This window comes from Aureisphaera sp. (genome assembly GCF_059726885.1).
In genome coordinates this window covers 1767646-1825316 of record NZ_AP041051.1, presented here as the reverse complement: position 1 = coordinate 1825316, position 57671 = coordinate 1767646, and the positions used below count along the sequence as shown (strand labels likewise).

The following is a 57671-nucleotide window of genomic DNA, read 5'->3' as shown; positions in this document are numbered from 1 at the left end:
GCCATAATCCCTTCCGTTTCCTATGGTATTGCCAATGCTATGGCTAATATTCCATTTGAACAAGGGGATGGCATTGTTGTACTCGAAGAACAATTTCCGAGTAATTTCTATGCTTGGAAACACCTTGAAAATACCAAAAATGTCCAAATACATTCTATCTCCGCGCCACCCATTATGAAAGGCCGAGGGGAAAAATGGAATCAGCTCATTTTGGAAGCTATCCAACCCAATACCAAGGTAATCGCCCTTCCCCATGTGCATTGGACGGATGGAACTAGATTTGATCTGGAAGGGATTCGAAAGAAAGCCGATGAAGTAGGTGCTTATCTCATTATTGACGGCACCCAAAGTGTGGGTGCCCTGCCTTTTTCGGTTGATAAAATACGTCCCGACGCACTTATTTGCGGAGGGTACAAATGGTTATTGGGGCCTTATTCCCTTGGAGTCGCTTATTATGGAGAACGTTTTCACGAAGGTATTCCAATTGAAGACAATTGGATGAACCATGTAGGAAGTGAGGATTTCAGAAATTTGGTAAACTATAGTTATGACTTCAAACCGAAAGCCCTAAGATATGATGTGGGTGAATCCAGCAATTTCATCCTAACCCCAATGCTCAATGAAAGTATCCAACAATTATTAAGGTGGAAACCCGAACATATTCAGGCCTACTGTAAATCCATTAGCGAGGCACCTTTAAAAACCTTGGAAGATGCAGGGTTTTTCGTTGAAGATGCAACGTATCGGACCCATCACCTTTTCGGTATCTATTTAGAGGATATATCAAAAATGGAAAGCATTCAAAAGAGATTGAAGGAGCATAAAATTTTTGTGTCCTACCGGGGAAATGCAATAAGGGTCGCCTGCCATGTGTACAATACACATTTGGAACTAGAAAAATTGGTTTCCTGTTTCATATAATTGAAGACTCCATTATCTTTGCCGGGCTATGAGCAAAGCCCTTGTTCGATCGCTTTTTGAACAGTCTTCGGAAATCCGAAAACTGGGGGAAGCTATTGTCCAAAAAGAAAGCACTACGGTCGCAGGTTTGGTTGGTTCCTCCCTTTCGTTGTGTATTGCAGAAACCTACAAGCGAACTGAACTTCCTTTGTTATTCATCCTTAATGACAAGGAAGAAGCTGCTTACCATTTAAATGATTTGGAAAACCTTTTGGGGGACCAAAACGTATTGTTCTACCCAGGGAGTTACCGCAGGCCCTATCAAATTGAAGAAACAGACAATGCCAATGTCCTACTTCGATCGGAAGTGCTTAACCGAATCAATTCCAGAAAGAAACCCGCCCTCATTGTAACCTACCCAGAAGCTCTGTTCGAAAAAGTGGTCACTAGAAAAGAACTAGAGCGAAACACATTAAAGATTACCGTGGAAGACGAACTTTCCATCGATTTTGTGAATGAAGTCATGTTCGAGTACCAATTCAAACGGGTCGATTTTGTCACAGAACCAGGTGAGTTCTCAGTGCGAGGTGGAATTTTGGATGTGTTTAGTTTCAGTAATGATGAGCCCTACAGAATAGAATTCTTTGGTGACGAGGTGGAAAGCATTCGTACTTTCGATGTGGAAACGCAGTTATCCCTTGAAACATTGAAGAAAATTTCCATCATCCCAAATGTTGAAAACAAATTTTTGGATGAAAAAAGGGCTAGTTTCCTAAAGTACATTGCTGCCAAGACAGTGGTGGTACTAAAAAATGAGGAGTTACTAAGCGGAAGTATCGATACACTTTTCCGAAAAGCCTTAAATGCATACGAAGAAAACCAAGGAGAAGTAAAGGTAAGTCCACCAGAGGATCTGTTTTGTACCTCAACACTACTGAAAGAACAGCTTTTAGATTTTACATCTGTAGTTCTTACCAATAAAAAAGAATCATCGTTACATAGCAATATTACATTTAATATTGTTCCGCAGCCATCTTTCAATAAACAATTCAACCTATTAATAGAAGACCTTAATTCTAATTCGGAAAAAGGGTACACAAATTATATTTTCTGCAGCAGTGATGCACAAGCCAAACGCTTCCATGATATATTCGAAGATGCCGAACAACACGTAGAGGCATTCGAAACAGTCGTGTTCCCTTTATATCAGGGATTTATTGATCACGATCAAAAAAATGCTTGCTATACAGACCATCAAATCTTTGAACGTTATCATAAGTTTCAACTCAAAAACGGATACGCTAAGAAGCAGGCCATTACCTTAAAAGAGCTTACCAATCTTGAAGTGGGAGATTATGTTACGCATATTGATCATGGTATCGGGAAATTTGGAGGCTTGCAAAAAATTGAGGTGGAAGGAAAGACTCAGGAGGCCATTAAATTGATTTACGGCGAACGTGATATTTTATACCTGAGTATTCACTCACTTCATAAAATATCCAAATACAACGGCAAGGATGGTACCACTCCCAAAATATATAAGTTAGGGAGTGCCGCCTGGAAAAAACTTAAGCAGAAAACCAAGAAAAGGGTCAAGGAAATTGCCTTTAACCTGATCGAATTATATGCGAAAAGGCGACTACAGAAAGGGTTTCAATATGCTCCGGACAGCTATTTGCAACATGAGTTGGAGTCTTCTTTCATCTATGAAGACACACCAGATCAGGTTTCCTCTACAGCCGATGTAAAAAGGGATATGGAAAGTGAGCGCCCTATGGACCGCTTAGTCTGTGGGGATGTTGGTTTTGGAAAAACAGAAGTGGCTATTCGTGCTGCCTTTAAAGCGGTAGACAATGGCAAACAGGTGGCGGTTTTGGTACCCACCACAATTTTGGCCTTTCAGCATTTTAAAACCTTTACGGAACGACTCGAGGAAATGCCTGTAAATGTGGACTACCTGAATCGCTTTAGATCGACCAAACAGCGTCGCGATGTGCTGGAAAAACTGAAAAATGGAAGGCTCGATATTGTCATTGGAACACATCAATTAGTGAATAAGTCGGTAGAATTTAAAGACCTTGGGCTTCTCATTATTGATGAGGAACAGAAGTTTGGGGTAGCAGTGAAGGATAAGTTAAAAACCATTAAGGAAAATGTAGACACCCTTACCCTTACGGCGACACCGATTCCAAGAACACTACAGTTCAGTTTAATGGCGGCAAGGGATCTAAGTGTTATTACCACGCCCCCTCCCAATAGATATCCCGTAGAAACCCAGGTCGTTCGGTTTGGGGAAGAAATTATTCGTGACGCCATACGCTATGAAATTTCCCGTGGAGGGCAAGTCTATTTTGTCCATAACAGAATTGAAAACATTAAAGAGGTCGCTGGAATGATTCAACGGTTGCTTCCCGATGCAAAAATTGGTATCGGGCATGGGCAAATGGAAGGAAAGAAACTGGAGTCTTTAATGTTGGGCTTCATGAACAATGAGTTCGATGTTCTGGTATCTACCACTATTATAGAAAGTGGTCTCGACGTTCCCAATGCGAACACCATTTTCATTAATAATGCCAATAATTTTGGCTTGAGCGATCTGCATCAAATGCGTGGTCGTGTAGGTAGGAGCAATAAAAAAGCATTCTGTTTTTTCATTACCCCACCTTATTCTGCAATGACCGATGATGCCCGCAAGCGAATCACTGCCTTAGAGCAGTTTACGGAATTGGGCAGTGGGTTTAATATTGCCATGAAGGATTTGGAAATACGCGGTGCTGGAGACCTCCTTGGAGGCGAACAAAGCGGATTCATCAATGAAATTGGTTTCGAAACCTACCAGAAAATACTTTCAGAAGCTATAGAAGAGCTTAAAGAAAAGGAGTTCAAAGAGCTATATGCAGGAACGGAGCATGAGAAGAAAAGTTTCCTGAAAGAAACCACATTGGATACGGATTTCGAGTTATTATTCCCAGATGATTATGTGAACAATATCACGGAACGACTCAACCTTTACAATCGCTTGGGCGAACTACGAGAGGAAGCAGAACTTCAGAAATTTCAACAAGACCTTATAGATAGGTTTGGTGCATTGCCGGAACCGGTTATTGATCTCTTGAACAGTGTCCGAATTAAATGGATTGCTATACAAATGGGACTGGAAAGAGTAGTAATGAAAAAGGGTCGATTTGTGGGCTATTTTATTAGTGATCAACAAAGTGATTTCTATCAGACCGACACTTTTGGCAGGATACTACAGATGGTTCAAAACCAACCCAGAACCATTAAAATGAAGGAGAAACAAACTAGAAATGGACTTCGGTTATTGCTTACCATAGAGAATGCAACTAACGTAGAGGATATATTACAACGCCTAAGACGATTTTTGGCATAACCATTGTTTATTGTTTGCTATATTTACGAATATGATGAAGAAAATTTTACTAGCCCTCCTATTTATTCCCATGTTGAGTGTAGCACAACACACGATTTCTGGAAGCTTTACCCCAGCGGATCAATTTACTTGGTGTATACTGTATAAAGTAAACTCCGATAATTACAAATATGTAACCGATGGGAAAGTAACTGATGGGAAATTCAGCCTAACACTGGATTCCACTGTCACCAAAGGAGTGTATAAACTGGTGTACGGGATACCCCAAGAGGAGCAAAACTTCGATATTATTTATAATGGTATGGAGGATATTGAGTTGGCATTTTCAAAAACAGACGGCCTCTCTTTTATCGAATCGAAAGACAACAGCGTATATCACGATTACGTTAAAAGCAATTTCCTTATTGACCAAAATATCGCCAATGCTTATACTTCTGAAATTCCAGATAAGGAACGCATACAGCAACTTTACAAAGAGAAAGAGCAATTGCAAAAAGCGGCGGAAGACTCCCTTCAAGGAGCCTATGCCGAAAGCTTCGTAATAGCCTCTAGACAATATATCCCCTCTGCATTTGAACCTTTCGAGGCATATCATGAAAATAGACGCCTTGAGTTTTTTAAATATATGGATCCCAATAATCCCGTACTACAAAATTCAGGATTCTTATTGAATCGCTTCATGAAGTACATTGGTACTTTTTCATTGGATTCGGAAATCGCTTCCTATCGTGAATTGGATGCCATTGTTAATTTGGTCCAGAACAGTGAATTGCCTTTTCAAAAAAACCTCCTATATCAGCTTTGGGGTAAGTTGGTGATTCAGGAAATGCCCAAAAGCGCTAATTACCTGACCGAGAAGTACCTACTTCAACTTTGTAAAACTTTGGGAGATACCGAAGTTGCCATGAAGTTGGAAAACTTCAAGAATACTTCTATCGGTTCCTTAGTTCCCAATTTTAAGTGGGAAATGGATAAAGGCGGCACCATAGAAATGCAAGAACTTTACAATTACGATGTTGCAGAGAACTATATATTGGTTTTTTGGAGTAGTAGTTGTTCTCATTGTCTTCAGGAGTTGCCAAAATTACAACGGTTCGTACAGACCTTAGATGAGAAGGAATACAAGGTTGTTGCCGTAGGAATGGAAGACACCAAATACGATTGGAAAAACGAAACACTTCGCTATCCCGAGTTTCAACATATCTTGGGCTTGGGCAAGTGGGATAATGATATCGCTAAAGCCTACAGTATTACACAGACACCTACTTTCTTTGTTTTGAATAATGATAAAATCCTGACAGCAAAGCCATCAGGATTACCAGAATTAATCGAAATAATCGCACCGGAAAAGACCGAAAAATAACGCTATGTAGGGTCTGGATTCCGCGCCATGAAAATGCAACTATTTTTTGATCACCCTTTTGGTTATGGAACTATTTCCATCCGAAATCTTGACAAAATAAATTCCAGCATTGAGATTGGAAATGTTCAATGATTCAGAAATACTATTCCCAATGGCACTAATAGACAGTTGTGACAACAGTTGTCCAGTGGTGTTATAAATATCTACTGTATAGGTTCCTTGTATGAGAGTCCCTTCCAAAAATAACTGATCTAAAGCTGGGTTCGGACTAAGCTGTATGGCACTTTCCTGCAATGCAACCTCATCTGTACCCAATGTTATGCCACTAATAATCCTGAGGTTCTTTGGGCCAAAATCTGTTACATACATCGTGTCCTGGGCATCATTGAATACAATCCCGTTGGGATTAGAAAAAGTAGCGATAGATATATCTCCATCTGTACTTCCTTGAGTACTTCCTGCAAAAACGGTATACACATCTGTATTATCTGGATCGATACAATAGATCTTATGATTTCCCAATATGGTTCCCCATATCTTGCCTTGGGCATAGGTAATGAAGCCAAGGTTAGGAAAGGCACCCTCTGCTGGAAGCTGTGCTATATACTCCAAATCACCAGTACCCAATATCCTGAATATTTTTCGATCGGTGTAATTTCCAACATATAGGGTGCCATTTTCATCCTTAGCCAAACCTACCGGACCATTTAAATCTGCTGCATCGGAAATCACGGTAATCGTGCCGTCGGTTTCCAATTTATTCACCGTATTACCTACATATCTTGTAAAATACATCGATTCATCATCTGGAGATTTCAAAATCCCCGACGGATGACCGGATATGGGATAGGCATCGATTTCGGTACCGCTAGTATCGTACCTATAAATCGTATTTCCTTGTCCGTCGCACACGTAGAGCTCGTCGTTGGAGTTAAATTCCAATCCGTTGGGCGTGTTAAGGCCGGTAACAAATGATTCAACATCACCAGAAGGTGTGAATTTAAAAACAGCATCCCCAACATAGTTAGATGCATAAATATTACCATTACTATCTAGGGCAATAGCATCATCTGGAGTGCCTCCACTAAAGGTTGTAACGGTCTGTGCTGTGACCCAAAAGGAGGTCATGAGCAAAAAGCAAAGTGTAATTGTTTGTAATTTCATAATCCTGAAAGTTTAATGTTGCCACAAACCTACTTTCAGAAAGTATAAGAATCGACCGACTGGTCACAGAAGGACGTAAAGCTTAAGCCGCCCGATGTTTCTTTATGTAATTGCTAGGTGTATCGTTCATGGTAAGCTTAAAAGCTTTGTTGAACGTTGACTTGGATTTAAATCCCACATCCAGTGAAAGCGCCAATATCGTATGTTGTAAATGTTCCTGATTCTCTACTTTTTTCAGGAACTCCTTTACCCTGTGCCTGTTTATGAAGTCATAAAAGGTCGTTTTGTACACATTATTGAGAAGCCAAGAGAGATTGTTGCTCGAGGTATTGAGTTTTTTTGAAACATCTACCAAAGTGAGATCGCTTTCCAAATAAATCTTTTCCTCTGTCATAAGGCTATCCAACTTGTCCTTTAAATAGTTAGATTCCATTTCGTTGAGCCTCTTCTTTTGAACCTTGGTTTCCTTTTCGCGTACAATCCTGAATAAGTCAGGTTGTTTTAAACTATAATAGCCAATCACAAAAATAAAAACGGGAATCATGGCCCAAACCAAATCGTAGGTGATCCAACTGAAAAAACGATCGAATATTGAATTATTCAAAAAACTGAGGGCCCACATGATAATAATTACGGTAATAGCCGAGAGAAAATACGTGAGGTAGCTTACTGGGCTTTGGTCGAAAGAAAAAGAATTTTTAGAATCTTTCCGAAATTCTCGCAGCACTCCGAAGGAACGTATTAAATAATAAAGATTGGAACCAATGGCCGATACGAATATTAGATTGAACATTACTTTGAAAGTACCTTTAAGATAAGTCTCGTAATAGGTATCCGGATTGTATACCACAAATAAGGTTAGGGTCAACAATAAAAAGATGAGTCCAGGGAGAAAATGCCATAATGGAAAACGCTTCTTACCCTTGTTCTGAAACAATAAACGCTTGGTATACAGAAAAAACAAAGGACCAAAGAGATATAATGGCAGATCGAATATCCAAGAATAAAAGAAGGTCGCTTTGGTAAGTAGACGAACCATTAAAAATCGACCTATGAGCATATAGGCGGCAATACCAATAAGAACTGCCAATACGGAATTTGCCCGTTTATTAGCTTGGGGAATTCGTAAAATCGTTAGCATAAGGAAGATTCCTTGGCTAATTCCTATTAGGATAATGACATCGATCAACTCAAACATGGGAGGTAATTGCCTGTTTTATGTAAAAGTACCCGTTTCATTGAAATCGGGCGTACGAATGGGTACAAACGTACGCTATAAAGATAAATGAAGGGCTATTTTAACACTCCTACTAAAAATGATAAAAGGCGTTCGGGTAGTGTTCCACTTTTTCGGAGGTTTTATTCTTGAGCACCGAAATGATATCAAACCTGACTTCATGAACAAGGTTATTCGACACCATATACTCATTGGCTGCCTTTACCAACAACTTAATTTTTGAAGGTGTGACGAATTCTTGTGGATTCCCAAATGCTGCACTATTCCGGGTTTTAACCTCTACAATAACGATCAAATCCTCTATCTGTGCTATGACATCTATTTCTGCTTTATCGTATCTAAAATTCCTTTCAAGAATGGTATATCCTTCTTGTAGCAAAAACGCAACAGCCATGTCCTCTCCAATTTTCCCCAGTTCATTGTGATACGCCATTGGAACAAGATATTTTAAAACTGTATTGAGACCTGTAGTTCCTTCACTTCTAACACAACCGTCCTTCCAAGAATAAGTGGACGATTATCTGCAATATGTCCTGCAGGAAAGCCGAAACAAACGGGGAATTCATACTCCTGTACCGCTTCCCAAATAATTTCTTCCGCCGTTTTGCCGAAAGGAATGGTATTATCCTTCATATCGTTCATCCCTCCAACAATAAGACCTTTCAAATTTTTCAACCGGCCGTTCCTTTTTAGATTCTGCATCATCCTATCAATGTGATACAGCATTTCGTCCAAGTCTTCAATAAATAGAATCTTATCCTCAGTGTCCAAATCGGAAGGACTACCTATCAAAGAATAAAGTAAGGAAAGATTGCCTCCCACCAATTCGCCCTTGGCCATGCCATTTCGGTTCAGGCCATGCTCAGGTTTGTATTGAATTCTATAATTTTTACCAAAAAGAATCTTTCGAATTCCCGTTCTTGTCTCCTCAGTTTTAGTATCGATATCTATGGCCATATTAGCATGCAAAGTTTCTATGCCAAAGCCGTGTACATGATTATGAAGAACCGTTACGTCACTGTATCCAATGATCCATTTTGGTTGTTTTTTGAAATTGGAAAAATCTAGGGAATCAATAATTCGTACTGTACCATACCCGCCCCGGGCACACCAAATTGCCCTAATAGAAGGATCGTCCAGCATAGCTTGAAAATCTGAAATCCTCAAGGCATCGTTTCCAGCATATTGATGGTCCTCTGCATCTATGGTACGGCCCAATGTATAGGTTAGCCCCCATTGTGAAAGGAGGTTCAACAATGGTTCAAGTTCGTTCCTGGAAATCTTCCTTGCCGTAGATAAGATCCCAATCGTATTTCCATTCTGAAGAATTGCAGGTGTAATCATAAAAACCGAACGCTACATGATTAGATAAAAATAGTTGTTTTGTTTCTATCCATTGTTCCCGTTTATTCACGATATGCCCCGTTTATTACATATAGGTTTGGCTTTTAGCCTTTTAGAAGTTGATTTGCCCTCAAATTTAATAGGATCAAATCATGAAAATTCAATCTTTAGTTACACTTTCGGCTGTATTCCTTATACTTCTTAGTTCTTGTTCGAAAGAAGATATGGCACCTGTAGAGACCACTAGAAATTTAATAAACCTGCATATTGTTAATGAGACCGATTGGGAAATGGCCCATACAATTCATCTACTTATGAACCAGCATAGAGCGAGCCAAGGGCTTGAGGAAGTTGAAATGGACCGAGGGCTTGTTTCAGCATTGGCCACTGCCCATACCAAATATATGATCAACCTTAAAAGAATTTGCCATGATCGCATTGGGGAAAGGCGCAGGGAACTAATTGATAAGGGAGCACATATGGTAGGGGAAAATGTGGCATTTGGGTATGAAAATGCCGAATCGGTTGTAAGGGCATGGATTAATAGCCCAAGGCATAGGGAGAACTTAGAAGGCAATTATACACATTGTGGTTATGGTATTGTGAAGGACGCTTCGGGAACGTACTATTTCACACAGCTCTTTTACAGAAAATAAAAACCCAAATACATTACGGATACATTGTACAAGTAAAATTCTCCAGTCCAAAAAAGCAGTTAATCCCATATACGTTACCCTTATACCGAAATGGGTCCGCTTATTACATTTCATGAGGATACCAGTGATAGGCCCCTTATTTTTGTATATATAAATGGCATTGATTATGAAGTTATGTGTTCGTCTTTTTATTATGTTCGCTACCTGGGGAGTGATGCATGCACAGGTTGGGATTGGAAACACGAACCCTAAAACCACTCTAGATATAGATGGGGGCCTTTCTTTAAGGGAAGGTCCAACTTTGGCTTTAAACAATGGTTTCAACAACGATGTTCCATTGGGAACTGAGGCCTATTCTTTTTACAGAATAACAGGTCCAACAGGTCCCTTTGGGATCTCAGGAATTATCCCAGAATCTGGCTCGGATGGCCAGATTCTTACCCTTCAGAACACGACCGATCACCAAATGTTCTTATATCATGATTTTTTCATTTCCAGTGCAGATAATAGAATTTATTGCCCCGACGAGGAAACCCTGTCCCTTGTAGGGAAATACGCCACTGTTACCCTTCAATACAATGCCACCTATTCTCGTTGGATAGTGCTGAACTATCAACACCAAAGAATGGGTGATAATATCAAAGCTGTTAAAGGAACCACAGACGTCTCCATTAATACAACAACATATACAGATATGCCTGATATGACAATAACTTTTGTCCCTAAACATGAGACTGTGTTCGTTTCGTTTAGCGCATCCGGTTCCATGGATTTAACAGGCTCTTTACCTGTAGGGAGTTACGGCTTGTTTCGCTTGGTTAATGTAACGGCATCCAATTCTGTAGAGGCCGGGACAACTTCCTTGGCAACAGATTATGATTATGACGACACGGTGGGAGAAGTTGTTGGTTCCGCTTGGAATGCACAATTTGTTATGCTACCCGTACAAGTTACGCCAGGTATATTTAACACACTTAAAATTCAATGGGCTAGGGATGGTATTTCCCCTACTGCTTTAGAGAATTTTGTGGTAGCGAATGTGAACTTTTCGCATCGAAACTTCACCATAATGGACTAGTATCCAATTATTTGATACGCAGAAACTTACTGAATGCATCATGCCTTCTCTTTGCGATTGGCAGGGACACATTATTACTCATTTCACAATAACTGCCATCCACCTTATTAATATTGGCAACATGACTTAAATTAACCATATAGCTTTTGTGGATCCGAAAAAAGACATTTTTATCAACAATGCTTTCGAACTCCCCTAAATTTTTGGAGGACATTATCTTAACACCTGTACTTAGGTAAAACTCTGTATACCTTCCTTCCGATTTAAGGTATATGATATCCTTTATTTTGAGAAACTCGATCTTATCCATTGAAGGTACGGCAATAAAGTCGAGTGCAGAGGAATCGTTTATGGAAGAAGTAAGCTGTTCTATTTGATCTGAAGAAGTATACCATTCTCTCTCAATATCACTGTATGCTTTATTTACTGCAAGTATAAGATCTTCTATAGACAGGGGCTTGAGCAAATAATCTACTGCACAGTACTTAAAAGCTTTCACTGCATATTCCGCATAAGAAGTAACAAAAATAATCTTGGCTTTTTTGTGCTGTACTTCCTCCAGAACGTCAAATCCCGTGCCCTCATCCAATAATATATCCAGAAATATTAATTCGGGTTGTTCCCTATCAATAATATCCTTGGCATCACTTTTCGTTTGAGCTTGACCTACTACTGCTACTTGTGGGCAATAGGTACTTAAAAAGTGCTCAAGAATTTTGAGATTTTTACCTTCATCATCAATTAAGACCGTTTTTATTCTTTTCATATTTCGGAGGTCAGAACGAATAAATGTAATAAAATCAGTTCATTAGAAGAAATGAGGAATATGTGTTTTCTTTCAAAATATCCCTTTATCCGACAATCTGTAAAGCGGGAGAGGTATCTATTTGCATTACAGGAATTTCTAAACGCACCCTTGTTCCCGCAGGCATTTCCCCTTTATAAATATCTTCAATCTTAAAACTGAGTTGTTGCTCATGCAAACTGTTCCTAATTTTTATGCGCTCTGCCATGATTCGGGTCGCCCAGGATTTATGACTTACTTTGCGCGATGCTTTTCTTTTGGCAGCAGCCTCCCGACCTATTCCATTATCCCTAACCTCGCCTGTTAAATAACTCCCATCACCGTAAAAAGAGATATGAAGAACCCTATCCTCCTTTTTTGGTATCAAGCCATGAATAATGGCATTTTCTATTATGGGTTGAAACAACATACGGGGAATCTTAATCCCCTGTAAATCGAGGTCTTCGTCCACATTGAATATGACCTCTAGGTTTCCGTCCAATCGCATCTCTTCCAACTGCAAATACGATTTGAGATATGCTATCTCGTCTTTCAAAGTAATGTAAGAAGAACTACTCACTTCTAAGGTAAGCCTCAGTAACTTGGAAAAGGAATCCAGATACCTGTTGGCTTCCCGTTCCCCTTCCAATATCATAACACTTTGAATTCCGTTCAAGGCATTGAATATAAAATGCGGGTTCATCTGTGCGATGAGGGCTTTGGCTTCCAGATCCTTAATCCTAATTTGAAATGCCTCTTCCTTTTTAAGCGATTTTCTAAGCAGGGATATTCTGAGCTTTACCAAGGCAAGTACCACTCCCAAAACGGCCAAGAAAGCCAACAATTTTGCCCACCAGGTTAACCACCACGGCGGAAAAATAGTAAAGGGATATTGAAAGGTATCACCTGCGCGACCAATCTCATCGAATGCTTTTACCTTAAATACATAGTCTCCCGGGGGAATGTTTCTATAGTCCACTTCAGAAGCTATACTAGGTGTGCTCCAACTGGTGCTTAACCCTTCTATTATATGACTGTAACGCACATGGGAATTTGAACTCCAATCGACTGCTGAAAATTTAAAGTTAAGATGGTTTAAAGTATACGGAAGGTGTAAGAATTCTGGATAGTCATAAAATGGAACTTTTGGACCAATGGCTTCAGAGAGTTCATCCATACTGGAAAAGTACTCCAAGAAGGGGGAATCTTGCCCATTATTGTAAGGAATAGATTGTTCGTTGATTTCCAAACCCTGCAACTGGGTAAGTAGCGAATGATGGGTTTCCTCATTTAAATCGAGGTCCTTTTTAATGATATAGTCCGTAGTACCCAACCAAAGTGAATTTTGGTCCTCGTGGGTAATATTGGAAATACTGGTAACCACACCGCCGTAATAACCGGTTTCAGAATTCATAATCGTATTTTCATAATCCTTTCCGTTTGATACTATCCTATTGATCCCCGTATCACTGATTACCCAAATATCCCCAGAGGTGTCCTCGTGTATTTTGGTTAGATAGTTGCTGCTTAGACCATCGGATTTCCTAAACGGTACATAGGTAAGCTCTGTTAGGTCTTCAAGGTTACTACTCGTATCGAACCTAAATAGTCCTTGATTTGTAGCTACAAGAAGATTTCGGTCGGCATCGAAAACAGCATCATTACATATAAGATTGGAAGATGCATTAATATGGGTCATTTGGTCTGGAGCTTCCATATCGTACATAAATAAACCAGCACTTGTGGAAATCCATAACCTACCCGCATCATCAACCTCGATATCGTTTACATTTGCATTGTTAAACTCTTCGGAATTGGTTTCTAACCACTTTAATGTATCCCCACTAAATGTATACAAACCCATGTGTGTTCCCACCCACATAGTACCATTCCTGTCCTCGGCCAACTCCATGAAGCCTTTTGCCATTTCGTAAAAATGCAGCTTGTCCCCTTGGCGTACGTAAAATCCACCGTCGTATCCAATCCAGAGTGTTCCCAAGGAATCTTCAAAAAGTGACATAACCTCATAGGGGTTGTTTTTAAAATAGCTGTGGTATACCCCATCCCGAAATTTTAGCAGGCCTCCATTCCATTTGGCCATCCAAACATTCCCTTGGGTATCCTGAAAAATCTCACCTATGGGTTGTTCACCAAATTCCGAATTAACAGGAAGCAAGCTGAACGAGTCGTAATGCAATCTACTAATCCCCACACCTTGCGATCCAAACCAAAAACTCCCTTGCGAATCTTCAAAAAAGCCATTCACAGTGTTTGTACTCAATCCATTTGAGGTGTTGAGATTGGTCACAAATTCGTTCTCTATAACACTCAACCCCATTCCTATTTGTGTAATCCAAATGCGGTTCTTAGAATCCAAATAAAGACTTTTCAATTCTCCATCCTTGAAACTTTGCTCATTCATGTACAGCAAATTGGTACTTGGGTCGTATTTATATAGGTTATTCGATGTGGCGACCCATATAAACCCATCCTTGTCTTTGGCGATTCCTTCAAGCCAAGACAGGTCTATAGCATCATTGAATGCCAAAGGGTTGTAAAATGAGGATCCGTCGAAAAAGACGAGTCCAGCCCCGCAGCCCAACAATAGCGAATCGTCTTCTAAAACGTGAATGGTTCGAATGCCGTAAAGCTTGAAACTCTCTAGGTTCACTTTGTAATGTGTAAAAGCAGTTTGGTCTTCACCGTTTACTACACTCGATTCTACTTTGATCAATCCGTTAGTGATTGTGCCGACCCAAACATTGTTTTTGCTATCCACTTGTATGTCCCTAATGTCCCTTCGAAACATCTTGGAGTCATAGATGGTAAATTGGTTCCCATCAAATTTAACCAAGCCCGCATAGCTCCGTATCCATATAGTATCATCATGATCTATGGCCATATCATAGAAGGACAGAAAAGCAGACTCTAAATTGGCTGCATAATCTACAACGGAGACCCCGTCGTATTTAAAAAGTGACCCTGTACTCGATATAAACCACAAATTCCCTTTAGAATCCTCGGTACCCATATCGGTGTTTGGCGATAGCCATCCCTGATCCACTCCCAAGTGCGCAAGATCGAATGTTGTTTTACCAGTAGTTACGAAAGGCCGTACATCATGAAATTCGGACTGGGAGACGCTTAGGGTTTTGGGTGCGTGTATACTGTCTTTTCCTACTATAATATATCCTGTCTTCGGTACCGTATATGAAATGGGCAAGGGTACGCTGTCCTTTCCTAGGGTTCCCTTCCAAAACCTGTTAGTGTCTAGGGAAATGGTTTTCTCAAATCGTATGGGTACCTTGTTCTTATTTGCCGCAAATACACTGTCCGGGATAAACGGTACTATTTGTGGCGTAATATCAACAATTTGCTGTGCGCTTGTATCTACTGCTAGGGTGCTTAATTCAATTTCTTTGGGTGCTTCCCTGCTAATTAAAACATTATGTAGTGTACCACCGGAAGGGGGTACCTGTTCCATTCTGTTAGAACAGGATTGTACAAACAATCCTCCCAGTAGGAAAAAAGCAAAGTAGTGAAGTTTTTTCATCAGATCATCTTTCATTGTAAACCCGTAAGACAAGTAGGTTGAGTATTATATTCATAGGATCATAAAGTGATGAAATATACAATTATTCTGTGTGTCCCATAACCGTTACAGATTAAAATTGCCCTTGATGTCCAAGGATTTACGTTCGTTTATTCATACAGACACTTATTACTTCAAGAACACTTTTCACCACCGCATGCATCACTTGATTTTGCTTCAACAAAAAAAGAAGGCATGGCAAATTATCCCATCGCATACCTAAAAAACCTTATGGAAAAGTTGGACACAATAAATCAGTTAATCTAATTTATGGAACACTTATTCATGAAAACGTTCGGTTATTACTTTTCAATTTGATCGCAACGTATAAATCTTGATCTTTCTAAATTATTTAGAATTCGGTTGTGGTCACGAAGTCGCGAATGGACCTTCAAAATCCTTCCAAATTAGTAAAAGTAGAATAGATTGAAAACATATAATGTATTAGTCATCTATAAGCTCCTGAAGGATGAAAGGTTGATCGTTGAAAGTATACGGATGTATGAATCGATACTCCAAATTTCGGCCACCACCAATTCCATAGCTGATGGAAGAAAGTATCTAAAAAAATCGAAAACGCACATTTTAATTATTCAACAAAGAAAGAATGATGAAAAAACCCTAGCCTTTATAAAAGAGGCTATTGCCAAGAATATAGCGGTCATTATGATAAGCCCATTCGAAAAGCTCGCCCTTTGGGCCATAAAAATTAGGGTAGCGGGCTATGTCATTGAGCCCCTTAAGGCTGACAAAATATTAAATGCCATTAGTAAGGTCTTGCAGGATCTCATCTCTAAATCCAGAATTACCGATCCCGAATTCAACGCCACTTTTAAGTATCCAAAAAATGTATTGCCCATATCCACCCTGTCAAGTGTTAGAATGGTGCCTTTCGAAAAAATCGTCTACTGCGAAGCTAAAGGCAAATACACTATCTTCCACTTTAATGATATGGAACAGCAACTTACCAGCAAGAATTTGGGGATCTATGAAATTGAAATGGGAAGTAGTGTTTTTTTCCGCATTCATTATAAGTATTTGGTCAATTTAAACTTTGTAAAAAGGATTCAACACGATAATGGCATTACTTGCACCTTAATGGACAATACCGTCCTTCCCATCGCTACAAGACGATACAATTTGTTGCTGAAACACCTGAAGATAAAGTGATTACATCTTACTCCACTTCCTTCATAGGCCCGTTTTATCCTTGCAGAACCCAAGTCGCTTTTAAAGACCCCATTTTAACGACTACTCCCTATATCGCCCGTTCATAAACCTATGTACTCGGTTATTACTTTTCACTTACACCGTTGCAAAAAGCAACCTTTCTTTGTTCCCAGAATTAGGGCTAGCGCCCCCTTTTAATAAACTAATAATATTTAATTAATTGTTCATTATGAAAAAACTAATTACGCTACTGTTCCTTATGTCTATAGGAACAATCTACGCTCAGGTTGGAATCGGCACACCGCTTCCAGACAATTCGGCACAATTAGATGTAGTAGCCAGCGACAAAGGGATATTAATACCTCGCATTCCACTTACCAGTAGTACGGATGTGACAACTATCGCTAACGGGAATGTAGTAAGCCTTATGGTCTATAACACCAATACGGTGGCAAACGACATTACTCCTGGATATCACTATTGGGATGGTGCCAAATGGCAACGCATTACCAATGCAGACGATGTTATTGAGCTTATTGAGTTAAATGAAACCTTAACCTTAATCTCACAGGACACCGCGGCTGGCACCATTACCTATATCGATGAGGACGGGAACAGCACGGTACTGGACATCGCCGCCATCATCGCGCAGCACGAGACCCTGACCTCTGCCACATTCGACCCTACCACGGGGATACTTACCTACAACGATGAGGACGGTACGGCAAACGCACTTGATCTTGGGGCCATGATCCCCAACTTCGAGACGCTCACCAGTATCTCACAGGATACTGCGGCCGGGACCATTACCTATGTAGACGAGGACGGGAACAGCACGGTACTGGACATCGCCGCCATCATCGCGCAGCACGAGACCCTGACCTCTGCCACATTCGACCCTACCACGGGGATACTTACCTACAACGATGAGGACGGTACGGCAAACGCGCTTGACCTTGGGGCCATGATCCCCAACTTCGAGACGCTCACCAGTATCTCACAGGACACTGCGGCAGGTACTATTACCTATGTAGACGAGGACGGGAACAGCACGGTGCTGGACATCGCGGCCATCATCGCGCAGCACGAGACCCTGACCTCTGCCACATTCGACCCTACCACGGGGATACTTACCTACAACGATGAGGACGGTACGGCAAACGCACTTGACCTTGGGGCCATGATCCCTAACTTCGAGACGCTCACCAGTATCTCACAGGATACTGCGGCAGGTACCATTACCTATATCGACGAGGACGGGAACAGCACGGTGCTGGACATCGCGGCCATCATCGCGCAGCACGAGACCCTGACCTCTGCCACATTCGACCCTACCACGGGGATACTTACCTACAACGATGAGGACGGTACGGCAAATGCACTTGATCTTGGGGCCATGATCCCCAACTTCGAGACGCTAACGAGCATCTCACAGGACACCGCGGCAGGTACCATTACCTATATCGACGAGGACGGGAACAGCACGGTACTGGACATCGCCTCCATCATCGCGCAGCACGAGACCCTTACCTCTGCCACATTCGATCCTACCACGGGGATACTTACTTACAACGATGAGGACGGTACGGCAAACGCACTTGATCTTGGGGCCATGATCCCCAACTTCGAGACGCTAACGAGCATCTCACAGGACACCGCGGCAGGTACCATTACCTATATCGACGAGGACGGGAACAGCACCGTACTGGACATCGCGGCCATCATCGCGCAGCACGAGACCCTGACCTCTGCCACATTCGACCCTACCACGGGGATACTTACCTACAACGATGAGGACGGGACGGCAAACGCACTTGATCTTGGGGCCATGATCCCCAACTTCGAGACGCTAACGAGCATCTCACAAGACACCGCGGCAGGTACCATTACCTATATCGACGAGGACGGGAACAGCACCGTACTGGACATAGCGGCCATCATCGCGCAGCATGAGACCTTAACTTCCATGGTACAAGACAATTCAACAGGTGTCATTACATATACAGATGAGGATGCTGGCACAAGTACAGCAAATGTAGTGAGTACAGATGCTAACAATGCAGTAGGCGTAGGAAGTGATGGTGGTGCTTTTATAGATGCTACCCTTGCAGATCCTACCGAGCCATGGAGAAACCCTGATGGTACTGCAGCAGCAGACCCTACCTCCACCGACATTAATTATATGAATGGTAATGTGGGTGTCGGTACTGTATTACCTACCGAAAGACTGGAGGTAGCTGGTAATGCCATCATAGATGGCGTAACCATTAGTGGAGAGAATACGTCAATATCTGTAGGGCGTCCTGTAGATACGCATACAGGTTTTGAAACGACTTTTGGTGTTAATGCAGGTTTAAACAATACCGCTACTGGAACTACAGCTGTTGGTAATAGTGCAGCATCTAATAATACTGGAGCTCGAGTAGTTGCTATGGGTGTTAACGCTGGTTTGAGTAATGCAGGATCAAGTACTACAGCAATTGGTTGGGGTGCAGCAAACTCTAATAGTGCAAGTAATGTTACAGTAGTTGGTTCAGATTCTGGAGCAAACAATACAGGATTGGACTTAACAGTATTAGGAGCAAATGCCGCAGCTAATAACAGTGCCGTTGGAGCAACCATTATTGGTGCTAGAGCTGGTTCGAATAACTCTGGGGCAAATTTGACAACAATAGGGTTTCAATCCGGAATTGATAATACCGGAACTAACGTAAATGCCCTTGGATACAGAGCTGCGAGGTTTAATACAGGATCAAATGTGACGGCGCTAGGTGTTAATGCTGCTGAAAGTAATACTGCAGATAATGTAGTAACAATAGGACATCAAGCAGGTATGGGTAATACTACCGCCAATCAGTTTATCGTAGAGCAACGAAACATTAACGCTACCCCATTAATGCAAGGAGATTTTGCTACAGGTAATCTTGGTATAGGCACCACAACCCCTAACGAAAAGTTAGAAGTCAACGGTAAAGTACGTGTCAGCGACCTTACAGGCGCAGACTTGGCTACAGATGTTATTGTAACAGCAGATGCCACCACAGGTGAGCTTAAAGAAGGTGGTACTGTAGGAAATTTATTAAATGGAGCAGACCTTACCGACGACGAATGGATAAACAACCCTACAGATGCACGCATTGAATTAGGTGCCTTAAGTGATGGTACTACGGCACGACCTGTGGATACCGAATTTGTAGCGCTGGATAATGGAAACGTGGGTATAAAAACCGCCAATCCTACAAAAGACTTACATATTCTTCGAAGCAATGGGTATGGAAATATGGCCATAGGGGAAGACTATAACCTTACGACCGTTATTGGTTCCGGCAATTCAGGAAACGGCCCTTTTAAAATTCGATCAGGACAAACCATTGGAGGAATAAGGGCCGAATACTATGGTTCCCAAAACGGTGGTGTAACGAATAACAGATCCATCATAACAGGAAACTCCGGGATTCATTATTCTGGTTTTACGGCTGAAGTCTCGGATGGAACCTCAAGAATGGAAGATAATAGATTCCTATTTGTTCGTTACCCGAACCTTGCTCATAGTAACAATACCTTTAGAAATACCGTAAAACTCTGGAATATCGTAGACGGAAATACGTCTTCCGTATTATCGATGGAAAACAACGGGGATTTCAATTTCATTAATGGAGAGTGGAGTGATCCAGCAACCCTAACCTTAGCCAGTGGTAATGTCGGGGTAGGCGTTCCAGTACCAACCGAAAAACTGGAAGTAAACGGTACCATAAAAGCTACCGATATCAACTTTACTGGTTTACCGGTATTTGCAGATGAAGCTGCTGCAATTGTAGGCGGATTAACCACCGGAGACTGTTACCGCACGGCTACAGGAGAACTGCGTATTAAGCTATAAATAAATTGGTTAGCTGAATTTATATTGAGATTCGGCTTATAAGGATGGTCCTGTGTTTGGGTCAATGAGTATTTTTTTCAGGACCGTCCTTTCCCAATTACAAAACATAATAGTATGAAACTATATAACACAATGAACAAACAATTGCTGTTTGTACTGCTGTGCCTGCCAATTGCATCTTTCGCACAAACCGTGAATACCGGAGTAGTAAGCATTAGTGCAGACACCCAGTTCTCCACGGTGAGTGATTTGGACAACAAACCCGGAGCCAGTTTTGTGAATGATGGAGAGGCATTTATCTATGCCCATTTTAACAACGATGGCCTGGTAGATTTCAGCAATGGAGAGGAAGGGCTTACCCGTTTCGAAGGAAGCGCGGTACAGCAACTTACCGGTGGGAACATCAGTTATTTCTATAATGTCCTGTTCGACAATAGTTCGAGCGATACATCATCCTTCGAATTAAGTAGTGAAATAAGCATCGCCAACGAGGCAGATTTTAACGAAGGCATTGTAAAGAATGATGATTTTGGTGGTCTGGTCATTTTCGAAGACGATGCCTATCATCGAGGGGTCTATGACGGAAGTCATGTAGATGGTCATGTAGAGAAAGATGGGGATGACGATTTCGTATATCCCATAGGAGACAAACAACTGTTTAGGTTCGCGGCCATAAGTGCCCCGGACAATCTGGGAGATGCCTTTACCGCCAAATACTATTTCGAAAACCCAGTGGGACTAACCATCAACGGGGAAACCCCAACTGCCTCGGTAGCTGGGGTAATTACCCTCCTCGACAATGCCGAGTTTTGGACCGTAACACGGGATGCAGGTACTAGCGATATCCTACTCACCCTGTCTTGGGAAGAAGGAAGCACCACACCCAATGAGGTAGTAATGAATCCACAATCGTCCATTCATATTGCACGTTGGGATGAAGCCCAACAACTATGGGTAGATGAAGGCGGAGTCGTAGATGTGGACAACAAAACAGTAACAACGCCATTGCGCTTGGAAGATTACGGAATTTTCACCCTTGCAAGGGTGAACGAAGGAATCATCCTAGACGGTGATGTGGTCATCTATAACGGGGTAACCCCCAATGGGGATGGAAGAAACGACTTCTTCTTTATAGATGGTATAGAGAACTTGGCCAATAACCGTGTAGAAATATTCAACCGATGGGGAGTGGAGGTTTATGCCACCGATGACTACGGCACGAACGCAGGAGGAAATGTTTTCGAAGGTTATTCCGACGGCCGACTAACCATTGCAGGAGACAACCAACTGCCCACAGGAACCTACTACTACGTGTTGAGCTACGATTATAGCAACAACGGTTCAACGAATCGCGTGAAGAAGGCTGGATTCCTTTATTTAACTACCGAAGATTAAAACGGAACACATGAAACATTATATAACATATAAGAAAGGAATTCTCCTCCGTGCCTTTTGGGCTTGGGTCGTCATTATGACCTTCCAAATCGATGTACAGGCACAGCAGGATTCCCAGTACACTCAGTACATGTACAACACACAGACGATAAACCCTGCCTATGCAGGATCCCGAGGAGTGTTTGGCATTACAGGATTGTATCGAAACCAATGGGTAGGACTGGACGGTGCCCCCGAAACATTTAATGTAGGATTAAGCACCCCTCTTGGCGATGACGAACGGGTTGGACTGGGACTAAGCGCCTACAAAGATAAAGCGGGCCCTGCCGATGAAAGCTTAATTGCAGCAGACTTTTCCTATACCATACCCTTAAATGACAAAGTGAAGCTAGGATTTGGATTAAAAGGAGGTATCAACCTGCTTAATGTAGACTACTCCTTACTTAACATTTACCATCCCGACGATGCATTGCAACAATTCAATATCGACAACAGGCTCACGCCAGTCGTAGGGGCAGGACTTTTCTTGCACGATGATGAAACTTGGTACGTTGGGGCCTCTGTACCTAATATACTAGAGACCACACATTATGATGATAATACGGTTTCTAACGCATCCGAGCGGGCAAGTTTGTACACCATCGCAGGATATGTATTTCAACTTAGCGATCATACAAAATTTAAACCTGCAGTTCTAGGAAAGTTCGTTTCCGGTGCTCCGGCGGCGATCGATCTATCGGCTAATTTCATGTTCTATGACAAGCTAACACTGGGTGCGGCCTATAGGCTTGATGCAGCCATAAGTGGACTGGCAGGGTTTCAGGTAACCGAGGGAATGTTTATAGGGTATGCCTATGATTATGGTATTCAGGAACTGGCAAACTTCAATTCGGGTTCGCATGAAGTCTTTCTGCGCTTTGAATTGGGTGGACGTGGACGAACACAACGATTTCTATCACCAAGATTCTTTTAAAAATTATTTAAAATGAAAAAACGATTATTTATATGGATATGTAGTTCGTTGTTTGTGTTAAGTTCTGTAACCGCACAAAAAGCGACACTGAAAAAGGCAGATCGAAAATTCGATGACCTTGCTTATATCGATGCATTGGATATATACGAGAAAGTGGCGGATAAGGGATTTGAAGATGCCGATCTCTTCAAAAAACTTGGGGATGGCTATTATTTCAATGCAGACTACACCGAGGCTGCCAAATGGTACGGGAAATTAGCTGGTACAACAGCAAATCTGAGCCCAGAATACCAATTTAGGTACGGTCAATCCCTCAAAGCCAACGGAAACTATAAGGATGCGGATGTTTTATTGAAACAATTTTATAGCAGTCAGGGATTGTCGTATGCGAATTCCGACGATTATTTGAGTACCATAGAAAAAAACTCGAACAGATACATTAGCAATAGCGTAGGTTTCAATACCAAAAACTCAGACTATCCCGCATTCCTTAAGGGTGATGAATTATATGTAATTTCGGGATCCGATGACACAAAAAGAACCCCTTGGAATGACGAACCCACCTCCGATATTTTTAAACTCGACGGTGGTAGTCTGGACAACCTTGGGAATACATTAAATACCCGATTCAACGAGGGATCTTTGGCCATTACAAAAGATGGTAAAACCATGTTCTTTACACGTAATGACTACGATGGAAAGAAAAGGGGAAAAGACCAAAATAAAACCACTCGCCTTAAGCTATATATAGCGCAAAATATAGATGGGAATTGGGACAATGTGATCGAACTACCCTTCAATAATAGCGACTATTCTATAGGACACCCAGCCTTAAGTGCCGATGACAGCATGCTATACTTTGTGAGTGACATGCCGGGAAATGGCAGTAAGGGAGGAACGGATATTTACCAAGTAACCTTGATGGCAGATGGTAGTTTTGGCGCGCCACTTAATATGTCTGGTTTCAACACTCCAGGAGATGAAATGTTTCCATTTGTTGCAGAAGACGGCACCTTTTACTTTGCATCGAACGGGCACGTAGCAAACCTGGGCGGTTTGGATATTTACAGTTCCAAGGCCAATGATAACGGAGATTACGGGAAGGTAAGCAATATGGGAAAACCCATAAACAGCCCCATGGACGACTTCGCTCTCATGATACATACTGACACCAAAAAAGGTTATTTTGCCTCGAACAGAATAGGTTCACAAAGTGATGATATTTATTCATTCGCAGAAAACGAAAACTACGAAGTCCCCTGCTCCGTGGCCTATCGTGGGGTTGTTAGGGACAAAAAAACAGGGGATATCCTTGACAATGTTTTGGTTTCCCTGATCAATGCCAATAATGAGGTCATTACACAAAAAGTAGTAAGCGCGGGGCTCTATGAATTTGATGAAATGGATTGTCAGAATGCAAAATTCGTCCGTGCGGAGAAAAATGGATATCAAACAGCCGAAGATCTTACGAAAGAACCTTTACATGGCATATCAAGTACAGATGTACTTCTGGATAGAAGAACCATAGATCTTGTTGAAGGTAACGATATAGGGTTAATCTTAAATCCAATCTTCTTTGATCTGGACAAAGACTACATCCGCCCCGATGCCGAGGTAGAACTGCAAAAGGTAATTGCCATCATGAGGAACAATCCATCCCTCAAGATTGATGTGAGATCGCATACGGATAGTCGGGCTTCGGACAGTTACAACATGAATTTATCGAATCGCCGTGCTCAATCGACCATCAATTACATAGCGAGAGCTGGTATTGACCGTTCCAGGTTGACCGGAAGGGGCTACGGTGAAACACAGCTAAAAAATGGCTGCAGCAATGGTGTTGGTTGCTCAGATATCGAACACCAGCGAAATAGAAGAAGTGAATTCATAATTGTTAAATAAACGATTGACCACTTTTTGGTTAATTCTAACTGCAAGGGGAGTTCAAAAGAACTCCCCTTTCCTTTATACAGACCAGAAGTTGTTTTAGGAATATGAGTAGACTTGCATCCAAAAAACATGAAAAAACGAAACTTGCGAAATTGCACTTATTAACTGAAATCGAATCACCATAACGTATATGGCTCACTTATTACATTACGCTATGTAAATCCAAAATTTAAGCAGAAATTTAGGAGACAATCTAAATTGAACGCATGGAAGATAGTATACACAAGTTGAACAATAAAGAGCTCCTTTACCTCAAGTTACTGGCATTTGGATTCTCCAGGGTACGCATTTGCTTCATCATGGATACTTCTAGTTACAAACTAGAATTAATCCGATCAACGATCGAACTAAAATTAGATTGTAGCAATTGGCAGGACATTATAGCCATGGCTTTTAGAAATAAGTTGCTACATCCGAAAGATTATGTGATAGACGAGGTAAAAGCCTTAGCGAACCGAACGGTATCTAGAATGTTCATGGAAAATTCAGAATCATTATCACAAAGGAAAAGAACGATTCCATCAAAGTTCGCCATACAAAATGAGCTCACCAAGTATTTGGCAATGTGCTTTTCAGGAAAAAGAGGAGCCTCTATATAAAGGCATTTCCCAAATTCAACAATTGGAGCATGAATAAGAGCAAGTTTACCACACAGGAGCTTTCATACCTGAAACTCTTTACCTATGGTTATGGCGAAACTCAGTTTTTGGAATACTTTAACCTAGACTCTCAAATGATCGACACGATCACCAAAGATATTCAACTAAAATTCCGCGTTAAGAACTGGAGTTCCTTGATTAAAAAAGGATTTACCGCCGAGATACTCTCCCCAAAGGATTTTGTCGAAGATTCCATCATAGAAATAGCATCGAATTTCTCGATTCGCATATATGACGAACATTTCAAAAAACACCTTCCAAATAAAAAGAAGCTAAACCCTATTCTATATGAGTTTATGGAAAATTGCAGCCATGAGCTCGAATTCAATAGGGCTATTGAACAATTTAAATCCAAGAACATGAAATTATCCGTAAAAGAAAGAAAGCTAGTCGAACTTATGTATATCGGGATTTGCGAAGAACGAAAGGTTTGCAAAATCTTAGAGATCTCTAGAAACGATATGTTGAGGATGAAAAAAAATGTGTTCCGAACCCTTGGAACAAATTCTTGGTATAATACTATTCGACGCGCATTTCAATTGAATATTTTGGACAAAAAGAAGTACACTACACTTAATTTTGAAGATGAGATTGAAAAGAAATCTGAAGAAATAAGACAACTTAGCTTACGCACCAAAAAAGCAGAGAACCAGTTAGAGCTTAAACTGCACATCTATCATAAACTCATAGAATTGTACAATACTTTTGAGTACAATTGCCTGCTTCGTAAGGACTTTGAGGAACACAAAATACCCTATCTACAAAATCAGAATGAAATGACCTAGAGTGTAACCCTCTTCAGAAATCCTTCGTCTTAATTTATAATTAGTATTAAACCATTGCGTTTTGTTGCCCATTTGGAAAGTGATAAATATACATGTTAAACCTCCGAAACCTAATAGATGTCCGGAAACGATCAAGACTCTTGCCAATGTTATTAAACAAAAGCGAATGGATCATGTAAGGACCCTGAAACAACTAGTCGAAAAACGTAATGTTTCGCTTGTAGGGGCATGGGCTTGGAAAGAAAAGGAAAAATCCCCTAATTCTAGAATAATGGGGAAAATAGATGTAGTACACAAACAACTTTGTCTTTGCAAAAAATACCAACAGGTTCAAAGCATCTATTAAAGATATGCACCAAGAATTGTATATTTCAGTTATATTTGAACTCCTAAAAAACGCTCTTTAATTCAAAAGAAATACCATGTATAAGAAGCAGCTTTTCACACTACTCTTACTAATACTTTTAAGGACCATAGCCATAGGCCAAAATACCGCCGAATCATTAAACAGTTCTCTTTATGATATTGGAATATGGGATGAAAACCATGTCACTGCAGTTGGCGGAAAATCAATACTTAGCTCCGGCGACCAAGGAGATTCTTGGACGTTAACTTCAGTAAATATTTTGGAGGGTTTTAATACTGTCAAATCCATACAAATAGTCAATGACCAAATAGGGGTTGCGATAGGAGCCAAGGGATCCATTTGGAGAACTACGGACAAAGGGCTTAGCTGGACCCAAATTCCCTCAATTACAGGTAACGAGGATTTTTTAAGGCTACAGTTTATAGACGGGGTGGGCTATTTGGCAGGAAGAAATCGTGTGGGCACTTCCACAACTTTTACCACTTTTCTCTATAAATCTACCGACCTAGGGGCAAGCTGGCAAGAGGTACCCTCCAACATTGTGGATTTTGGCGGGTTCAACCCTTGGATCAGGATGCATTTTGTCAGTCCTACTGAGGGCTTTCTACAGGCTGGTAACGGTGGTGGTAACCGCTATACAATAGATGGTGGAATTACTTGGGATCCCATTACGACCCTGCCAAATCAGGCCAATGTAAATTCGATGCAGTTTGTGGATGAAAACATCGGTTATATGTATGCTGAAAATGCTTCAGGTATTTATACAGTGCACAGCACAAATGACGCTGGAAACACATGGTCTTCCCTAGATTTTACGCAGGGCTCCGAGCGCTTTAAGGTTCAAGGATCGAAAATATATTATGGCTCCTTTGCTGGTTGGGATGATAGTATTAGAATGGCAAATGTAGACGGTTCCAATCAGGAAAGCAGGGCTATCTACCAGCAGGGATACATTAACAACATCGAGTTCCTTAATGACAATATAGGGTTTATAGTTGGACGAAGGAGACAAGCTTCATCATCAATGGGGCGTTTTATATTCAAGACACTTGACGCTGGGAATACTTGGCTTCCCGTTGACGATGCCAGTCATCTGGAGGGAACCGGTAATGGTTCAATGAGATACCTGAACAAGGTAGCACCCAATACCTATGTTAGGTCAGATGTTATCGCAGAAGCTGGGAACACAAAATTCCATATCGTTCATTCATATGATAATGGCACAAGCTGGCAGGTTACAAACACCTATGATTCCGGAGGGGAAGTAACTTATGCCGATGGGAATTTTATTTGCCACGTCCGTTATTTTGATCCTATTAATTCAGGTAATGGCATAATAATTTCTGAATCCAATGATGGAGGTCAAACTTTTACAGAAAGCCCCGTAATTACGGACCATCCCTTCGCTCCGTTTATTCTATGGCAACAGGTTTCTGAAGATGTCATCTTTGTAGAATCGGGAGCATTCGTTCTTCGTAGTATTGATCAGGGAGTTACATGGGAGGAATTACCTATCCCAAGTGGGATCTCTTCTTACCGTAGCCAGTTCATTTCAGATTCCGTTGGGTATCTATATGGTGAAAACGAAGTCACTGAAACCCCAGAAATCTATAAGACAGAGGATGGTGGGGAAAACTGGACATTTTTATTCAATATACCCACCCACTTTTTTGATTATTTTGATGATGCTTTTGATTTTTCCGATGAAAACCGTCTTATAGTGATCCCAAGGTTCCCGGTTACAGGATCGGCTTTTTTGTATGATCTCAATACATCCATATTAACCGAAGTAAATGCTCCCGAACACGTAAAGACGGTAAAAAGTGTCAACAGTTCAAGCTATGTTGCAATGGTTGGAGAATTTAACACCCATTATACAAATGACAATGGGGCAAATTACACCAACCTTATGTTCAGGGTAGACGAAGCAAGCACATCTGTCCCCCCTTTCTTTGTGGAACCTGATGGGAGTTTTACCCTTTATGACTATGCCTTTATCAAAAGGATAAAACCCACAACCCCTTTTGCTCCTGCATTTTTGGAAGGACCAGAGGTGGTCGATGTCGGAACCGAAGCTGAATATTTCCTTTCACAGGATGAATTTGCGGATACCGAATGGGATCTTCTATCAGGCGGAGGGCTTGTTCTCGATCCTGATTTCCAAAATTACAAAGCTTCTGTGCTTTGGACGGACCCAGGAACCCATACACTTCGTGCCAGAAGGACATCAGATTTGGGGAACTCAGAATATGTGGAAATCCAGGTTACAGTAAACGGTGACCCAGATACAGACCCACCCACAGTTCTTACACAAGATATTACCGTCTTTTTGGACGGAAACGGTGCGGTTGTGATCGAACCGCTTGATATCGATAACGGTTCCTCAGACAACCTTACCCCTTTTGACCTTTTGGTTTTTGAACTCGATACCTATTCATTTTTCTGTAATGATATAGGGGATAACGAGGTTACCCTTACCGTTACCGATCTCTCAGGTAATTCAGCTTCAGCAACTGCAATCGTTACAGTTATTGATGATATGACACCAACCATGATTACCCAAAACATCACTGTTGGATTAAACGGTAATCCCTCTGTGTCCATAGTCCCTGAAGATGTAGATAATGGAAGTAGTGACAACTGTTCGATCCTAAGCCTAGAGTTGGATATTGACACCTTTACAACCATAGGTGATCAAGTTGTGACATTAACTGCTACGGATGGAAGCAACAATACCAATAGCGAAACGGCTATAGTAACAGTAGTAGATATCTTGGGAGTTTCAGAAAATACCAATTTTGAACTAACTGTTTTTCCCAACCCAATACAAGAGAGCCTTTCGGTAGTTTCATCTCTGCCCTATGAGAGAGTGCAGGTCTTTGACCTATCAGGAAGATTGGTGACCAACTTCAACTATCAGGACACCTACGATTTGTCGAAACTTAATCCTGGTATTTATATTATGGTTTTCAATTCAAAAACGGATGGTTCTATTCAAAAATCGATAATTAAAGAATAATCGTAGTACGTGATGTAAATATGCAATAGATGAATTGAAATTAACACTAAAAAAGAGCCCTCGAAATTAAAAATAACACTAGTTAAGATATTAGTATCAGTGAGCAGAATCCACATATAATTTAATGAATTTCAGGACCTTAGTAATTCTTTGTTCTATAGTGACTTTACAAAAATACACTCAATTCGAAAGATTCGAAACGTTCACGTTCCCACTCAGCATGTTTTTCTTTAAATTCAGGTACTTGCCGTTCATATCATAAATTTCAAATTCCGATATCGCGCTGTTAGTCTCACTAACTATGGCCAAATAATCCTTAGCTGGATTGGGGTATAACTTTAGATTCAAGCCATCGTTTTCAGTTAAAGAGAGGACAGGATCTGTTTGACTGGTTCCAACAGAATTGTATAAAACAAAGGTATTATCCCCGTTGTTGAGCCAAACATTATTAGCGTTTATAGGTCCCAATCCTGAAAAAAGGTTGAAAGTGTGCACAAAATCGATATCCCCATCGCAGTCCAAGTCACCGAATGCGGCCAATGTGGGAAACGTACTTGCTATATGGGGACCTTCTTCAGAAATCCTTCGTCTTAATTTATAATTAGTATTAAACCATTGCGTTAAAACAGAGTCCTATTTGCAATAAAAGGCTACTATTCAGTATATTTAACCACAAGTACCCCAAAAAACATTGTCAATGGAAATTGCTACAAACCCCTCATGCAATACATCTACGCTATCGCCATTTGTTCCCGATGCAGGAAATCCATGGAACTTATCTAAAGTAAAACACGTTTTTAGAAGATTGGGATATGGAGCTTCAACAACGCGGGTTGATGACGCCTTAACCCTTACTCCGGGTGAATTCATAGACAATTTGGTGGATACCGCATTCAACCTACCCCCTGCTGCTGCTCCCATATGGGGCAATTGGGCACTGGATGATTTTACCGATTTCGAAACCGAGAACGAACAGTACATTTTCGACTGGCGCGTTGCCACTGGAAATCATATCATTTCTGAAGACCTTCGCGGAAGACTCACCCTATTCTGGATGAGTCACTTCGTTACCGAATTGGAAACTGTTTTCTATGCTCCTTATATGTTTCAATACTATAACCTAATGCAGACCTTTGCATTAGGAAACTTTAAGGAATTTGTACGGCAGGTAGGTATAGATAATAATATGTTACTGTACCTGAACGGTTTCGAAAACACCAACTTTAACCCCAATGAAAACTATGCCCGGGAACTGTTCGAGCTCTTTACTATGGGGGAAGGAATTGGATACGACCAAGATGATATCCTAAATGCTTCCCGTGCCTTGACGGGCTATAACCATTGGGATGATTTTGGGGGTGACATCTATTTTGACGCAATCACCTTCGATGATGGAGTAAAGACTATTTTCGGACAAGAGGGAAATTGGGGGTATGATGATTTAATCAATATTCTTTTTGAACAGCGCCCTAATGAGATTGCCACCTTCATTTGCACAAAACTTTACAAATTTTTCGTGAGCCCTTCGGTAGATGAAGTAATTGAACTGGAAATTATCCAGCCACTGGCCCAAGAATTAATAGATAATGATTTCGAATTGGTCCCCATGCTCAAATTGCTTTTTAAAAGTGAACACTTTTTTGATGATAGAGCTGTGGGTGTAATTATTAAAAGCCCGATCGATGTCATTTTTACATATGCTAACGAAACCACCTTCTTCTACAACGATGAAGTTATGGAAGCCTTCCTATATTATGCAGGACTCATGGGGCAAGAAATTTATGATCCCCCAGATGTTTCAGGATGGCAACGGGACGAAGCTTGGATTAACGGGTCTACCCTCGGAGGCCGTTGGCAACTCATGGAATTCTACCTATTTTACCTTTACAATAGCGGTTATGAGTTCACACTGGTTGACTTGGCCAGGAACCTTTCCAATGACAGCAATGATCCTGAGTTCATTACGCAGGTAATGGTAGATCATTTTGTACCAAAGACCTTATATACGGAAAGTGATTATGTAATCGCTACCGATATTTTTAAGTGGGATATCCCACAGAACTATTATGATGATGGAACATGGAATCTAAGTTGGTCCACTGCCCCATATCAATGCTTCCTATTGCTGGTACATATTGCCCAAATGCCCGAATTTCAACTCAAATAGCCTACGATTATGTGTAACTCTCACGATATACCCAAAAAGAAGACTTCTGAAGCAGAAGAGAAGTTTGTGCATGACCAAGAACACAGTAAGTGGAATAGAAGAACTTTTATACAGGCCCTGGGACTGGCCGGAGCTGGAAGTATGACTTTAGGCGCTGCCAATATTTCTGCAGCCAAACCCTCGCCGTTATCCGTAGCCCTTGCCGAGAATGAAAATGACCGCATTTTGGTCATCGTACGATTAAAAGGAGGTAATGATGGCCTCAATACCATTGTACCAGTGTATGATTACGATGTATACGCCAATCTACGTCCTACGATTCGGCATCAACAAAATGATTTGACTATGTTGAATGCCGACTTTGGCATCCCGAATTATATGAACTCCCTGGAGTCCATGTGGGGAGATGGCAAAATGAAAGTTGTGCATGGTGTGGGGTATCCTGAGCAAAACCTATCCCATTTCCGAAGTTCGGATATTTGGGCTTCTACCGATGAAATTAATTTTGAACCCACAGGTTGGTGGGGACGTTATTTCGAGGATTTGTACCCAGATTACATTATTAATCCACCTGAAATTCCTCCTGCTATGCAAATTGGTAGTATAGGGAATCTCATTTTTGAAGGGAATGAAACCAATTATGCCTTTACCGTTGCCAATCCAGATCAGCTGGCCAATATAGCCGAAAATGGAACCGTCCATGATGTCATGGATATTCCCGATTGTGTGTATGGAGATAAACTCCTGTTCATGCGGGCTACCACCAATACCACTTTCTTTTACGCAGACATCATAAACCAAGCTTATATGGCTTCTACCAATGATGTGGATTACGGAGAGGAAGATTTGGCGAGTCAATTGGCCATTGTCGCAAGGATGATCAAGGGCAACCTAGGTACCAAAGTATATATGGTAACATTGAATGGTTTCGATACGCACGCCAACCAATTGGAAGAACACCAAACCTTGCTCGAGGACCTTTCCAACTCCATGGATCTTTTCTTTCAGGACTTGGCCGCCTCTGGGCTAGATGATAAAGTCTTGGGCATGACCATTTCAGAATTTGGAAGGCGCCCTTATGAAAATGGAAGTAACGGGACGGATCATGGCGCTGCCTCTCCGGTTCTTTTATTTGGTCCCGCTTTGGAAGGAAATGGCTTTATAAACCAACATCCCGATTTAAGTACGTGGGATCAAGACGATAACCTACTTCCGTCTACAGATTTTAGGGATGTATATAGCAGTGTACTCACCCATTGGTTTTGTTTAGACCCGTCCGTATTGGACCTAATTTTACTTGGGGAAACATATCAAAACCTTGATCTTGGATTTAATTGCGAAATACTAGGGGGCAATGATTTTGCCAATGTAACCCGAATGGCACATCGTCCCACATACCAGAACAACACCACCTATATAGAATTGCAAATGCCGGTAACAGCAAATGTGGATATTCGCCTTTTTGATATAACCGGACGCGAAGTCGCCAAGTTGAAGAACGAGATGTTATTTGCTGGGCGTCATAAAATAGACGTCAAAGCCAGTGTAAACACCCGACTTAGTTTTGGACAATATATCTATAGAATTCAAACAGGTGGTCAGAATTACAGCAAGTCGATTTTGATTCAATAAATACATTCGAAACCAACGAAAAAGCTCCTAAACACAAGGAGCTTTTCTTTTTTCGAATAGTCTCCCTGAGTTATAAAATCCTTACTTTTGCTTTTTCAAAATTGGAACGATGAGTCAAGATCCGAAACGGTACACCATCACAGCGGCATTGCCCTATACCAATGGCCCTGTTCATATAGGTCATTTGGCAGGGGTATACATTCCCGCAGATATCTATGCGCGTTACCAACGAATTCAAGGTAAGGATGTAGCATTTGTGTGTGGAAGCGATGAGCATGGCGTACCCATTACCTTGAAGGCAAAAAAGGAGGGTATTACACCCCAGGAAGTGGTAGATAAATACCATGAAATCATAAAGAAATCGTTTCAGGAATTCGGAATTTCGTTTGATAATTACTCTAGGACCTCAGCCAAAATACATCATGAAACTGCATCCGAATTCTTCAAAAAACTCTACGATGACGGTAAATTTATTGAAGAGGTTACCGAGCAATTGTACGACGAAGAGGCACACCAGTTTCTGGCAGATCGTTTTGTGATCGGAACTTGTCCTAAATGCGGCAACGAAGAAAGCTATGGAGACCAGTGCGAGAATTGTGGAACATCCCACAATGCAGTAGACCTCATTAATCCAAAAAGTGCCATTTCGGGTAGTAAGCCTGTTCTTAAGGAAACCAAACACTGGTTTTTGCCCTTGAACGATTACCAAGATTGGCTCAATGATTGGATACTGAAAGGTCATAAAAAAGATTGGAAAACAAATGTATATGGACAGTGCAAGTCTTGGATAGATGATGGCCTGCACCCCCGTGCGGTAACCCGGGATTTAGACTGGGGGATTCCCGTACCCGTGGATGGCGCAGAAGGTAAAGTGCTTTACGTTTGGTTCGATGCTCCCATTGGATATATCTCCGCCACCAAAGAATGGGCAGCAGAACAAGGAAAAAATTGGGAGCTCTATTGGAAAGATGAAGGCACCAAATTGCTTCACTTTATTGGTAAGGACAATATCGTTTTTCACTGTATCATCTTCCCTAGTATGCTGAAAGGAGAGGGAAGCTATATTCTTCCGGAGAACGTACCTGCGAATGAATTCCTAAACCTTGAAAGCAATAAAATATCCACCAGTAAGAACTGGGCGGTTTGGTTACATGAGTACTTGGAGGAATTCCCGGGACAACAAGATGTCCTTAGATATGTGCTTACGGCAAACGCACCGGAAACCAAGGACAATGATTTTACATGGTCCGATTTTCAACAGCGCAACAACAGTGAATTGGTCGCTATCTTCGGTAACTTCATAAACCGCGTTGCGGTACTTACCCACAAGTACTATGAGGGGAGCATCCCGACACCTAATGACTTTTCTGAAGTTGACCTTCAAACGTTAACCGAACTCAGGGCATACCCTGCCATCATTTCAAGTTCATTGGAAAGATATCGCTTCCGTGAAGCACAGCAGGAATTGATGAATGTAGCCCGGCTAGGTAATAAGTACTTAGCAGATGAAGAACCCTGGAAAAGCATAAAAACCGATCCTGAACGAACCAAAACGGTCATGTTCGTCGCATTGCAAATTGCCAGTGCACTTGCCGTTTTGAGCGAGCCATTCTTGCCACATACTTCAGGGAAACTAAAGCGTATTTTGCAGCATTCGGAGGTGGGGCATCCTATTGCTTGGGTTAATGTAACACAAGAAGAACCACTATTACCCTCTGGTCATACCATTGGCAAGAGCGAGTTGCTTTTCAGTAAAATTGAGGACACACAAATTCAACAACAATTGGACAAATTAGAAGCTAGCAAGGCTGCCAATGAAGCAGAAGCTAAGGAGGTGATTCCACAGAAAGATACCATTCAATTTGATGATTTTACCAAACTTGATATGCGTGTAGGAACTATTATCGAAGCCGAAAAAATGCCGAAGACCAAAAAGTTATTGGTACTAAAAGTAGATACGGGTATCGATGTACGCACCATAGTTTCGGGTATTGCCGAAAGCTTCACTCCTGAGGAAATAGTAGGCAAAAAAGTGACCGTCTTGGTCAATTTAGCACCAAGGCCACTTCGTGGGGTAGAAAGCCAAGGAATGATCTTAATGACCGAAACACCAGAAGGGAAATTGGTTTTTGTGAATCCAGATGATGCTGGTGTGGATAATGGGGCTACTATAAATTAAAACGTGCTTAAGATAGCCTACCATCCTATCTTTAAACACAATCTCCCATTGGGACATCGATTTCCCATGTCTAAATACGAGTTATTGCACCAGCAATTATTGTTGGAAGGAACGTGTACGGAAGAAAATTTCTTTGTCCCCGAACCTTTAGAAGAGGAGTACGTTTTAGCGGTCCATACGGCCGAATATGTGTCTTCCCTCAGGAATCTTTCACTTGACAAAAAGGCCATCCGTAAAATCGGGTTCCCGCTTTCCCAAAAATTGGTGGAGCGCGAGGAGTGTATCACTCAGGGAACCATCGAAGGATGCGAGTATGCCTTGCAAAATGGTATCGCCATGAATATTGCTGGAGGTACGCACCATGCCTATACGGATCGTGGGGAAGCCTTTTGCCTGTTCAATGATCAGGCAGTGGGAGCCCAATATCTTTTAAGCCACCATAAAGCCAAGAAGGTTTTAATAGTAGATTTAGATGTGCACCAAGGCAATGGTACAGCACAAATATTTCAAAATGAACCTCGTGTTTTCACTTTTTCCATGCACGGGGGTAAGAATTATCCTTTTAAAAAAGAGGCAAGTGATTTGGATATTGGCCTGGAAGATGGTACTCGAGATGATCATTACCTGACCACTTTAAAAGAAACCCTTCCGAGGTTAATTCAATCACAACAACCCGATTTCATTTTCTATTTAAGTGGTGTAGACATTCTAGGGACCGACAAACTAGGTAGGCTGGCCTGTACCATAGAAGGTTGCAAGGAAAGGGATCGATTCGTACTACAAACCTGTAAAGACCTACGCATTCCCGTTCAAGTAAGTATGGGAGGTGGGTACTCCCCAGATATAAAAACTATTATTGAAGCACATGCGAACACCTATCGTGTGGCTCAGGAGATATTCTTTTAATTACAAATTCTGAATAAAGGATTTGAGTGATTTCCCCTTTGGAATCTCCATTTTCTTTCGAAGGTTATAGCGATAGTTATCCACACTGGCAGGACTAATATTAAGCTGAACACCTATTTGCTTTGAGGTTTGCCCCAAACGAAGCATAATCGCCACTTTCTTTTCCTTGGAAGATAAATTGGGATAGAGCTGTTCAATTTTTGCCCCAAAAGAATCTGTGGTTTCGTCGATATGCTGGTACAATTGCACTTTTTCTTTATTCTGCTCAATATCACTATTAATAAAGTGCAGTGCATCGTTCACCATTTCACGATATGTTTCATTGGTTACTTTAATACCGCGTAGCCTAGACTTTATCTTCTCGAGCAATTCATTTTTTTCCGAAATATGGATGGCAAATTCGGTAATCTGCTTATTCTTGAAGCGCATTTCGGTATCCAATGCGGCCTTCTTCAGTTTAAGGACTTCCTGGTTGGAACGCAACGCATCGCGTCTTGTAGCATTTAGCTTTCGCTCCCTGAAGAAAAGGAATACTGCAAATAATATGAGCATGATGGCAATGCCTATGATAAAGTATTGACGGGTTTTAAATCCCTTCTTCTCAATATTGGCCAGTTGCAAACGGGTCTCTGTATTTTCCAGCTCCGCTACCACCTGATTGTAGTTTTGCTCTACCCTAAGCACATTAAGTCTATCATTCTGTATCTTCTGCTGTAATGTATCTTTTAAGGCAGTGTACTTCTCGAAATACCGTAACCCATTCTCATAGTCTCCCCGTTTCTTGTGTAGACGGGACAATTCTTCATATACATCCAATTCGGATTGCTTGAAGGTTTTTAGCTCCTCGCCTTTCAAAGCTTCCGTCAAAATTTCAATCCCTCCGTTTATATTATTTTCCTTTTCCAGGATCTTGGATTGCAGCAGGGCAATATTCGTGTCGAAATTGGGGATTACCCATTCGGAAGTATACATTCTTGCCGAATCCAAATAGGCTTTTGCTTTTTGTAATTCGAAGGTGGAGTTGTATACGTCCACTAGATCCGTATATGCAGTTACGCGTGAATATACATCCTCCAATTCCTTACTTAATTCTAAGGCTTTTAGGTATTCCACTTTTGCTTTCTGGTACATGCCTTGGCTGCGGTATAGAAAACCACGGTTACTTGCAGCGCTCATTTTACCTTCTTCATTACCAGCAACCTCGAAGCCTACATTGGCACTATCCAGATGCATTTCGGCCAATTCGTATTCTTTCTGAGCATTATAAATGAGACCCAACATATTGTGGTTCTCGGCTATGTAATAATCATTCTCTGCCTCCTTGGCCTTATCCAATGCCGTCCTCGCATATTTCGCAGCGGTTTCGTAGGATTCTATATTATAGTAAACAATGGATAGGTCGTTGTAGTTCTCCAGCATATACTCCTCGGTATCTTCATCTTTTTCAGCCTTGTCCAAAAAACTATTGGCCAAAAGAATATTTTCCAAGGCCAAGGCCATTTTCTCATAATTGTTATATACAATACCCTCTATACTATATGCCCACCCTACACTACCAAAGTATCTAGGATCGGTTTTATCGGCATACATGAATGTGCTATCTATATATGAAAGAGCTGCATCATAGTCATCAATGTAAATTCCGACCAAACTTAATTTGACATAGGAGCTCGTAATTTTCAAAGTATCGTTTCGCAGCTTGGAAAGGTTGAGAGCACTTTCTAGATAGTAATAAGCACTGTCATTTTCTTCTCCATAATACAATTCCCCCAATTCATGCAATAAATCTATCTTGTCGGAATCTTTTACTTCGTTAGTGTTTAGTTGAAACTGAAGATTTTTTTTAGACTGAGCAATCTCTAGGCTATCTGCATCCTGTGCATACCCTAATGAAAAACAAAGACACCCTATGAGGCAGAAAATCAAATTTCTCATAACTTCTAATAAAATCACTCAAAAGTAACCCGTAATCTCATAAAAGCGTGCTTATTTATATCATATTTTTCTCATAAGCCACTAGTAATGCTATAATAAGGTATACTTTTACATCGTTGATTAGTAGAAAGATTTTTTATAGTACACTTGACCTACAACCTGCCTACTTAATTAATTGCTATGAAATGGACCGCTGAAAGTTATTACAACTTTTGGCGGTTTTTTATTTAAAAAAGGCGCAATCAATAATTGCGCCTTTTGGTCTTTATTTACTTGTGGTAAATATTTCTTTCAACTGCTTTACCATACCGCCATTTCCATTAACGGTAATCTCACCGATCTTTTCGGCGATCTTTTCTACATATTCCATCTCCTTCAATTTGTAAAGCATTTCATTGTCCTCCATTAATTTGGCCGTATTCAACAAGCTTCGGGTAGAGGCAGTTTCTTCACGACGTGAAATAACATTGGCTTGTGCTTGTTTTTGCGCCACCAATACACGGTTCATGATCTCCTTCATTTCCCCTGTTAAAATCACATCACGGATACCGCAGTCAATTATAGTAACCCCTAACTTCGTTGCGGCTGTTTTTGTGTCCTCAAACACAGCTTTCGCAATGACCTCCTTGTTTTCCAACAATTCGTCCAAAGTATAGGTTCCAATATAAGCCCGCAAGGCCAACTGCATGATTACATACAATTGTTTTGCGTAGTCCTTATTTTTAAGGACTGCCCTTTCCACATCCGTTACCTTGTACTGCGTATTAAAATTAATACGGATAGCGGCCTTGTCCTTCGTTAACAATTCCTGTCCGGCCACTTCCATTTGCAATTGTCTCAAATCTACTTTTGCAATTTTAATGGAAGTGTCATTTCTCCAGAATCGATAGGTACCACCAATCAAGGTTTTTACATAATTATCGTCTACCAACAAAACAGCTTTTTCATAAGCCGCTACCTCGAAGGTACGGACGTATGGTGCTAAATCGTATTTGGCAAACAAGGCCTTGTCAATTGCCTCAGTAATGTAAAGCTTACCCAAATCGGCACTGGTAAAGGTGTAATCTACCAACCCTTTCCAGAACACATAACGTCCTGCTTTAAGGGTTTGCATGTACTTGCCATTTTTGAACACAATGACCAACTCATTATCCAATACGTCAATCACGTGTAACATGCCCGCCAATTTCTCATCACGTAGCAAAACCTCTAATGCTACGGTACTGTTCTGAAAAGCAACGGCAAGATTGTACTTAATTACGGTTTCACCAAGGTTTAACCAGTACACTCCCTCTGTCAATACTCGTTTGTAATCTCCATTTTTGAAGACCAAACCTGCTTGTCCAGCATTCATTCGAACTCGTTTCATTGTTCTCAATTTTATGTTCGCCATAAGGCAAACGGTTACACATATTTAGATCGATCGTATTCGTAACGGGAATACTATCTTTTCTACTAGTTAAAAGGCAAAGTAGGGACCATCATCCTTCGTGTACGGAACCGAAATCCTTGCCGTATAACCTGCAATGGGGTTTTCAGGGACTTGAACAGGAACTGATATCCCTGGGGATACTTGTTGCGGCTCCAGTTGCCGTTGAAAAAGCTATGGCTTTGCATACGTCAATAAATCACGGTTCAAAGAACAATCGGGACTTGTATTTTATTTCCTGGGAAATAGAATACGGATCATCCCTAGTTTCGCCTTTGTGCCATTTAAACCCCGGCAGGGTGATGGTCTTTTTTACAAGTTGACCTTCTTGGTGAATGGTAATCTTTAAAGGATTACATCCTGCATCCTAAGTGCAGTGCTCTACCACTGAGCTACGAGCCCATATTTTTTATTCTAGCGGGCTCGACAGGATTCGAACCTGCGCATTTGGATCAATTGTTCTTGCCTAACTGAACTATCTCAAAAAATGGTTTGAGAGCGGGAGTCGAACCCGCGACCTATTGATTGGCAGCTATTTTTGGCAATAGCCTAAACCTCCAAGTAAAGTTGAACATAACACGGTCATACCCTTGGCAACCGGTCATACAATAGTGCCATACAGAGACACACAACTAGACTCGCTTGGTGAGGAACAGACAGGAATCGAACCTGTATCTCTGGAACTTCAATCCAGCGCATAGACCTGCTTTGCTACTATTCCGTTGTTGAGGCACAGGGAGTCGAACCCCGATCACCCAGGTTAAAAGCCCGGTGCTTTAGCCAGTTAAGCTATACCTCATTATGCCCCTTTCCAGATTCGAACCGAAACTCCCGTTATGGCAGGCAGACACGCTTCCTTTTATGCAAAAGGGTTTTGCAGTATCGATGGGACTCCCTTCGACCTCGCTCAGGATAAACTTCTCGTCCCAAGACTTCTTTGCAGTATCGATGGGACTCGAACCCATACCCGCCCGGGAGACAACCGGGTGCTCTAGCCTTTGAGCTACGATACTTTAGGTTTGGGAAAGGCAGGATGAACATCCTGCCAGGTCGGCTTGCCGAACTGCACCCGTCCCTCCCACGGGTGCTTTCCCTTAGCCCATCCATTATTTTTTCTTTCTGGATGTACTTTTCTTCTCCTTTCTTTTTTTGTTCTTCTTCTTTTTGTCCTTTTTCGAGGAACGCTTATTCTTAACTCGTGCAATTTCACCTTCCACAAAATGTATGAACTGCGAATTACCGCACTCTTCCTTAGCCAACTCAAAGGCAGCCATGGCAGCCTTGAGCACTTTTTGGCTTTCTAAGAGTTGACCTTGCAACAATCGCAAAAGTGCTTTATCCGTTCCTTTTACCGTAAGGGCGAATTCCAATAACCGTTGCGCCTGTGGATAATCTTCATTTCGAATCAATACGCAGATATAATCTGGGTACATTTTCGTCATGTGAATATCTATGCCCATTAGCTTTTCGAAATACCCTTTGGAGGTTTCATAGTCCTTTAACTGAAATCCATATACTTGAGCCATGAGGTATAAGGCCTCTGTATTTTGAGGATCATAGGAAAGCGCATAATTCAATGCTTCCATGGTTTCCTCAATACTATATGAATAGGCATCTAATGCCTTGAACAAATAAATGTTATGTGTATTTGCTTCCATTACGTCTGTTTTAAATTTGATATCAGAAGTTGACTTCTGAATTCTCTTTGTAAACCGTAACGGAACGATAGGTGTCCTAAATGGACATAAAAAAATCCGAAACGGTATCTACTGCTTCGGATTCTTTCATAGAAGTATGATCTGTTCTAATTAAAATCTCGAAGCCATTCCCTAAGGGTAAAATCTTGCCCATTCGCTGGGTGTGTAAAGCCTTTTAATAGCATGGCATTCTGTATATAGTTAAACTCACTTTTTGACATTTGTGTTTGTTTCAAATGCGGTGCAAAGATGAAATCATTTTTTTAATTTCCAAACAAAATTTTGAATTTATTTTACTGATTATCAATTACTTATGTTTAACTAAAAACATAGGCCTCCTGGTCCGAAACTTTCGGATAATGCTCATTTTTTGTAATTGACTTACGATCAATTTTTTACTGTTCAATGAGACTTGCCTTTATGTAATTACAACACGTTTATTTTCATTCAAAAAAATTCATAAAAAAAGCGCCCATTTTAGTGGACGCTCTGTAACATATATCTATTTTAAGTAATTTCTAACTTGAAAAATATGTACATAACGCCCCTTCCCGTAACCAGATATCTTCTGTATAACGAATTTTCGACAGATTCATCTGTCCTATCGGTGCACTATGTACTATTCTGTTCATTGCGGTGCAAATATGCATGGAAGTATTTAATTTTACAAATGAAATGTAACCATACTGTAAGTTTCACATAAGAATCCGACCCATTTCCTATGCAAAAAAGGTTTACTGAATTTTCTACTGGAGCGTTCCTAAATATTGGGAACGAATCGCTACTATATGACTTTTCATCCTCCAAAGAACTAGGGTCTTTTTCCTTTATATGGACCCAGGACCAAGAGGCCGTATTCGCCATAGATGGTATTCCAACGGTGGTCCCCCCTCATAGTATACTTTCGCTTACCCCTATTCAGCATATCCAATATATTCGTGGGGAACATCTCAGAATATATCAGTTCAATCGTGAATTCTACTGCATTAAGGATCACGACAAGGAGGTAAGTTGCGTTGGGTTACTATTCTTCGGAAATGAGCACATTCCCGTCATCTCCTTGATTCCGGAAGATCAGCAAAAATTTGAATTGCTCCATGAGATCTTTCTGGATGAATTGGAAACCAGCGATACCATTCAGGCAGAAATGCTCCGTATGCTCATGGCGCGTTTTATTATTAAAACGACCCGATTACTAAAGCGAAGTGGCGCCACCCAAAACCTGTACGAAACCAAAATTGAATTACTAAGACAATTCAACCTATTGGTAGAAACCCATTTTAAAAAGGAACATAGCGTCACTTTTTATGCAGATTTACTGCACAAATCGCCCAAGACTTTGTCGAATTCCTTCGGAAAATTGGATAAAAGCCCGTTAAAGATCATTCACGATCGAATCATCCTGGAAACAAAGCGTTTGTTGCGCTATACCGACAAATCCGCAAAGGAAATAGCCTATGAGGTAGGCTTCGATGACGCCTCCCACTTAAGCCGTCTCTTCAAAAAGCAAACTGGCGTCTCCCCTTCACAATTTAAGAAAGAAGCTGCTTTGGTAGCTTAGGGAATTTTTGACAATTCATCGGGAATTTCTACTATTCTTCTCCATTACTTTTGACCGCATCTTTGTACTGTAATTAAAAAAACACAGAACAATGATCAAAACACATAAATCCCTATTCAATTTAATAGAAATATTCCGAAACGGGAAAAAAGAGGCATTCAATAGACTCCTCCCAAAAACACATTGTGAGCATAAATCCCTGCACGATTATTATTGTGACGCAGAAAAACCATTTGTTCCTTCAAAGGAATAATTGACAATCTATCGGGAAAAACCTCCATGGTTTAGCTATTCCTTCGGATAGATCTTTGTACGAGATAAAATTTAAAGTTTAATACCATCGATTGGAAACGATCGACCTAAAAATCAAAATAAAAAATGAGCACATTTAATGTACCCACCAGAGAAGACGTAAGTGAAAACAATCAAGTAATTTTCGATTCCCTAAAAGGAAAATTAGGATTCGTCCCTAATCTTTATGCCACCTATGCCTATAGTGATACGGCCCTAGAAAACTACCTCAACTTTTCAGGCTCAAAAACGTCATTAACGGCTAAGGAACGTGAAGTTGTGAACCTAGCTGTAAGTCAGGAAAACAACTGTCTTTATTGTTTAAGCGCACATACCGCTATTGGTAAAATGAACGGTTTCACAGATGAACAGATCCTTGAATTAAGAACCGGACGCGCTTCCTTTGACAACAAATTGGATGCTTTGGCAAGACTATCCCAAAACCTAACGGAGAACCGTGGTCACGCGGACCAAGTAGTAGTCGATAACTTCCTAAATGCAGGATACAGCAAAGGGAACCTAATAGACGCCATTGTTCAGGTAGGTGAAAAAACCATCTCAAACTATATTCATAGTACTACCCAGATCCCAGTAGATTTTCCAGTAGCACAGCCATTGGAAGTAGCTGCAGAATAAAAAATAATCAAAACACTAATTATTAAAACAAAACAAATGAAAAAAGTAATTGCCATTTTAGTACTCGTTCTTACCGCTAGCGTAAGCACCTATGCCCAAGACAAAATGTCTAAGGAAGTGAAAACAGTTTCTTTGGAACAGACACCAGGTGAATTCACCCAAAAGAGTGTGACCCTTAATGAAGGAACTTATGTATTCGAAATCTCGAACCGTCAAGCTGGTACAGATGTAGGGTTTGTATTGGTACCACAGGGAAAAGATGCATCCAAACCCGAAAATCATATTAAGGAAGCTTATGTAACTCAAGTAGTAAAGGAAGGTGAGATCCAAACCTCTAACCAGGTTACTCTGGCTAAAGGTACCTACACCTACTTCTGCCCCTTGAATAAGACACCGCAATATACTTTGACGGTGAAGTAAATAGATGATTCAGATTGAAAAACCCGGCCCAATGGTCGGGTTTTTTTATTTTAATTCTGCTGCAACCATCATACAGTCCTTTGCGGTTTTATAGCAACTGTTGAAATCGTCATGCCCGTTTCATCATCTATAACTGTCCTGTTCGTGGCCGCAACCATTCCATCTCACACCATTTCGTTTGCACTAAATAAATAGTGCCCAAAACCCCTTCTTACGGTTACCCCGTAAAAGGTATAAGCTGCACCCTCAAGCCAATACCTATTCTTAGTTATATCTTTATGTTACAGTATTTTAGATTACGTATTAATACGTATTGAGGGTACAAACCTCTGTTAATACCTTTCAGGCTCCCTAGCATTTGATTTTTTTTGAATATATGAACCCCAGGGTCATATCACTAACCAAATTTTTAAAATCGAAATCATGGAATTTCCAACCAAACAATTGTCCAATTTTATCAGGTTAACTATTGTCCTGTTTTTTATTACAATAGGAACGACACTACAGGCCCAAGTACAAGACACGGTATATGTAGACATGGCGGCGATAAACCAGCCATTTATGTACAACCGAATGGGAGCTGCCCAGCCCACTGGGATGATCTTTGCCCTTACGCGGGATCTTGACACAAAAATACCAGCAACTGTTCCTCAAAACCTCTTGGGGAATGTGCGTCTTAGGGCAGACAAAAGGCCAAGACCCATAATGCTACGAGCCAACAAGGGGAATGTTTTGAAAATTAGATTTACGAATCTATTGGCCCCTTATGATGCTTCGGCTACAGTAGATGCTTACAATACCGAAAAACCGGCTACAGTAAACCAGGGTCAGGCCAATGGCATCTATCCGAAGACACGTGCCGCAGGAGTCCATATTTTAGGAACTGAAATGATAGGCAGCATTGCTTCCGACGGAAGTTGGTCCGGAGCCAATGATTCTAGCCTTGCCAATCCTGGGGAAACCGTAGAGTATATTCTCCGGGTTCCTGAAGAAGGGGCATTCATGCTATACAGCACAGGTGCCACCAATGCCAATGGCGGACAGCCTGGCGGGCAATTAACCAATGGTTTATTCGGATCCCTAACCGTTCAACCCGAAGGGGCTGAATGGTATCGAAGTCAGGTAACGGAAGACGATCTTCAACAAGCCATTACCTATTACAGCCGTAGGGCTCCTGATGGATCCATTGTTAAAGTTGCCAAAGGGGAAATAACAGATATTTATTCTGAAGATGACCTATTCCCCAACATAGATTACGACGCCACGTACCCAGATGGTAGCCCCATATTAAAAATGTATAAACAAGTGCGTCCCAATTTAAGGGAGATTATCCATACGGATTTAACCGCCATTATAACAGGTCCAAATAGAGGCAACTTTGTTGGGGACAGTCCTTCTTTTGCTGAAGTTCCAGCTTCTCCAAATAGAAGGCAACCATATAGGGAATTCGGAATTCACTATCATGAATCGCCCTGGACCGTACAGGCATTCCCTGTGTTTTTTGACAAATCGACCAATCAAGACGGACTATCCATTTCCAATACCCTAAAAACCGGTGTCGATGGTTTTTCCATTAACTACGGAAGTGGCGGTATTGGTGCCGAAATCTATGCAAATAGAATTGGGGTTGGCCCCATGGCCGACTGTTCCGATTGTGCTTACGAAGAATTCTTCTTGAGTTCTTGGGCGGTAGGTGATCCATCTACAGTTGTAGATGTTCCAGCCAATGCAGCGTCAATTGCAAATGAAAACCAAACCCAACAAAATCAATTTTTGTTCAATGCCAATAACTCCGCTGCAGATAAAACCATGACCCCATTAATTGCACCCAAAGCAACAAAAGTGCTCTATGCGGACGACCCATCCAATGTATACCATAGTTATATGAATGATCATGTGAAGTTCCGTGTAACACATGCCGGAGCAGGTCTTACCCACGTACATCACCAGCATGCAGCTCAATGGTTACATTCACCTAATAGTGATGAAGGACATTATCTAGACAGCCAAGCCATTAATCCTGGCTCTTCATACACCTTGGAAATGGTGTACGACGGAAGTGGTAACTTAAATAAAACTGTGGGAGACCAAATATTCCACTGTCATTTCTACCCCCATTTCGCTGCAGGAATGTGGAGTATGTGGCGTGTACATGATGTATTGGAACTTGGTACCGAGCTAAAAGGGGATGGCTCCGTCGCTCCTGGTGCCCGTGCCTTACCCGATGGTGAAATCACCACTGGAACACCCATTCCCGGTTTGGTTCCCATACCAACATTGGCTATGGCGCCTGTTCCTTCAAAGACTACTATTTCTGACGGACAAGTCGTTGTGGAAGATACTTCTAAAAATCCCGGATACCCATTTTATATTCCCGGTATAGCAGGAAGTAGACCTCCGCACCCACCGCTGGATTTTGCTCAGGGCCCTATCTATAATACTGTGGGAGATTCAATAGCCTATGGATCGCTAAATGGTGGGCTTCCAAGAAATGTAATATATAAAGCAAGAGTCCCTTTCGAAAATCATACGACCTACGATTGGACTAAAATAATGGATGAAATCCAGGTAATCGAATTACCTGAAGGGGGAACGGCTGTAGAAAAGGTAGCCATGGACACTCACGCTAAGCGCAACCATCCTACCCTTACACCAGAAGGGTCCTTAGGCAACTTTGTGCTTAATGGTCTCCCTCCGGCGCCAGGTGCTCCATACGCAGATCCAAGGGTAAACCTAAAAGGGGATTCCGTGGGAACTAAAAGAACATACAAAGCCGCAAACATTCAGTTAGATGTGGTCTTGAATAAAAAAGGATGGCATTTTCCGCAACAACGAATTATTTCCCTTTGGGGAGATGTTGCCGCAAATATAGACGGCAAAAAGGCTCCCGAACCCTTTTATTTTAGGGCTAACAGTAAGGAATATATTGAATACTGGCACACAAATTTAGTACCCGAATACTATGAACTGGATGATTATCAGGTACGTACTCCAACAGACATTATAGGACAGCATATTCATTTGGTGAAATTCGACGTAACCTCTTCAGATGGTGCAGCCAATGGCTGGAACTATGAGGATGGAACACTGGCACCCGATATGGTACGTCACCGAATTGAAGGCATCAATGATGGTGGAGTTCGTTATGACTACAAATTCGAAGCTGGCAAACCCATAACCAATATTTCTGGTTACACTGTAAATTCCGATAAACTAGAGCCTCATGCACCCAACCCTATTTGGGGTAAGGCCCCAGAAGGACAGGATTGGACAGGGGCACAAACTACCATTCAACGCTGGTATGCCGATCCTCTTCTAAACAATAGAGGAGAAGACAGAACATTGAGAACAGTCTTTACACATGATCATTTTGGTCCTTCTACCCATCAACAAGTAGGACTATATGCAGGTCTTCTGGTAGAACCCAGTGAAACCAACTGGTTCGATCCAATTACCGGAACACAATTGAGCACCGCTTCAGATGGTAAAACAAGACCCGTTACCATAAACGGACAATCCATGAACGTAAGTGACGGAGGACCTACGAGCTGGCAGGCCAATGTAGTTTATACAGATCCAAAGAAAGTAGATGAAAGCTATCGCGAATTCATGTTAGAGTTCCAAGATACCCAACAGGCATACTTGCCAGACAGTCGGGAAACACCCGATACCTATCCAACACTACCCGAACCTTATACTGGATCCGCAAAAATACAGTTCTTGGATTCGGTGAGTAAGTATCGAGGATGGATGGATCCGACCAAAGTTATTAAAAACCAAGGCTATCCTGAGTTAGTATCATTTGGTTTCCGTGGTACCTATTCAATGAATTATCGAAATGAGCCATTGCCTTTGAGGGCATCCTATCCAAATACGGATTCAACGTACATTCAGGCCTCGGGTGCAGCTGGTAATTTAGCATCCATATATAACTCACAAATTACGCGACAAGATCCAACTTGGAATACGCAACCCGTTGGAGGGTCATTGATTCCAGGTAGTACCACCTTTAGGTTCCCTGAAGATCCATTAGGAGCAGGGATGGAGCCCGGAGATCCGTATACGCCTTTGTTTAGGGCCTATGCCAATGATAAAATTCAAATTAGAACACTCGTTGGAGCGCATGTAACCAGTCACTTCTTTAATGTACACGGAGTGAACTGGCTATTCGAACCTTCTAACGAAAATTCTGGATATCGATCCACGCAAAACATGGGCCTATCCGAACATTTCGAAATGAACTTTCAATTGCCCGTGACAGGTCAAAATGATGGCGCGACGGATTACCTGTATGAAACCAGTGCCGATGTGAGTGGTAGAACTGCAGGAATGTGGGGACTAATGCGAGCATTTAATGAACCACAATCAGATCTGGTCCCGCTTCCAAATAACGATGTGACCAAGAATCCTATAAGTGAATTAGAAAAAAATTGTGGGTGTCCAAATGGTGCACCACAAAAAAGCTTCGATGTCACGGCTGTATCCATTGATAAGCTGGGTGGAAGCCTGGTTTATAATGAAACCTTTGGATACGAAGAAGACGATGCCTTGGTATTTGTTAAAACCGAGGACTACAAAGCAGGGACATGGCAAGGTGAACCACTGGTTCTAAGGGCCAATGCAGGAGACTGTATTTCGGTTAAACTTACCAACGATATTACACCTGGATTCTCAATTAATTCTACTAATTATTCTTATACCAACAAACAAGGTGTTGGGATTAGTACGAATGTAACCGCCTCTTCCGACGTTGGATTGCATGCAGAATTGCTTTCTTATGATGTTTCGCAAAACGATGGAACGGATATTGGTTTCAATACCTCGCAAACTGTTGCCATTGGTGATTCGCGTACCTACGAATGGTATGCTGGTAGATGGGAAGGTAACAAAGCCATTCCTGTAGAGTTTGGTTCCGTGGTATTAACAGCTCCCGATCCATTAGAGCAGTACGCCAAAGGATTATTTGGCGCTTTGGTCATTGAGCCACAAGGAGCAACCTGGAAAGAAGACGAAGACTCCCCTAGTTCTGCCAACGTATATGATGCCAATGGTACATTAATGTTCCGTGAGTTTGTAATGCAATTTCAGGACAATATTTCGGTAAGTAATAGTAACAGCCAGAGTATTACCTATGCAATGAATTATAAATCGGAACCATTCGCCAATAGGCTTCCAGATCCGTCAGCAAACCTTAATGGAAATGATCTTTCCGGAATTACTTCCAACAGTGCTACTGGCGGTGGAAATTATCCGGCGACCCCAAGGTTTGTGGCAAAAGCTGGCGATCCGCTTCGCCTTCGTTTATTGCATCCAGGAGGAAGTGGTAATACAGAAACTTTTAACCTTCACGGTCATGTTTGGCAAGAAGAACCTTATACCGATGCGTCTACCAAATTAGGATACAATGACAAATCTCAATGGTTCGGATTTAGGGATCAAGTAGGTCCATTAAACAGTTTCGATCTTTTAATTGACAGTGCGGGTGGTGCCGATAAAATTCCCGGCGATTATCTCTATGGAAGTATGTTAAACCTTAGTTTTCAAGGAGGTATATGGGGATTGATGACTGTGACCGATGGTCAGGATTATCTATCCTTGGAAGATGTAGAGGTTTCGACCAAAAAAACGTCCATATCCGGCGATGTTTCAGTAGATCCTGAAACCGGGGAATTACCAGAATTCGTCTCCTTAACCTACAATGGTGGAAAGACAGTAAAGTCTGATGTGAATCCTGACGGGACTTGGGCATTTTCTAACCTGAACAATAAGAGATTGAACAAAGGATATGTGATCTCTTCACCAGAAGGAGCCAGAATTCAGGGTACTGCAGTGCTTTTGGAGGGCGTACAACGAGCAAAAGCCCTTATGTCCGAGAATGCTAAGAAGCCCTATGCAGAAACCCCTAAAGTGGATGATGTAAAAGCGCCTTACAGAAATGAAGGTGAGAAGAAACCTATAGGAGGTTCTAAGAATGACTAAACATAAAATGAAGAATATGCTAATCCATATCCGAAGCCTAATCGTACTATTTCTAGTATTGGCTGTTTCCTCAGTATCCGCGCAGGAAGCTTATACCAAGTCTGTGGTGAAGGAAGGGATACAAGTAGATTTTACAATGACAAACCTCAACCCGGAACGCTCATTAGGGGAGTTCCGGGAAGGGGATAACGTTCGTTTTGTTTTCAAGGTGTTCGATACCCTTTCGGGAAAACCCCAAACCGGTGCATTCCCTGCAGCTTGGATGGATAAAACAAATCCAAATAATCCCGAAGATTGTGCAAGAAAGATCATTTCTTTTATTGAAGGAGGCTTATTATCCCGACCGGAATTAGACCTCAATGTGTACTATGTACTCACCTTAAATGATGATAATTCTATAAATGTGGTAGACCCATTGTTCAGTTTTGGCGGCTCACAATTGTTAACCCAAATTCAATTAGCAAGTAGTGGTTATGATTGGGTAGTTAAGGAAGATCAAACAGAATTCTATGTCTCACTTCCCGATGCCAATCAAGTGGCCTTTGTGAATACCACCACCATGGAAAACTATCACAATATTGCAATTCCCGGGCAACCTAAGGAAATTGCATTGCAACCGGACGAACATTACCTGTGGATGGGCTATGACCTGCCTGGAAATTTTGAAAGTGTTTCTGGAGTAGCAATAGTGGATACACAGGAAAAGACATTGGCAAAAGTGATCAAAACAGGAGTGGGACCACACGAAGTGATCCACGCATCTGGAAATGATCGCGCTTTTGTTACCAACCAAGGAAGCGGAACTGTTTCCATTATTGATATTCAATCCCTTGAAAAAATAGAGGATATTCAAGTAGCAGACACACCCGTTTCTGTAGCCTTTTCAAAAAAGGCAGATGCTATCTATGTTGTTAACGGCTTAAGTGGAATCATTACCGTAATAGATGCCAAGAGTGGTGTTGTTATGACTGAAATACAAGGTGAAAAAGGAATTGACAAGATCGTTTTTTCTCCTGATGGCCGACTGGGATTCCTCCTCAATCCCAGGACGCATAAAATTCATATCCTAGATGCCGCGACCAATAGAATAGTGCAATCTGCCGACGTAGATGCACAACCAGATGAAGTTAGTTTCTCGGATGAATTGGCCTACGTTCGCCATTTAGGAAGTGAAATCATTTGGATGATCCCATTAGATGTTATTGGACAGGAAGGAAATGAAGTTCCTTTGATCGATTTCACGGGCGGTCAAAATCCGCCAGGCTTGGATTCACCAGAAAATGGAGCTCCCGGTATTGTACAAGCACCTGGTGCCAATGCGGTTTTGGTTTCCAATTATTTAGATCGCTCCATCTATTACTATCGCGAAGGAATGGCAGCTCCCAGTGGTCATTTCAGTACGTATGGAAAACGTCCAAAAGCAGTTCAGGTTGTTGATAAAAGCATTGAAGAAACCTCTTTGGGGACTTATGAGACCACGGTCCAAATGCGAACACCTGGCGATTATGAGGTAAGTCTTTTTATGGATGTTCCTTCGTTTCTGGAGTGCTTTCCGGTAACCATACTTCCAGACGAACAAAAAGAACTGGAAAAACTTCGAAACAGCCTAGGGCCCTTGTCTATAAAGTACATAACAGAAACCAACAGACCCAAAGTTGGCCAAGAATTGGCATTGCGCTTTCAACTTCTGGATTTAAAAACCCAAAAACCTGTCTCGCAGCTAAAAGATGTACGGCTTATGACCATGAACAGTGGAGGGCGAGGTCAACTCGCTGTCGAAGCCAAGGAATCTGGCACCCAAGGGATCTATGAAACACAAATCACCTTTGATGAGAAAGGACTTCATTACGTCTATGTTTCCTGTCCTTCAAGGGGACTGAGCTACAATAACCCTCAATTTTTAACCCTATACGCTTCAGAATAAGAAATCAACTAACCAAATTTCATTATCATGAAAAAAAATCAACTCACTATAATTATTTGGCTGTTACTGGTTCCCATTTCAATGGTTGCACAGGAAACTAAGCACAAAGGTGGCGCTTGCTGTGCCACTGCAGATGCTACAGCAGATACAAAGGAACATTTTTCGTTGGGAGATATGAAGGATATTCCCAATGCCTCGCTAGTAAATCAGTACGGGGAAGAAGTACGCTTTTTCGATCTAATTGAAGGAAAAGTTGTGGCACTTAATTTCATATTTACCAGTTGCAAAACAATCTGTCCACCAATGGGGGCGAATTTTGCACACCTTAAAAAACTAATGAAGGACCGTGTTGAAAGTTCCGAATTGGTAATGCTTACCCTTAGTATTGATCCAATAACTGATACTCCAGAACACTTATTGGCCTGGAGTGAAAAATTTGAGGCCGGAGATAACTGGACACTACTAACTGGTGACAAAAACGATATAAACAACTTACTCAAAAAACTTGAAGTATATACAGCCCTTAAAGAAGAACATGCGCCCATCATTCTTCTCGGAAAAGAGGGTGGAGAAAACTGGGTACGAACCAATGGACTGGCCCAGCCAGAAGAATTGGCCAAAACCCTGAATGGATTTTTCGAAAGTCCTTCGCCAAATGACGCAAGAACTGGAGCCACTGCCGATCCTGACGAAGCTTATTTCACCAATGTCTCTCTTATGAATCAGCATGGGGAAACCATGCAGTTGTATTCAGATTTAATGAAGGACAAAGTCGTGATCATTAATCCTTTTTTTACGGAATGTACCGGAGTATGTCCTCTTATGAGTGCTACGCTGGAGAAGATTCAGGAGCATTTGGGTGATAAAATGGGGGAAGAGGTCCATATCATTTCCCTCACGGTAGATTATGAAACGGATCAACAGGAAGCACTAGAGGCCTATGCCAAAACGTATCACGCTAGAAAAGGCTGGTATTTCATTACCGGTGAAAAGGAAAATATTGAACTGGCCCTTCAGAAGCTTGGAAAGAAAGTGACCAACCGAGAAGGACATGATTCTGTATTCCTTGTGGGCAATGTGAAAACCAAACTTTGGAAAAAAGTAAATGGCTTGGCCAATGTTGATGAAATCATCGCCCAAGTGGATAGTGTTATAGCTGATTCTGTGGAATAAAAGCCATTTCATGAAAAACAAACAAAGCATAATACTATTGCTAGTATTGCTTTTTGTTTTAGTTGGTGCCTCGGGACCTATGCTCCTTACCCAGCTCACAAAACAGCAACTAGCAGGCAAGGATGTATACTCCAAGGGCATGGGCATGACCGATGTGAAAATCACGGCACAAATGTCTGGAGTCTCTGTTCCTGCTACAGTTATGGCCTGTGTAAATTGTCATAATGCAGATGGTTCAGGCAATCCTGAAGGCGGTATTACCCCTTCCAATATAACTTGGAAAGAACTTACCAAAAACTATGGCGGAAATCTTCAAAACCAAAGAAAACGACCCGCCTACACCGAACGCTCCCTAAGAAACGCCATAAGTTCAGGCATAGATCCTGCTGGTAATGAATTGCACAATGCAATGCCGAGGTATGTGATGAGTCGTGAAGATATGGATAACCTCATCTCATATCTAAAAGTAATTGGTGATGAAAACGATGTTGGAATCTCAAATAGTACCATAAAAATAGGAGTCTCCCTGCCGCAAAACAACAAGGCTCCTCAGGGCAAGAATGAAGCCTTAATTAAATTGGTAAATGCCTATGTATCCAACCTCAACGAGTCAGGAGGTCTATACCATAGAAAAATAGAGCCCTATTTTTTTACAAATGCTTCAGAAATGGAAGCCGAAGAATATTTCATGGTTCTCGGGGAAGGATATGATTATGTAGAAAGGAAAATAAACCAATCTCAAACTCCAGGGCTACTATCTCATTCCTCTGCACTTACAAAACAAGGACTACAGAATCCCTATGGTTTTTATATGTACCCCAGTTTAATAATACAAAGTACGGCATTGATCGATTACGCAAAAAGTGAGGGGTTCCTTACCAAGGATACTTCGATTTTTATCGCCCATGAGGAAAGCAGCTTGGTTCAGGGCATAGTCGAATATTGCAAAGAACAATACAGCATTGAGCCGACGGTAATCCAACTTCAAAAAAATAACATAGCCGCAATTGGGGCTCATCCAAAAATTGGGAATAACGATCTCATCCTGTATCTAGGGGGTCAGCAGTTGGGAAATCCCCTACTTCAGCACTTTCAAGAAAATGAAAAATCCCCCTATATATTGGTGCCGGGCACTATTGCAAGCATCAATCTATTCGAAACCCCTGCCAATATTAGAAACAACGTTTTCTTCGGATATCCAACATGGCCCTCAGAACGAACCTCTAAAGGAAAGGAAATGTATCAGACCCTAAAAAGTAACTATGCGCTGTCCGAAAACTGGAAGGGAAGTCAATGGGAAATGCTTGCGCAATTAACTACTGTGGAGGAAATCTTAAAAAGAGGAGGGAAAAAACTATACAAGGATAAAATCAAAGAAGGGTTCGAAGGACTTTTTCGGTATTACAATGGTCTTTCACCCGCACTTTCTTATGACCTAAATAGAAGGGTAGGAAGCTCACTCATGTACATAATTGGATTAAATGAAAAAGGTAATGGCATCCAAATGATCACTGCTTTCAATACTTCAGAAAGATAATATGGATAAACGTATACATATAGTAACCACATTGTCCCATATATCGCAGAGGGATGAATTGATAGAACAGGCTCCTTATATCGATCTAATAGAAGTACGGGCCGATCTAATGAAGAATGCATTCGAGGTAAAGGAATTTACCTCCATCCCAACCATATATGTTCTGAAAAGCACAAAATATGGAGGTCATTTTGAGGGTTCCCTAAAAGCACGTCATGAATTACTTCTGAAAGCAGTAGAACATTTCGATTTCATTGAATTGGAAGTAGAACATGATCTCACCAGAAGGCTTTTAAGACACATTCCCAAGCAAAAAAGGAGAATTGCTTGGTACGGCTCCCAGCCCTATTATGAAACCTTGTTGGATCGCTTCGAAAAAATGGTGCAAACCCCTGCAAGCATCTACAAACTAGTCTTGCAAAATCTGGATGCCTACAGCATTGCTCCATTAATTCGTTTATTGAATAATTATAAAAACAATGACCTTGTGGCATACGCTACGGGACCATCGACAGAATGGTCGCAGGTCCTCTCCCCCTTCTTAGGTGCTCCAGAGGCTCATACCGTACTGACCCAAGGATCTGAAACGGATACTCACTTTACACCTAGGCGTTTGACTGAGGATTATGGGTTACCCCACAGGAACAATGTGGAACAACTTTTTGGAATTGTGGGTACTCCTGTATTGGGGTCCATTTCGCCCAAACTGCATAACGTGGCGTATCGCTCGCTTAACCTTCCCTATCTCTACCTTCCATTCGAGGTTCCGGATTTTGTATCCTTTAAAAAGGAGTTTATGGACAACCCCAATAAACTTCCCATTCCTTTAAAAGGGTTAACGGTTGTTGCCCCCTTTAAAGAAGCCGCCTACTCCAATTCGAAATACAAGGAGATAACGAATAACATATACGCAATGGCATGCAACGGAGTAGTAAAAAGTGGAAATGGTTGGCGCGGCTTTAGCACAGATGCATTTGGTGCCTTGGCAGCACTGGAAAGGCTCAATCCAATTTGGCAACATCAAAAGATTGCTATCGTTGGCTGCGGCGGGGCAGGGCGAAGTATTGCGGTTTCCTTACAACGGAAAAATCAGTACATAACCTTGGTTAATAGAACCGAGGCAAAGGGAAAGGAAATTGCTGACTCCCTCAACCTTTCTTTCGTTCCCCTGGAAAAATTCAATGCCAGTCATTTCGATATCATAATTCACGCCACGCCCTTGGGCAAAAAGAATGGAGAAACCCCATTCGACATAACCCTATTGCAACCTCATGCTACCGTAATAGACCATGTGTATGCATTAGAAAATGACACAACACTCATTAAACACTGTTTGGACACGGGAATTAAATGTACGGATGGGAAAGAAATTGCCCGATTACAAATTGGCCAACAATTTAAATACATGACTGGTTTGGAAATGCCGGTATATGAAAATAAAACACAAAAAGTAAAAGTATATTAAATGCAAAAAGACAAGCTAACACACACCAAAACAGATGATTTGGTTTCAGAATTCTACCACGAATGGGGTTCGGAAATGGACATGTTATTTGGCACCTGGGATAATGTAAATCCAAATACAGGTCAGATTTCCCGTATTGTAGTGAGCACGGAAAATGAACAACTGCTATTGCATGCTTATGGTAAACTAGAAAATGGGGAATTGGATTGGGGCACCACGATATGCGAGGTTTTTAGCTCCAATGTTACCTCTCCCTCCATAGAAGGTTTCATCTGTCATTTCAATTTCGATTTTATGCGAATTGAACTTGCTGGTAACATGAAATACGGTGTTATGGTTATTCAATCCTATAACACATTTACCGATGGAACCCATCGAAATAATTATTTCTCACGTGAATTCTTTTGCAAAATAAACTCCTAAACCCATCATGAAAGGAACCGAAAGCACCTATAGAAACAAATTAGCCGAATATCTCGGCACTTGGCGAAACTCCTACGAAAAGGCTCGACTGATCGAGGAATTTACCTTTTTTGAAGAAGATGGCGTCATGAAAATATCCATTAAAAACTCTGCAGATAGCTTCTATAAAAACCCATGGACCCCTGGAATCGTCAAGGCACATGGCTATACTCCAGATAGCAATGATATCGTAGCATTTAAAGGAGAGGTTAAAATGGATGATATGGAAGCCTTTTTAGCCATTAACGAAAATAAAGGCCTGCTTATCATAGCTGGTTATCTCACTTTTCAGGACGAGGATCCAAGGTCGGATTGCTTTGTTCGCGAATTCTTCTATAAAGTTTAAAAACAATGGAACAAGAAATAAAAACACTCGTTACAGACGAACTCCAAGTACTTCGGAAACTGACAAAGGAAGAGTTTGCACAAAGAGCTTCTCACTACGATGCTACCTATACCTTTCCAAAAGAGAATTTCCATTCACTTTTTAAAGAAGGGCTCATTGCCCCTACTGCATCAAAAGAGTTTGGAGGCCTGGGCCTGGGAAACAATCGCAATAACATTCGCAGGC

The 57671-nt window shown here is 41.4% G+C and carries 39 protein-coding genes and 5 tRNA genes (2 of these 44 only partly in view); 29 read left to right on the top strand and 15 right to left on the bottom strand.

The window, feature by feature from the left end; translation table 11 throughout:
* The 3 genes in view from AC6JAD_RS07940 to AC6JAD_RS07930 are tightly spaced (at most 31 nt apart) and all read left to right on the top strand, a layout consistent with a single transcriptional unit that may run on beyond the window.
* On the top strand, positions 1–921 hold the 3' portion of the coding sequence (locus AC6JAD_RS07940; RefSeq protein WP_461304705.1) for an aminotransferase class V-fold PLP-dependent enzyme. The gene continues 159 nt to the left of window position 1, outside the view; only the last 921 of its 1080 coding nucleotides appear in the window; its start codon lies beyond the left edge, outside the window; its stop codon occupies positions 919–921.
* Between the two features lie 28 nt (positions 922–949).
* Complete coding sequence (gene mfd / locus AC6JAD_RS07935) at positions 950–4291, top strand: transcription-repair coupling factor (RefSeq protein WP_461304704.1); 3342 nt, start codon at positions 950–952, stop codon at positions 4289–4291.
* 31 nt (positions 4292–4322) lie between these two features.
* The gene (locus AC6JAD_RS07930) at positions 4323–5654 is read left to right on the top strand and encodes a TlpA family protein disulfide reductase (protein ID WP_461304703.1); all 1332 of its coding nucleotides are present in this window, start codon (positions 4323–4325) and stop codon (positions 5652–5654) included.
* Between the two features lie 39 nt (positions 5655–5693).
* Here the strand turns inward: AC6JAD_RS07930 and AC6JAD_RS07925 are convergent, their stop codons facing one another.
* The 4 genes from AC6JAD_RS07925 to AC6JAD_RS07910 all read right to left on the bottom strand — a co-directional run bounded on the left by AC6JAD_RS07925 (position 5694) and on the right by AC6JAD_RS07910 (position 9399).
* Positions 5694–6818 carry a virginiamycin B lyase family protein gene (locus AC6JAD_RS07925; RefSeq protein WP_461304702.1) on the bottom strand — a complete coding sequence of 375 codons (1125 nt, stop codon included), beginning with the start codon at positions 6816–6818 and terminating at the stop codon, positions 5694–5696.
* Positions 6819–6900: 82 nt separating this feature from the next.
* Positions 6901–8016, bottom strand: coding sequence for a helix-turn-helix domain-containing protein (locus tag AC6JAD_RS07920; protein WP_461304701.1), 1116 nt, complete (start codon positions 8014–8016; stop codon positions 6901–6903).
* 112 nt (positions 8017–8128) lie between these two features.
* On the bottom strand, positions 8129–8488 hold the full coding sequence (locus tag AC6JAD_RS07915) for a YraN family protein (protein ID WP_461304700.1): 360 nt from the start codon (positions 8486–8488) through the stop codon (positions 8129–8131).
* 14 nt (positions 8489–8502) lie between these two features.
* The gene (locus tag AC6JAD_RS07910; RefSeq protein WP_461304699.1) at positions 8503–9399 is read right to left on the bottom strand and encodes a S66 peptidase family protein; all 897 of its coding nucleotides are present in this window, start codon (positions 9397–9399) and stop codon (positions 8503–8505) included.
* Positions 9400–9551: 152 nt separating this feature from the next.
* Between AC6JAD_RS07910 and AC6JAD_RS07905 the strand changes: the two genes are divergently transcribed.
* Complete coding sequence (locus AC6JAD_RS07905) at positions 9552–10055, top strand: CAP domain-containing protein (protein ID WP_461304698.1); 504 nt, start codon at positions 9552–9554, stop codon at positions 10053–10055.
* A gap of 166 nt (positions 10056–10221) precedes the next feature.
* A complete protein-coding gene (locus tag AC6JAD_RS07900; RefSeq protein ID WP_461304697.1) occupies positions 10222–11133 on the top strand; it encodes a hypothetical protein in 912 nt (303 codons plus the stop codon).
* Positions 11134–11140: 7 nt separating this feature from the next.
* Here AC6JAD_RS07900 and AC6JAD_RS07895 read toward each other — a convergent pair whose 3' ends face one another.
* Positions 11141–11899, bottom strand: a complete 759-nt coding sequence (locus tag AC6JAD_RS07895; protein ID WP_461304696.1) for a LytR/AlgR family response regulator transcription factor — start codon at positions 11897–11899, stop codon at positions 11141–11143.
* Positions 11900–11984: 85 nt separating this feature from the next.
* Positions 11985–15470: a two-component regulator propeller domain-containing protein gene (locus tag AC6JAD_RS07890; RefSeq protein ID WP_461304695.1), complete on the bottom strand. Its 3486-nt coding sequence runs from the start codon at positions 15468–15470 to the stop codon at positions 11985–11987.
* A 465-nt stretch (positions 15471–15935) separates the two neighbouring features.
* Here AC6JAD_RS07890 and AC6JAD_RS07885 point away from each other — a divergent pair, with 465 nt between their 5' ends.
* The 8 genes from AC6JAD_RS07885 to AC6JAD_RS07850 all read left to right on the top strand — a co-directional run bounded on the left by AC6JAD_RS07885 (position 15936) and on the right by AC6JAD_RS07850 (position 29707).
* Positions 15936–16679: a LytR/AlgR family response regulator transcription factor gene (locus AC6JAD_RS07885; RefSeq protein WP_461304694.1), complete on the top strand. Its 744-nt coding sequence runs from the start codon at positions 15936–15938 to the stop codon at positions 16677–16679.
* A gap of 229 nt (positions 16680–16908) precedes the next feature.
* Entirely contained in the window at positions 16909–20559 is a 3651-nt protein-coding gene (locus AC6JAD_RS07880; RefSeq protein ID WP_497866246.1) for a beta strand repeat-containing protein, read from the top strand.
* 114 nt (positions 20560–20673) lie between these two features.
* Positions 20674–21954, top strand: a complete 1281-nt coding sequence (locus AC6JAD_RS07875; protein ID WP_461304692.1) for a T9SS type B sorting domain-containing protein — start codon at positions 20674–20676, stop codon at positions 21952–21954.
* 10 nt (positions 21955–21964) lie between these two features.
* On the top strand, positions 21965–22927 hold the full coding sequence (locus AC6JAD_RS07870) for a PorP/SprF family type IX secretion system membrane protein (RefSeq protein WP_461304691.1): 963 nt from the start codon (positions 21965–21967) through the stop codon (positions 22925–22927).
* 12 nt (positions 22928–22939) lie between these two features.
* Positions 22940–24829: an OmpA family protein gene (locus AC6JAD_RS07865; protein ID WP_461304690.1), complete on the top strand. Its 1890-nt coding sequence runs from the start codon at positions 22940–22942 to the stop codon at positions 24827–24829.
* A gap of 254 nt (positions 24830–25083) precedes the next feature.
* The gene (locus tag AC6JAD_RS07860) at positions 25084–25476 is read left to right on the top strand and encodes a hypothetical protein (RefSeq protein WP_461304689.1); all 393 of its coding nucleotides are present in this window, start codon (positions 25084–25086) and stop codon (positions 25474–25476) included.
* Positions 25477–25505: 29 nt separating this feature from the next.
* Positions 25506–26321: a hypothetical protein gene (locus AC6JAD_RS07855; protein ID WP_461304688.1), complete on the top strand. Its 816-nt coding sequence runs from the start codon at positions 25506–25508 to the stop codon at positions 26319–26321.
* A 422-nt stretch (positions 26322–26743) separates the two neighbouring features.
* Positions 26744–29707 (top strand): T9SS type A sorting domain-containing protein, encoded by a 2964-nt coding sequence (locus tag AC6JAD_RS07850; RefSeq protein ID WP_461304687.1) that lies wholly within the window; start codon positions 26744–26746, stop codon positions 29705–29707.
* 180 nt (positions 29708–29887) lie between these two features.
* Here AC6JAD_RS07850 and AC6JAD_RS07845 read toward each other — a convergent pair whose 3' ends face one another.
* Positions 29888–30247 carry a T9SS type A sorting domain-containing protein gene (locus AC6JAD_RS07845; RefSeq protein ID WP_461304686.1) on the bottom strand — a complete coding sequence of 120 codons (360 nt, stop codon included), beginning with the start codon at positions 30245–30247 and terminating at the stop codon, positions 29888–29890.
* Positions 30248–30404: 157 nt separating this feature from the next.
* Here AC6JAD_RS07845 and AC6JAD_RS07840 point away from each other — a divergent pair, with 157 nt between their 5' ends.
* The 4 genes from AC6JAD_RS07840 (at position 30405) to AC6JAD_RS07825 (ending at position 36591) form a co-directional block, all read left to right on the top strand.
* Positions 30405–31874 (top strand): DUF1800 domain-containing protein, encoded by a 1470-nt coding sequence (locus AC6JAD_RS07840; RefSeq protein ID WP_461304685.1) that lies wholly within the window; start codon positions 30405–30407, stop codon positions 31872–31874.
* A 9-nt stretch (positions 31875–31883) separates the two neighbouring features.
* Entirely contained in the window at positions 31884–33506 is a 1623-nt protein-coding gene (locus AC6JAD_RS07835; protein ID WP_461304684.1) for a DUF1501 domain-containing protein, read from the top strand.
* 109 nt (positions 33507–33615) lie between these two features.
* Positions 33616–35685, top strand: coding sequence for a methionine--tRNA ligase (metG, locus tag AC6JAD_RS07830; protein WP_461304683.1), 2070 nt, complete (start codon positions 33616–33618; stop codon positions 35683–35685).
* 3 nt (positions 35686–35688) lie between these two features.
* The gene (locus tag AC6JAD_RS07825; RefSeq protein WP_461304682.1) at positions 35689–36591 is read left to right on the top strand and encodes a histone deacetylase family protein; all 903 of its coding nucleotides are present in this window, start codon (positions 35689–35691) and stop codon (positions 36589–36591) included.
* Here the strand turns inward: AC6JAD_RS07825 and AC6JAD_RS07820 are convergent, their stop codons facing one another.
* The 8 genes from AC6JAD_RS07820 to AC6JAD_RS07785 form a co-directional block, all read right to left on the bottom strand.
* Positions 36592–38526, bottom strand: a complete 1935-nt coding sequence (locus tag AC6JAD_RS07820) for a tetratricopeptide repeat protein (protein ID WP_461304681.1) — start codon at positions 38524–38526, stop codon at positions 36592–36594.
* 265 nt (positions 38527–38791) lie between these two features.
* Positions 38792–39895 carry a slipin family protein gene (locus AC6JAD_RS07815; protein WP_461304680.1) on the bottom strand — a complete coding sequence of 368 codons (1104 nt, stop codon included), beginning with the start codon at positions 39893–39895 and terminating at the stop codon, positions 38792–38794.
* A 389-nt stretch (positions 39896–40284) separates the two neighbouring features.
* Positions 40285–40352: transfer RNA gene (locus AC6JAD_RS07810), tRNA-Leu, on the bottom strand.
* Between the two features lie 24 nt (positions 40353–40376).
* Positions 40377–40432: transfer RNA gene (locus AC6JAD_RS07805), tRNA-OTHER, on the bottom strand.
* A gap of 171 nt (positions 40433–40603) precedes the next feature.
* A tRNA-Phe gene (locus tag AC6JAD_RS07800) sits at positions 40604–40676 on the bottom strand.
* Between the two features lie 4 nt (positions 40677–40680).
* Positions 40681–40754, bottom strand: a tRNA-Lys gene (locus AC6JAD_RS07795).
* Between the two features lie 141 nt (positions 40755–40895).
* Positions 40896–40968 (bottom strand) — tRNA-Asp (locus AC6JAD_RS07790).
* A gap of 93 nt (positions 40969–41061) precedes the next feature.
* Positions 41062–41613 carry a tetratricopeptide repeat protein gene (locus AC6JAD_RS07785; protein WP_461304679.1) on the bottom strand — a complete coding sequence of 184 codons (552 nt, stop codon included), beginning with the start codon at positions 41611–41613 and terminating at the stop codon, positions 41062–41064.
* Positions 41614–42373: 760 nt separating this feature from the next.
* Here AC6JAD_RS07785 and AC6JAD_RS07780 point away from each other — a divergent pair.
* The 12 genes from AC6JAD_RS07780 to AC6JAD_RS07725 form a co-directional block, all read left to right on the top strand.
* The gene (locus AC6JAD_RS07780; protein ID WP_461304678.1) at positions 42374–43213 is read left to right on the top strand and encodes a helix-turn-helix domain-containing protein; all 840 of its coding nucleotides are present in this window, start codon (positions 42374–42376) and stop codon (positions 43211–43213) included.
* Between the two features lie 91 nt (positions 43214–43304).
* On the top strand, positions 43305–43466 hold the full coding sequence (locus AC6JAD_RS07775) for a hypothetical protein (RefSeq protein ID WP_461304677.1): 162 nt from the start codon (positions 43305–43307) through the stop codon (positions 43464–43466).
* A gap of 125 nt (positions 43467–43591) precedes the next feature.
* Positions 43592–44140: a carboxymuconolactone decarboxylase family protein gene (locus tag AC6JAD_RS07770; protein WP_461304676.1), complete on the top strand. Its 549-nt coding sequence runs from the start codon at positions 43592–43594 to the stop codon at positions 44138–44140.
* A 36-nt stretch (positions 44141–44176) separates the two neighbouring features.
* A complete protein-coding gene (locus tag AC6JAD_RS07765) occupies positions 44177–44560 on the top strand; it encodes a hypothetical protein (protein ID WP_461304675.1) in 384 nt (127 codons plus the stop codon).
* A gap of 423 nt (positions 44561–44983) precedes the next feature.
* Entirely contained in the window at positions 44984–50539 is a 5556-nt protein-coding gene (locus AC6JAD_RS07760) for a hypothetical protein (RefSeq protein ID WP_461304674.1), read from the top strand.
* A 16-nt stretch (positions 50540–50555) separates the two neighbouring features.
* On the top strand, positions 50556–52463 hold the full coding sequence (locus tag AC6JAD_RS07755; protein WP_461304673.1) for a YncE family protein: 1908 nt from the start codon (positions 50556–50558) through the stop codon (positions 52461–52463).
* A 27-nt stretch (positions 52464–52490) separates the two neighbouring features.
* Positions 52491–53636, top strand: coding sequence for an SCO family protein (locus AC6JAD_RS07750; protein WP_461304672.1), 1146 nt, complete (start codon positions 52491–52493; stop codon positions 53634–53636).
* Between the two features lie 10 nt (positions 53637–53646).
* On the top strand, positions 53647–55173 hold the full coding sequence (locus AC6JAD_RS07745; RefSeq protein ID WP_461304671.1) for a cytochrome c/ABC transporter substrate-binding protein: 1527 nt from the start codon (positions 53647–53649) through the stop codon (positions 55171–55173).
* Between the two features lies 1 nt (position 55174).
* Complete coding sequence (locus AC6JAD_RS07740; RefSeq protein ID WP_461304670.1) at positions 55175–56638, top strand: type I 3-dehydroquinate dehydratase; 1464 nt, start codon at positions 55175–55177, stop codon at positions 56636–56638.
* On the top strand, positions 56639–57061 hold the full coding sequence (locus tag AC6JAD_RS07735; RefSeq protein WP_461304669.1) for a hypothetical protein: 423 nt from the start codon (positions 56639–56641) through the stop codon (positions 57059–57061). It abuts the gene before it with no gap.
* A 7-nt stretch (positions 57062–57068) separates the two neighbouring features.
* On the top strand, positions 57069–57446 hold the full coding sequence (locus tag AC6JAD_RS07730; RefSeq protein ID WP_461304668.1) for a hypothetical protein: 378 nt from the start codon (positions 57069–57071) through the stop codon (positions 57444–57446).
* 5 nt (positions 57447–57451) lie between these two features.
* On the top strand, positions 57452–57671 hold the 5' end (the start) of the coding sequence (locus AC6JAD_RS07725; protein ID WP_461304667.1) for an acyl-CoA dehydrogenase family protein. It continues 998 nt past the right edge of the window; only the first 220 of its 1218 coding nucleotides appear in the window; the start codon lies at positions 57452–57454; its stop codon lies beyond the right edge, outside the window.

Bases quoted from the DNA above. Each gene is read 5' to 3' on its own strand.
- AC6JAD_RS07870 (WP_461304691.1), top strand. From the start codon at position 21,965: ATGAAACATTATATAACATATAAGAAAGGAATTCTCCTCCGTGCCTTT.
- AC6JAD_RS07860 (WP_461304689.1), top strand. From the start codon at position 25,084: ATGGAAGATAGTATACACAAGTTGAACAATAAAGAGCTCCTTTACCTC.
- AC6JAD_RS07905 (WP_461304698.1), top strand. From the start codon at position 9,552: ATGAAAATTCAATCTTTAGTTACACTTTCGGCTGTATTCCTTATACTT.
- AC6JAD_RS07875 (WP_461304692.1), top strand. From the start codon at position 20,674: ATGAAACTATATAACACAATGAACAAACAATTGCTGTTTGTACTGCTG.
- AC6JAD_RS07760 (WP_461304674.1), top strand. From the start codon at position 44,984: ATGGAATTTCCAACCAAACAATTGTCCAATTTTATCAGGTTAACTATT.
- AC6JAD_RS07780 (WP_461304678.1), top strand. From the start codon at position 42,374: ATGCAAAAAAGGTTTACTGAATTTTCTACTGGAGCGTTCCTAAATATT.
- AC6JAD_RS07915 (WP_461304700.1), bottom strand. From the start codon at position 8,488: ATGGCGTATCACAATGAACTGGGGAAAATTGGAGAGGACATGGCTGTT.
- AC6JAD_RS07910 (WP_461304699.1), bottom strand. From the start codon at position 9,399: ATGATTACACCTGCAATTCTTCAGAATGGAAATACGATTGGGATCTTA.
- AC6JAD_RS07745 (WP_461304671.1), top strand. From the start codon at position 53,647: ATGAAAAACAAACAAAGCATAATACTATTGCTAGTATTGCTTTTTGTT.
- AC6JAD_RS07740 (WP_461304670.1), top strand. From the start codon at position 55,175: ATGGATAAACGTATACATATAGTAACCACATTGTCCCATATATCGCAG.
- AC6JAD_RS07840 (WP_461304685.1), top strand. From the start codon at position 30,405: ATGGAAATTGCTACAAACCCCTCATGCAATACATCTACGCTATCGCCA.
- metG (WP_461304683.1), top strand. From the start codon at position 33,616: ATGAGTCAAGATCCGAAACGGTACACCATCACAGCGGCATTGCCCTAT.
- AC6JAD_RS07730 (WP_461304668.1), top strand. From the start codon at position 57,069: ATGAAAGGAACCGAAAGCACCTATAGAAACAAATTAGCCGAATATCTC.
- AC6JAD_RS07925 (WP_461304702.1), bottom strand. From the start codon at position 6,818: ATGAAATTACAAACAATTACACTTTGCTTTTTGCTCATGACCTCCTTT.
- AC6JAD_RS07920 (WP_461304701.1), bottom strand. From the start codon at position 8,016: ATGTTTGAGTTGATCGATGTCATTATCCTAATAGGAATTAGCCAAGGA.
- AC6JAD_RS07785 (WP_461304679.1), bottom strand. From the start codon at position 41,613: ATGGAAGCAAATACACATAACATTTATTTGTTCAAGGCATTAGATGCC.
- AC6JAD_RS07755 (WP_461304673.1), top strand. From the start codon at position 50,556: ATGCTAATCCATATCCGAAGCCTAATCGTACTATTTCTAGTATTGGCT.
- mfd (WP_461304704.1), top strand. From the start codon at position 950: ATGAGCAAAGCCCTTGTTCGATCGCTTTTTGAACAGTCTTCGGAAATC.
- AC6JAD_RS07815 (WP_461304680.1), bottom strand. From the start codon at position 39,895: ATGAAACGAGTTCGAATGAATGCTGGACAAGCAGGTTTGGTCTTCAAA.
- AC6JAD_RS07900 (WP_461304697.1), top strand. From the start codon at position 10,222: ATGAAGTTATGTGTTCGTCTTTTTATTATGTTCGCTACCTGGGGAGTG.
- AC6JAD_RS07775 (WP_461304677.1), top strand. From the start codon at position 43,305: ATGATCAAAACACATAAATCCCTATTCAATTTAATAGAAATATTCCGA.
- AC6JAD_RS07750 (WP_461304672.1), top strand. From the start codon at position 52,491: ATGAAAAAAAATCAACTCACTATAATTATTTGGCTGTTACTGGTTCCC.
- AC6JAD_RS07880 (WP_497866246.1), top strand. From the start codon at position 16,909: ATGAAAAAACTAATTACGCTACTGTTCCTTATGTCTATAGGAACAATC.
- AC6JAD_RS07855 (WP_461304688.1), top strand. From the start codon at position 25,506: ATGAATAAGAGCAAGTTTACCACACAGGAGCTTTCATACCTGAAACTC.
- AC6JAD_RS07820 (WP_461304681.1), bottom strand. From the start codon at position 38,526: ATGAGAAATTTGATTTTCTGCCTCATAGGGTGTCTTTGTTTTTCATTA.
- AC6JAD_RS07930 (WP_461304703.1), top strand. From the start codon at position 4,323: ATGATGAAGAAAATTTTACTAGCCCTCCTATTTATTCCCATGTTGAGT.
- AC6JAD_RS07770 (WP_461304676.1), top strand. From the start codon at position 43,592: ATGAGCACATTTAATGTACCCACCAGAGAAGACGTAAGTGAAAACAAT.
- AC6JAD_RS07865 (WP_461304690.1), top strand. From the start codon at position 22,940: ATGAAAAAACGATTATTTATATGGATATGTAGTTCGTTGTTTGTGTTA.
- AC6JAD_RS07895 (WP_461304696.1), bottom strand. From the start codon at position 11,899: ATGAAAAGAATAAAAACGGTCTTAATTGATGATGAAGGTAAAAATCTC.
- AC6JAD_RS07735 (WP_461304669.1), top strand. From the start codon at position 56,639: ATGCAAAAAGACAAGCTAACACACACCAAAACAGATGATTTGGTTTCA.
- AC6JAD_RS07890 (WP_461304695.1), bottom strand. From the start codon at position 15,470: ATGAAAAAACTTCACTACTTTGCTTTTTTCCTACTGGGAGGATTGTTT.
- AC6JAD_RS07835 (WP_461304684.1), top strand. From the start codon at position 31,884: ATGTGTAACTCTCACGATATACCCAAAAAGAAGACTTCTGAAGCAGAA.
- AC6JAD_RS07765 (WP_461304675.1), top strand. From the start codon at position 44,177: ATGAAAAAAGTAATTGCCATTTTAGTACTCGTTCTTACCGCTAGCGTA.
- AC6JAD_RS07850 (WP_461304687.1), top strand. From the start codon at position 26,744: ATGTATAAGAAGCAGCTTTTCACACTACTCTTACTAATACTTTTAAGG.